This window comes from Finegoldia magna (assembly GCF_003182075.1).
Taxonomy (GTDB): domain Bacteria; phylum Bacillota; class Clostridia; order Tissierellales; family Peptoniphilaceae; genus Finegoldia; species Finegoldia magna.
In genome coordinates this window covers 1-49,119 of the sequence record NZ_QGTH01000016.1, presented here as the reverse complement: position 1 = coordinate 49,119, position 49,119 = coordinate 1, and the positions used below count along the sequence as shown (strand labels likewise).

General features: G+C 32.0%; 45 protein-coding genes, 1 tRNA gene and 1 other RNA gene. 10 read left to right on the top strand and 37 right to left on the bottom strand.

The window, feature by feature from the left end; all coding sequences use genetic code 11:
• Positions 1–233: 233 nt before the first annotated feature.
• The 4 genes from DES33_RS07185 to glmU are packed head-to-tail and all read right to left on the bottom strand — an operon-like array spanning position 234 to position 6,666.
• On the bottom strand, positions 234–1,199 hold the full coding sequence (locus tag DES33_RS07185; protein ID WP_110058529.1) for a peptidylprolyl isomerase: 966 nt from the start codon (positions 1,197–1,199) through the stop codon (positions 234–236).
• An 11-nt stretch (positions 1,200–1,210) separates the two neighbouring features.
• Positions 1,211–4,717, bottom strand: a complete 3,507-nt coding sequence (gene mfd, locus DES33_RS07180) for a transcription-repair coupling factor (RefSeq protein ID WP_110058528.1) — start codon at positions 4,715–4,717, stop codon at positions 1,211–1,213.
• Positions 4,714–5,286, bottom strand: coding sequence for an aminoacyl-tRNA hydrolase (gene pth, locus DES33_RS07175; protein ID WP_094205428.1), 573 nt, complete (start codon positions 5,284–5,286; stop codon positions 4,714–4,716). Before pth ends, mfd begins: the two co-directional genes overlap by 4 nt.
• Before the next feature lie 15 nt (positions 5,287–5,301).
• Entirely contained in the window at positions 5,302–6,666 is a 1,365-nt protein-coding gene (gene glmU, locus DES33_RS07170) for a bifunctional UDP-N-acetylglucosamine diphosphorylase/glucosamine-1-phosphate N-acetyltransferase GlmU (protein WP_110058527.1), read from the bottom strand.
• 130 nt (positions 6,667–6,796) lie between these two features.
• Here glmU and DES33_RS07165 point away from each other — a divergent pair, with 130 nt between their 5' ends.
• Both DES33_RS07165 and DES33_RS07160 read left to right on the top strand, forming a co-directional pair.
• A complete protein-coding gene (locus DES33_RS07165; RefSeq protein WP_110058526.1) occupies positions 6,797–7,918 on the top strand; it encodes an FAD:protein FMN transferase in 1,122 nt (373 codons plus the stop codon).
• An 80-nt stretch (positions 7,919–7,998) separates the two neighbouring features.
• Positions 7,999–8,508 (top strand): hypothetical protein, encoded by a 510-nt coding sequence (locus DES33_RS07160; protein ID WP_094205425.1) that lies wholly within the window; start codon positions 7,999–8,001, stop codon positions 8,506–8,508.
• 49 nt (positions 8,509–8,557) lie between these two features.
• Here the strand turns inward: DES33_RS07160 and DES33_RS07155 are convergent, their stop codons facing one another.
• Positions 8,558–9,457, bottom strand: coding sequence for a LysR family transcriptional regulator (locus DES33_RS07155; RefSeq protein ID WP_110058525.1), 900 nt, complete (start codon positions 9,455–9,457; stop codon positions 8,558–8,560).
• A gap of 130 nt (positions 9,458–9,587) precedes the next feature.
• On the opposite strand from DES33_RS07155, the gene DES33_RS07150 reads away from it, so the two are divergent.
• Positions 9,588–11,036: an SLC13 family permease gene (locus DES33_RS07150; protein WP_110058524.1), complete on the top strand. Its 1,449-nt coding sequence runs from the start codon at positions 9,588–9,590 to the stop codon at positions 11,034–11,036.
• 18 nt (positions 11,037–11,054) lie between these two features.
• Positions 11,055–12,290, top strand: a complete 1,236-nt coding sequence (locus tag DES33_RS07145; RefSeq protein WP_110058523.1) for a 2,3-bisphosphoglycerate-independent phosphoglycerate mutase — start codon at positions 11,055–11,057, stop codon at positions 12,288–12,290.
• 119 nt (positions 12,291–12,409) lie between these two features.
• Here DES33_RS07145 and sufU read toward each other — a convergent pair whose 3' ends face one another.
• The 19 genes from sufU to DES33_RS07050 form a co-directional block, all read right to left on the bottom strand.
• A complete protein-coding gene (sufU, locus tag DES33_RS07140) occupies positions 12,410–12,865 on the bottom strand; it encodes a Fe-S cluster assembly sulfur transfer protein SufU (RefSeq protein WP_012290426.1) in 456 nt (151 codons plus the stop codon).
• Positions 12,852–14,102, bottom strand: coding sequence for a SufS family cysteine desulfurase (locus DES33_RS07135; RefSeq protein ID WP_110058522.1), 1,251 nt, complete (start codon positions 14,100–14,102; stop codon positions 12,852–12,854). Before DES33_RS07135 ends, sufU begins: the two co-directional genes overlap by 14 nt.
• Positions 14,092–15,141 (bottom strand): SufB/SufD family protein, encoded by a 1,050-nt coding sequence (locus DES33_RS07130; RefSeq protein WP_110058521.1) that lies wholly within the window; start codon positions 15,139–15,141, stop codon positions 14,092–14,094. Before DES33_RS07130 ends, DES33_RS07135 begins: the two co-directional genes overlap by 11 nt.
• A gap of 9 nt (positions 15,142–15,150) precedes the next feature.
• A complete protein-coding gene (sufB, locus tag DES33_RS07125) occupies positions 15,151–16,563 on the bottom strand; it encodes a Fe-S cluster assembly protein SufB (RefSeq protein WP_002835398.1) in 1,413 nt (470 codons plus the stop codon).
• Positions 16,563–17,312 carry a Fe-S cluster assembly ATPase SufC gene (gene sufC / locus DES33_RS07120; protein WP_110058520.1) on the bottom strand — a complete coding sequence of 250 codons (750 nt, stop codon included), beginning with the start codon at positions 17,310–17,312 and terminating at the stop codon, positions 16,563–16,565. The genes sufB and sufC overlap by 1 nt, the downstream gene beginning before the upstream one ends.
• A 116-nt stretch (positions 17,313–17,428) precedes the next feature.
• Positions 17,429–17,704 carry a hypothetical protein gene (locus DES33_RS07115; RefSeq protein WP_102164369.1) on the bottom strand — a complete coding sequence of 92 codons (276 nt, stop codon included), beginning with the start codon at positions 17,702–17,704 and terminating at the stop codon, positions 17,429–17,431.
• A 202-nt stretch (positions 17,705–17,906) separates the two neighbouring features.
• Positions 17,907–19,109, bottom strand: coding sequence for a S1C family serine protease (locus DES33_RS07110; protein WP_110058519.1), 1,203 nt, complete (start codon positions 19,107–19,109; stop codon positions 17,907–17,909).
• Positions 19,110–19,277: 168 nt separating this feature from the next.
• Positions 19,278–20,687: a dihydrolipoyl dehydrogenase gene (gene lpdA / locus DES33_RS07105; protein ID WP_094205417.1), complete on the bottom strand. Its 1,410-nt coding sequence runs from the start codon at positions 20,685–20,687 to the stop codon at positions 19,278–19,280.
• Entirely contained in the window at positions 20,687–22,141 is a 1,455-nt protein-coding gene (gene gcvPB / locus DES33_RS07100; protein WP_110058518.1) for an aminomethyl-transferring glycine dehydrogenase subunit GcvPB, read from the bottom strand. The genes lpdA and gcvPB overlap by 1 nt, the downstream gene beginning before the upstream one ends.
• Position 22,142: 1 nt before the next feature.
• Positions 22,143–23,489 carry an aminomethyl-transferring glycine dehydrogenase subunit GcvPA gene (gene gcvPA / locus DES33_RS07095; protein WP_110058517.1) on the bottom strand — a complete coding sequence of 449 codons (1,347 nt, stop codon included), beginning with the start codon at positions 23,487–23,489 and terminating at the stop codon, positions 22,143–22,145.
• Entirely contained in the window at positions 23,489–23,869 is a 381-nt protein-coding gene (gcvH, locus tag DES33_RS07090) for a glycine cleavage system protein GcvH (RefSeq protein WP_002835405.1), read from the bottom strand. Before gcvH ends, gcvPA begins: the two co-directional genes overlap by 1 nt.
• A 12-nt stretch (positions 23,870–23,881) precedes the next feature.
• Complete coding sequence (gene gcvT / locus DES33_RS07085) at positions 23,882–24,982, bottom strand: glycine cleavage system aminomethyltransferase GcvT (RefSeq protein ID WP_094205414.1); 1,101 nt, start codon at positions 24,980–24,982, stop codon at positions 23,882–23,884.
• A gap of 157 nt (positions 24,983–25,139) precedes the next feature.
• A complete protein-coding gene (locus tag DES33_RS07080) occupies positions 25,140–26,804 on the bottom strand; it encodes a formate--tetrahydrofolate ligase (protein ID WP_265334468.1) in 1,665 nt (554 codons plus the stop codon).
• 182 nt (positions 26,805–26,986) lie between these two features.
• Positions 26,987–28,180, bottom strand: a complete 1,194-nt coding sequence (locus tag DES33_RS07075; RefSeq protein WP_094224480.1) for an FprA family A-type flavoprotein — start codon at positions 28,178–28,180, stop codon at positions 26,987–26,989.
• A 31-nt stretch (positions 28,181–28,211) separates the two neighbouring features.
• Positions 28,212–29,039, bottom strand: a complete 828-nt coding sequence (locus DES33_RS07070) for a tRNA 2-thiocytidine biosynthesis TtcA family protein (RefSeq protein WP_094224479.1) — start codon at positions 29,037–29,039, stop codon at positions 28,212–28,214.
• Positions 29,014–29,847, bottom strand: coding sequence for an MBL fold metallo-hydrolase (locus DES33_RS07065; protein WP_094208390.1), 834 nt, complete (start codon positions 29,845–29,847; stop codon positions 29,014–29,016). Before DES33_RS07065 ends, DES33_RS07070 begins: the two co-directional genes overlap by 26 nt.
• Positions 29,848–29,945: 98 nt before the next feature.
• On the bottom strand, positions 29,946–31,172 hold the full coding sequence (locus tag DES33_RS07060; protein WP_110058515.1) for an O-antigen ligase family protein: 1,227 nt from the start codon (positions 31,170–31,172) through the stop codon (positions 29,946–29,948).
• 180 nt (positions 31,173–31,352) lie between these two features.
• Complete coding sequence (gene argF, locus DES33_RS07055; RefSeq protein WP_094223285.1) at positions 31,353–32,342, bottom strand: ornithine carbamoyltransferase; 990 nt, start codon at positions 32,340–32,342, stop codon at positions 31,353–31,355.
• A 2-nt stretch (positions 32,343–32,344) separates the two neighbouring features.
• Entirely contained in the window at positions 32,345–33,526 is a 1,182-nt protein-coding gene (locus tag DES33_RS07050) for an arginine deiminase (protein ID WP_110058514.1), read from the bottom strand.
• Between the two features lie 138 nt (positions 33,527–33,664).
• On the opposite strand from DES33_RS07050, the gene DES33_RS07045 reads away from it, so the two are divergent.
• Positions 33,665–34,168: a GNAT family N-acetyltransferase gene (locus tag DES33_RS07045; RefSeq protein ID WP_110058513.1), complete on the top strand. Its 504-nt coding sequence runs from the start codon at positions 33,665–33,667 to the stop codon at positions 34,166–34,168.
• Positions 34,169–34,256: 88 nt separating this feature from the next.
• On the opposite strand, the gene DES33_RS07040 is transcribed toward DES33_RS07045, so the two are convergent.
• The 10 genes from DES33_RS07040 to DES33_RS06995 form a co-directional block, all read right to left on the bottom strand.
• A complete protein-coding gene (locus DES33_RS07040) occupies positions 34,257–34,709 on the bottom strand; it encodes a GNAT family N-acetyltransferase (protein ID WP_110058512.1) in 453 nt (150 codons plus the stop codon).
• A gap of 52 nt (positions 34,710–34,761) precedes the next feature.
• Positions 34,762–35,235: a hypothetical protein gene (locus tag DES33_RS07035; protein WP_110058511.1), complete on the bottom strand. Its 474-nt coding sequence runs from the start codon at positions 35,233–35,235 to the stop codon at positions 34,762–34,764.
• Positions 35,236–35,333: 98 nt separating this feature from the next.
• Positions 35,334–36,323 (bottom strand): bifunctional glycosyltransferase family 2/GtrA family protein, encoded by a 990-nt coding sequence (locus DES33_RS07030; RefSeq protein WP_110058510.1) that lies wholly within the window; start codon positions 36,321–36,323, stop codon positions 35,334–35,336.
• A gap of 17 nt (positions 36,324–36,340) precedes the next feature.
• On the bottom strand, positions 36,341–36,568 hold the full coding sequence (locus DES33_RS07025) for a DUF951 domain-containing protein (RefSeq protein WP_392433915.1): 228 nt from the start codon (positions 36,566–36,568) through the stop codon (positions 36,341–36,343).
• Positions 36,558–37,397, bottom strand: a complete 840-nt coding sequence (locus DES33_RS07020) for a mechanosensitive ion channel family protein (protein ID WP_110058509.1) — start codon at positions 37,395–37,397, stop codon at positions 36,558–36,560. The genes DES33_RS07025 and DES33_RS07020 overlap by 11 nt, the downstream gene beginning before the upstream one ends.
• A gap of 3 nt (positions 37,398–37,400) precedes the next feature.
• A complete protein-coding gene (locus tag DES33_RS07015) occupies positions 37,401–37,655 on the bottom strand; it encodes a putative Se/S carrier protein (protein ID WP_002835422.1) in 255 nt (84 codons plus the stop codon).
• Entirely contained in the window at positions 37,655–38,236 is a 582-nt protein-coding gene (gene yedF, locus DES33_RS07010) for a sulfurtransferase-like selenium metabolism protein YedF (RefSeq protein WP_094208381.1), read from the bottom strand. The genes DES33_RS07015 and yedF overlap by 1 nt, the downstream gene beginning before the upstream one ends.
• 2 nt (positions 38,237–38,238) lie before the next feature.
• The gene (locus DES33_RS07005) at positions 38,239–39,201 is read right to left on the bottom strand and encodes a hypothetical protein (protein WP_110058508.1); all 963 of its coding nucleotides are present in this window, start codon (positions 39,199–39,201) and stop codon (positions 38,239–38,241) included.
• Positions 39,194–40,732 carry a chloride channel protein gene (locus DES33_RS07000; protein WP_227930576.1) on the bottom strand — a complete coding sequence of 513 codons (1,539 nt, stop codon included), beginning with the start codon at positions 40,730–40,732 and terminating at the stop codon, positions 39,194–39,196. Before DES33_RS07000 ends, DES33_RS07005 begins: the two co-directional genes overlap by 8 nt.
• Positions 40,732–41,406, bottom strand: coding sequence for a hypothetical protein (locus DES33_RS06995; RefSeq protein ID WP_110058507.1), 675 nt, complete (start codon positions 41,404–41,406; stop codon positions 40,732–40,734). The genes DES33_RS07000 and DES33_RS06995 overlap by 1 nt, the downstream gene beginning before the upstream one ends.
• Before the next feature lie 124 nt (positions 41,407–41,530).
• Between DES33_RS06995 and DES33_RS06990 the strand changes: the two genes are divergently transcribed.
• Together DES33_RS06990 and ftsH are read left to right on the top strand one after the other, a co-directional pair.
• Positions 41,531–41,968 (top strand): MarR family winged helix-turn-helix transcriptional regulator, encoded by a 438-nt coding sequence (locus DES33_RS06990; RefSeq protein ID WP_035109253.1) that lies wholly within the window; start codon positions 41,531–41,533, stop codon positions 41,966–41,968.
• A 9-nt stretch (positions 41,969–41,977) separates the two neighbouring features.
• Positions 41,978–43,864 (top strand): ATP-dependent zinc metalloprotease FtsH, encoded by a 1,887-nt coding sequence (gene ftsH, locus DES33_RS06985; protein WP_094224468.1) that lies wholly within the window; start codon positions 41,978–41,980, stop codon positions 43,862–43,864.
• A 62-nt stretch (positions 43,865–43,926) separates the two neighbouring features.
• On the opposite strand, the gene DES33_RS06980 is transcribed toward ftsH, so the two are convergent.
• Genes DES33_RS06980 through DES33_RS06970 form a run of 3 tightly spaced genes read right to left on the bottom strand, consistent with a single transcriptional unit; the run spans position 43,927 to position 47,847 of the window.
• A complete protein-coding gene (locus DES33_RS06980; protein ID WP_110058506.1) occupies positions 43,927–44,709 on the bottom strand; it encodes an Mrp/NBP35 family ATP-binding protein in 783 nt (260 codons plus the stop codon).
• A gap of 47 nt (positions 44,710–44,756) precedes the next feature.
• Positions 44,757–46,946 (bottom strand): RNA degradosome polyphosphate kinase, encoded by a 2,190-nt coding sequence (locus tag DES33_RS06975; protein ID WP_110058505.1) that lies wholly within the window; start codon positions 46,944–46,946, stop codon positions 44,757–44,759.
• 1 nt (position 46,947) lies between these two features.
• Positions 46,948–47,847 (bottom strand): Ppx/GppA phosphatase family protein, encoded by a 900-nt coding sequence (locus DES33_RS06970; RefSeq protein ID WP_110058504.1) that lies wholly within the window; start codon positions 47,845–47,847, stop codon positions 46,948–46,950.
• 189 nt (positions 47,848–48,036) lie between these two features.
• On the opposite strand from DES33_RS06970, the gene DES33_RS06965 reads away from it, so the two are divergent.
• The 3 genes from DES33_RS06965 to ffs all read left to right on the top strand — a co-directional run bounded on the left by DES33_RS06965 (position 48,037) and on the right by ffs (position 48,815).
• Complete coding sequence (locus DES33_RS06965; RefSeq protein WP_110058503.1) at positions 48,037–48,291, top strand: GlsB/YeaQ/YmgE family stress response membrane protein; 255 nt, start codon at positions 48,037–48,039, stop codon at positions 48,289–48,291.
• 170 nt (positions 48,292–48,461) lie between these two features.
• A tRNA-Ser gene (locus DES33_RS06960) sits at positions 48,462–48,552 on the top strand.
• Positions 48,552–48,815, top strand: an RNA gene (gene ffs, locus DES33_RS06955) — signal recognition particle sRNA large type. The genes DES33_RS06960 and ffs overlap by 1 nt, the downstream gene beginning before the upstream one ends.
• Positions 48,816–49,119 lie beyond the last annotated feature (304 nt).

The window sequence follows — 49,119 nt, the reverse complement described above, 5'->3', positions numbered from 1 at the left end:
CAAATCTTACATACCTAATATTTAGTTGTTATTCAATTTTTCTAAGCCTAAATTTTTAGGCTTGTTTGACATGCCTTAAATTTCAAGATAAATTATTTTTTATTCTCTCTTGACATTTGATAGCTGGTCTTAAATTTTCAAAATAGTTAAAACCTATTTTAAATACAGTATACAGTAATATTTTTTTTATTTCAAGTGTTTTGACTGAAAAAACAGCGTTTTTTTATCAAATTTTAGTAAATTTTTACCCCCATATCCTTTTTTTGTTTTTCAAATTCTTTTTGAACTTTTTCTTGGATAATTTTGTTGGAAATTGCTGTCTTAACATTTTGTTTATTTGCATCAGTCATCTTATCTAATTCAGTAATTTTACTGTTAAGTTTGATGATGTGATATCCAAATTCTGTCTTAACAGGTTTTGAAACTTCACCTGGTTTCATTTTCTTCAATGCATCAGAAAATTCTTTTACCATTGTAGATGATAAGAAATCACCTAATTTACCAGAATTTTGCTTAGCTGATGGGTCTTCTGATTTTACTTTGGCAACTTCATTGAAGTTCTTACCATCTTTTACTTCTTCGTAAGTTTTGTTTGCTAATTCTGATTTTGCTTTAAGCTTAGCGTCGTCCAAGTTTTTACCCTTGTCATCCTTACCAGAGAAAAGAATATGATCTGCATTATATTGAGTATAAGTGTCTAAGTTTTTATCGAATTCGTCTTTGATTTCTTTGTCAGATGGTTTGAAGTCTTTTTCAAATTGCCCTGAAAGTTTTTTGTTCTTCAATTGTTTTTCGATTTGTTCTTTCAAAGCTTGTTCTGTCATATTTTCTTTTTTAAGTTGTTCTTTGAATTTGTCTGCTCCACCCAATTGTTTTTGAAGCTTGTCAACTTCTGCTTGAACTTCCTTATCAGACACTTCAATTTTTTTATCTTTCATTAATTTGTTTGCGATTTTTTCGTTAATTAGCATATCAATGATTTTAGGTTGGATTTGCTTCAAAGCTTCCTTACCTTGTTCAGTGTTAGGGTTGAAAATATCTTGTCCATAATATTGTTTGTAATCTTCCATTACCTTGTCCACATCTTTTTGGTAGATGTATTCTTTGCCAATCTTTGCCACTGCTCCGTCTGGTTTTTTAGAACATCCTGTTACCATTACCATCATCACAGCTAATACAATTGCTAAAAATTTCTTCATTTTTCCTCCAATTATTTCTCATTATCCTTCAAAAGTATCGATAATACTTCGATAGGATCTCTCAAATTTTTGTCTTGAAATCCCAAAATGATTTTTGGTTTTTCTGACAAATCAAATCTCATTTCTTTCTTGTAATTTTCTGTCAAGTATTTTAATTTTTCTAATGAAATTTTGTCAGGAGAAGAAAATTGCAAGAAAAGTTCTCCCTTTATTTCTTTTATACTTTCAATGGATAATTTAGCACAGAAAGCTTTTATTATAGATACATCCATTATATTAACGATAGGCTTAGGAACATCTCCAAACCTGTCGATTAATTCATCAATTATTTCAGAATAATCATCTTCATCTTGAATAGATGCGATTTTTTTGTAGATATCAATCTTTGTTTCATTCTCAGAAATGTAGTCTTCAGGAATGTATCCGTTGACTTTGATTTCGATTTGAACGATATTTTTGTTTTCTGAAACAGTCTCACCCTTCGCTTCTCTGACTGCTTGTTCCAAAAGCTTCACATACAAATCATAACCGATTTTTGCGATGTGACCGTGTTGGCTTTCTCCCAAAAGATTTCCAGCTCCTCTGAGTTCCAAATCCCTCATTGCGATTTTAAAACCAGATCCAAATTCTGTAAAGTCTTTTATTGCCATAAGTCGTTTTTCGGAAATTTCGGTCAATGATTTTTGCCCTTCATATGTGAAATAAGCAAACGAAGTTCTATCAGATCGTCCAATACGTCCCTTTAATTGATACAATTGCGACAAGCCCATCTTATCTGCATTATAAATTATCATTGTGTTGACATTTTGTATATCAAGACCTGTTTCTATAATAGTTGTGCACAATAATAAATCATACAGCCCATCTTGGAAGTCGAGCATAACATTTTCAAGCTCTTTTTCATTCATTCTTCCGTGTGCAATGGCGATATTTAATTCTGGAACCAACTCTTTCAATTTAAATTCCATCTGATCAATATCTTCTATTCTATTATACACAAAATATATCTGTCCACCTCGGTCTAGCTCTCTGATTATTGCATCTCTTATCAAACTAGGATTGTACTCTGTAACATAAGTTGATATCGGAGTTCTGTCTTCTGGTGGTTCTTCCAATAGACTCATATCCCTAATTCCCGTCAAACCCATTTGTAAAGTTCTAGGAATTGGAGTTGCTGACAGTGTAAGCACATCTACGTTTTCTCTCATGGATTTTAATTTTTCTTTGTGTCTCACACCAAATCTTTGCTCTTCATCAATTACTAATAATCCCAAATCTTTGAATTTCAAATTCTTCGACAGAATTCTATGAGTTCCTACCAATAAATCTACAAGACCTCTTTGCACATCCTTCATTATTTGTTTTTGACGTGCTGGAGAGACGAATCTACTCAACATTTCAACTCTTATAGGATAATCTCTGAATCGTTCTTTAATTGTATTGAAATGTTGTTGTGCGAGAATTGTCGTTGGAACTAAGAATGCAACTTGTTTACCGTCCATTATAGCTTTAAAACAAGCTCTGATTGCAACTTCTGTTTTTCCGTAACCAACATCACCACACAATAACCTATCCATTGGTCTGTCAGATTCCATATCGGTTTTGATTTCTTCAATGGATCTTACTTGAGAATCTGTTTCTTCATAAGGGAATGAATCTTCAAACTCTCTTTGCCATTCAGTATCTTGAGAGAACTGATATCCTTTTAACTTAGCTCTTTTTGAATATAATTCAACCAAATCATCTGCCATTTCATCGACAGATTTCTTAGCTTTTTGCTTTGCTTTTGCCCAATCATTTCCACTTAATTTATTTAATGAAGGCTTTTTGATGTTGCCACCGCCGATGTATTTTTGGACCAAATTCATCTGATCCGTTGGAATCATCAGCCTGTCATTTGCTTTATATTGAATTACAATATAATCTTTTTGTATTCCATTTACATCGATTTTTTCAATTCCCTTGTACTGACCAATCCCGTGATTCTCGTGTACCACATAATCATCGATATTCAAATCAGAATAATTTACAATATCCTGACCGGTACTTTTTTTCTTCTTACGTTTTCGAATTTGTTTTTCGCGTCCGAAAATTTCCTTATAAGTAATTATCAGATACTTAGGACCTTTTATTTCAAAACCATTTGGCAAATTCTTCTGAGTAATCAAAACCTGCGACGATTTGATATTTGCATTATAATCTTCAGCTTCAAGAGTTGGAATTCCATTAGTTAAGAACAAATCCTTGAGCATGTTTTTTCGTTCGACATTTGCCGCAAACACGATTTGCTTGAATCCCCTTAAACTGTTGGATTTGATATTTTCAACCAAACTGTCGATATTCTTGTTAAAGTTTGGCGCTTCCAATGTTTTAAGTTGATACATCGCATTTGATTCGATAAGTCTAGTTCTTTTGACCAAACTTGTAATGTTGACAGATTTTTTTGATTTTATCAATTTCAAAATATCGGAAATAGGAATAAGAGATTGTTCGTGTTTAGCTAAAACTTCTCCTTTTTCAACCAAATACACGAAATCTTCCAAAAATCTCTTTTCTTTTTCCTTGTAAATATCATAACATCTGGACAAATCTTCAATCAGCATTATGCTGTCATCTAAAAAATAATCAAACACAGTATCATAATCTTTTTTTGTAAGAAAACATGATACCAAGTCTATTTCGTATTCCAAATCACTCCTGATGCATTCCATCAATTTTTCGAATTTGTCCTTGACATTGTCTACATTTTCTCCAAAAATCGGATGATTAACCCTTTTATCCAGATTTTTCTGAATAGAATTAATAATGGATTCTTTCTTTGATTCTTCAATAATTAATTCGCTGCAACTAATGATGTCGACGAACTTGCAATCTTCAATTGATCTTTGAGTTGAAACTTCAAAAAACCTCATAGAATCTATCTCGTCATCGAACAATTCAATTCTCACAGGAAATCTGCTGTGTACTGGAAAAATATCTACAATTCCACCTCTTATGGCAAATTGTCCCTTGGATTCTATGGTGTCTACTCTTTCGTACTTCAACACCTTCAACTTTTCTTGAAGTTCTTCCAAATTTATCAAATCAGTGTCTTTGATTGTAAATGTGTATTTTTTTGCAACAGATTTTTTCGTGATTTTCTTAGTTAAAGCATCAAATGTGGTAACTATGATGAATTTTTCGTTGTTTAATAATTTGAACAACACATTTACTCTTTGATCTTCTGCATTATCATCCAGTGATCTTGCATTGTACAAGTTAAGTTCTCTGCTTGGAAAAAATTCGCAAATATTATCTTCAATATCATTCAGATATTCTGTCAAATTTCTTGCTCTCATATTGTCTTCTACAACTACCACAAGAGGTTTATCTATGTTTTTGGATGTTGCATACACGAAACTTGCAAAAGCTTCCTTAATGACACCGTGAATGTAAATAGATGAATTATCCGATGATAAAGAATTTAAATATCCCTGAAATTCTGTGTTATCCTCGTAAATTTTAGTTAGAAAATTCATATCAAGCTTTTCCCATTGAAGTTGTTCATAGCATAATCGACATTTTCTTCTACTATTTTGATACAAGCTTCACTTGACATGTCGATTTCTTTTTTTAAAACTTCAAATTCCTTCTTGCTAAATTGTGACAACACAAAATCCTTCAAATCGTAATTATTGTCATTTTGACCGACAGATACCTTGATTCTTGCAAAATCTTGAGATTGAATAAGATATATAATGGATTTTAACCCATTGTGAGTTCCTGCAGAGCCTTTCTTTTTTATTCTAATAGTTCCGAAGGGAATATCAATATCATCGCAAATAACAATGAGATTTTCTGCCGATAAATTATAATAATTAAAACAATCCAATATAGCTTTTCCAGAATCATTCATATAAGTTGAAGGTTTCATCAAAATCACTTTTTCGTTTCCAATAAATCCCTCACCAATCAACGATTTGAATTTTAATTTGTTCACCTTAATATTCAATTTTTTTGCCAAATCATCTATAACCATAAATCCGGCGTTGTGTCTTGTGTATTCGTACTTACTTCCTGGATTACCCAGTCCTGCGATTAAATACATATAATCATTCCATTTCTATCTTTTTTTATTATAAACCCAATCTTTTTTGTTTTGTTGGCGACTTCTTCCAATTGAAAGTGCACCTTCTTCAACATCCTCAGTAATTGTAGTACCACAAGCAATGAAGCTGTCTTTTTTCAAAGTCACAGGAGCAATCACATTTGAATTAGAACCGACAAACACATTGTCTTCAACCACAGATCTGTGCTTGTTCTTGCCATCGTAATTCACGAAAATTACTCCGCAACCGATGTTGATATTTTCCTTCAAATCACTATCTCCAACATAAGCCAAGTGACCTGCTTTTGTTTTATTGCCAACAGTTGAGTTTTTGATTTCAACAAAGTTTCCAATATGAACATTTTCTTTCAAAACGCTGTTTGGTCTCAAATGAGCAAAAGGTCCGATGTCCGTATTTTTTCCTACGACAGAATTTTCGATGTATGATGATTTAATAACCACGTTGTCATCGATTTTAGAATCCACGATTTCGCAATCGCCCTTAATCAAACAATCACTGCCTATTTCTGTGTTTCCGTAAATCCTGCAAGGTCCAATAATCACAGTGTCCCTTCCAATTTTTACAGATGGTTCTATGATTACAGAATCTGAATTTGAAATTACGACGCCTTCTTCCATGTATTTTTCATTAACTCTTTGTTTTAAAATTTCTTCACAGAAATACAATTGAGCTTTTGTGTTTATTCCATAAGTTTCGTTTACATCAGAATGTTTAAAAGTTTTGATAATTTTGCCGTCATTTCTGATGATTTCGAAAATATCTGTCAAATACATCTCGCCTTTTGAATTATCTGTACCGATTTTTTCAATCGACATCTTCAACACATCGCCGTTTACAATCATCATGCCGCTGTTGAATTCTTTTATTAATAATTGCTCATCATTGCAGTCTTTTTGCTCAACGATTTTGAGCAAATTACCCTTTTCGTCCTTTACAATTCTTCCATATCCAAATGGATCGTCGATTTCACTTGTAAGAACTGTTGCAACGGAATTTTGTTGTTCATGGAAATCAAAAAACTTCTTCAACGTTTCTTGCTTTATTAATGGAGTATCTCCCGTTAAAATAATAACTTTATCGCCGTCATTTATTTCATCTAAACATAATTTAACGGCATATCCTGTTCCATAAGGATATTTTTCTCCTATATTTTGTTTTACTAGATGAATACTTTCATCTAAGTTTTCTCTTAAAATATCGTAATTATTTCCGCCGACTACTATTTTCTGATCCACAAAATCACAAGCATCCATGACGTAATCAATCATAGTCTTGTTCAAAAGTTTGTGTAAAACTTTTGAGTTGTGAGATTTCATTCTAGTGCCTTCTCCGGCAGAAAGTATAATAGCTTTCTTCATTATTCATCTCCTAAAAAATTATCACTACCATTATACTATAAAACAGGAATTTTTGAAGCATATAATATTAAAATAAGTCAAAGATGTCAAATTATTTTCCAAAATTTGATATAATGTATGTGGTGATTATATGAAAAAATTTATATTAGTATTTTTAACATTAACAATGTTAGTTGGCTGTTCTCAAGAAAAAGGTGAAAATAAACCAGTTCCAAAAGATCCAGCACCACAAGTAAATGAAAAGGCTGAATCTTCGTCTAAAGATTTTGAGAAACACGAAGCCACACTTTATGACAAATTTGACACAGTAATAAGATATAGTTTGTATACAAAATCTGAAAAAGAATTCAATGAGTATTCCAAGTTTATCAACGATGAATTTGATAGACTTCACAAACTATACAGCACTTACGAAAATTTTGATGGCGTGGATAATGCGAAGACAATCAACGATAACGCAGGAGTTAAACCTGTAAAAGTCGACAAGGATTTGTTTGATTTAATCAAATGGTCAGTAGAAGATTATTCCAAATACAATAAGAAAACAAACATCGCATTTGGTTCTGTAACTGATTTGTGGAAACAGTACCGAGACAACGCTCTTGAAAAGAAAAAAATTGAAATACCATCAGCAGATGTTTTGAAAGAAAAGAATCTTCACACAAGTATCGACAACATCGTTTTGGATGAACAAAACAGCACAGTTTTCTTGAAAGATAAAGATTCAAGACTAGACTTGGGAGCCACTGCAAAAGGATATGCCACAGAAAAAATAGCCCAAGAAGTAGAAAAACGTGGACTAAAATCAGGAATTATTTCAGCAGGTGGAAACGTCAGAACAATTGGGAAACCAATTATAAAAGGAAAAGACAGCTGGGTAGTTGCAATCCAAAATCCTAATTTGAATGAAGAGCCAGACAAACAATACGTCGCAATCTTGAAAATACCAGAAACAACATCTATGGTTACAAGTGGTGATTATCAAAGATTTTACGTTTACAACAACAAAAAATACCATCACATAATTGATCCAGATACACTAAATCCAGCAGATCATTTTAAATCAGTAACAATCGTCACAAAAGATTCTGGACTTGCAGATTTTCTATCTACAACAGTTTTCGTTATGAATTACGAAGAAGGTAGAAAATTGGTAGACTCTATCGATGGAGTTGAAGCATTTTGGGTATTAGAAAACAACGACATCAAATACACTGACGGCTTAAAAGACATTATGGAACTAGAACAGTAGAATTATTAAAATAGTATGATATTTTGTTGAATATGTGATAGAATATTATTGTTATTAAATCAAACATAAGGAGGATTTTTATGCACCCAATGATAAAAAGATTTGTGGATTCAGAGTTTTTAGATGAACAACAAGCAGAATTCATCGAAAAAGCAATTGAAAACCACGAAAATATTATTATTTCAGGACATAGATCAACAGGAATCAGACAATTATTAGCTATTATGATGGGAATTGCTAAGAAACAATTCAAATCAATTCAAGTTAAAGGACTAGAAAGCATGGACGAAGATGCTGAATACTATTTAATTCCTGGTATCGACACAGAAGAATTCGAAGATATCGTTCAAAAAGCATTCGATAAACCAAATTCTTCACTAATCACAATCAAAGAACCAGAACACCCATATTCAATTATGAAAATAATGAAAAAAGGTGGAAAAAATTCAGGAGATTACACAAAAGTTGTAAACTTCTTAGAAGCTCGTAAAATCGATGGCGTTCCATTCATGATTAGTACAACAAAAATGACTTATAATGAAAAACATGGAATCGACAAGGATAAAGTAGAAAGATTCAAAGCTTTCTAATAATTGATTATTTAAATTAAGAGATAACTCATTATGAGTTATCTCTTTTTTATTTTCCTAATTCAAGATTATTAAAGGTATCCAAGACATCAAAAAAGGCTTGGCCTGCTGGGGTTATGTGTAAATTTTTATCATAAACTAGATTTATTTGTCTTTTGAAATCACAATCTTCAATTTTTATGCACTTTATTAGTCCAGCTTCCTCTTCTAGTTGAGCCGATTTTTTCGACATAATAGAAACTCCTGCATTTTCTACAACTGCTTTTTTTATTGCCTCTTGATTATCTATTATAAGTTCTTTTTTAAATTTTACATCAATAACGCAAGATTCTAAAAATTTATATAGAGAAGATGTTTGTGATTTTGTAATAAATACTTGATCTTTTATGTCTGAGAGACTACATGTACATTTTTCTGCCAGTTTGTTTTTGGTACTTACCACCAACACCATTTCATCTGTAAAAAATGGCTTGGAAATATATTTGTTTGTGTCAATTTTTACATAATGAGACAAAAATACAAATTCAATTTCATTTTTTTCTAGCTTTTTAAACAAATCTTTTGACGAACCTACTGTCATATTAATATTAACATTTGGATATTTGTCTTGAAAAATTTTAATAAACTTAGGCATCAAATAAATTCCAATAAAATTTGTTGAACCAAAATATAGAGTTCCCTGGTTTAGGTCTTCAATTTGCTTAATAAGTTCTTGAGATTTTTGATATGTCCTTACTATAGCTTCTGCATATTTTATAAAATATTCTCCTTGAATTGTCAGGCTTACAGTTTTTCCATTTCTATCAAACAAATATACACCTAACTCTTGTTCTAGACTATCTATATGTTTGCTTATTGCTGGTTGAGACAAATATCTAAGATCAGCCGTTTTAGTAAAGCTTTTACATTCTGCCAAAACTAAAAAAGATTCTAATTTGCTAATATCCATTTTTTCACCTCTGATTTTTTCTAAGTCTATTATAACATATAGTTATTGATATCAAAGTAAAATAGAATTGTGTTATATATGTTTGTGTAATATAATTAACGTAACAAATTTAGAAAGGTTGGTAATTCTTATGAAAACGAAATCACCAAGTAAGAAAAAAGCTTCAACTGGTGCAAAAATCGGCGGTATCGTTGCTGTAATATTATTTTTTGTACTACTGTTGATGCCTACTCCTAATGGCATGAGTCCAGAGGCACAAAAATCTCTAGCAGTTTTTGTGTTTGCTCTAATAATGTGGGTAGCTCAGCCTATTCCAATTTATCAAACTTCAATAATTGGAATTTTGATTTTGCCTATGATAGGAGCAGTCGAAAAACAAAAAGTTACATTTGGAGCTTTGGGATATGATATTATCTGGTTGATGGTAGCTGCATTCGTATTAACTTCTGCCATTAACGAAACAAATCTTGGCAAGCGTCTTGCGTTATCTATGCTTACAAAATTTGGCAAGACTCCTAAAGGAACACTTATTGTACTTATGTTAGTTAATTTTATCCTAGCATTTTTCATTCCATCAACAAGTGCCAGAGCTGCGTTGCTCACTCCAATAATTATGATTTTATTAGAAATCTATAAACAAGTACCTGGAGAAAGCAATTTTGGTAGATTGATAACTTTGCAAGGAGTTATGAACAACCACTTAGCAACTTCTATGGTTATTACAGCGACTTCTAGTCAGCTTTTAGCTGTTGGTTTTATCAACAAGATGACTGGATCAAACTTAGGATATATGGATTGGCTTTTAGGATCTATGCCACAAGCTTTAATTACAGCTTTTATAGCTTTTCTAATTGGCTACAAAATGTATCACATTAAAGACTTAAATATAGGTGGAGAATCAACTAAAAAAATTTTGAAACAGCAATTAAAAGAACTAGGACCAATGACTATTGCTGAAAAGAAAACAGCTATCATCTTTGCTCTTACCCTACTTTCTTGGGCAACTGGTGACTATCAAGAAAAATTATTTGGTTTTAGTATCTCAACTGAACAAACTGCAGTGTTAAGTATGCTTTTATGCCTTCTTCCTAAAGTCGGCGTTATTGATTGGAAACAAGCAAACATAAAATGGAATTTAATGATTTTCTCAGCTGGAGCTTATGCAATCGGAAATGCATTTAATGATTCTGGCGGAGCAAGTTTTGTTATTCAAAACTTTGTTGAAAAAATCGGTCTTAACACTTTAAATCCTAATCTTGTTGCTGTGATACTTATATTTATAACTATTTTCAGCCACTTAATCTTTACAACGAAGACAGTTAGGGCAACAATCTTGATTCCAACAATTATAACTTTAGCAAAATCTTTGAACATTGATCCAGTTCCTTTGGCAATGGCTTGTTCGTTTGGTATAGCTTATACGTTGACTCTACCACCTCACTCAAAGGTGAATGCATTATACTTGAGTCTTGGTTACTTTGATGTGAAAGATGAACTTAAACTTGGTCTAATAACTTGCTTTATTGGATCAGTTGTTATTTCACTGTTGTACTTCACTTATTATCAAATAATATTTTAATTGTGTTAAGCAGATTATATGAATAAAAAAGTTATATTAGCTGTTGCCGATGGAGTTGGTGACAGACCATGTGAAATTTTAGGAGGCAAGACTCCTTTAGAATATGCATCTACACCAAACTTAGACAAATTAGCATCTATGGGAACAACAGGAATAATGGATGTTCTTGGTGCGGGAATTCCTGTTGGAACAGATCTTGGCCACATGATTTTATTTGGATATGGATTGGAAGACTATCCAGGTCGTGGACCAATTGAAGCTTTTGGTAGAGAAATTGAATTACAAGCTGGTGATGTTGCTTTTAGATCTAATTTCGCTACTGTAAATGATGATCTTTGCGTTGTTGATAGAAGAGCTGGAAGAATTAGAGAGAACACTAATCTATTAGCTCAATCATTAAATAACATAGAAATTGATGGGATAAAAATTATTTTTAAAGAAGCAACTGAACACAGAGCAGTTTTGATTTTAAGAGGACCAGGATTATCTGCAAATATTACTGACACTGACCCAAAAATTGCAGGAGATAATGTTAGTTACAAAAAATGTCAATCAAAGGACGGAAAACCTGATTCAATATTTACAGCCGAAATTTTGAACAAATTTTTACTAAAAGCAAATGAAATTTTATCAAAACATCCTGTGAATGAAGAAAGAATTTCCAAAGGACTTTTACCTGCTAACTTTATTCTTACAAGAGGGGCTGGAATAATGCCTGACTTGGAAAAAATTTCTGAAAAGCTAAATATTAAAGGAGCTTGTGTAGCTGCCGAAGGAACAGTCTTGGGAGTCGCTCGATTGGCTGGTTTCACAGCATTAACAGCTTCAACAATGACAGGAAACATTGACACAGATGTTAATGCAAAGGCACAAATGGCGATTGATGCACTGAAAGATCATGACTTTGTCTTAGTAAACTTAAAAGCAACAGACCTTTTTGGTCACGATGGAAATCCTGAGAAAAAAGCACAGGCAGTTGAGGTTTTTGATAAGTTTATTGGTCTTTTATTAGAAGCTAATTTAGAAAACACAATAATAGCCGTTACAGCAGACCACTCTACTCCATGCGAAAGAATGGAACACAGTGGTGATCCTGTTCCAGTTTTAATAGCAGGTCCTGGAATTAGACAAGACAGAGTTACAAAATTTGATGAAATTTCGTGTAGTTACGGTGGACTTTGTAGATTCAAAGGTAAGGATTTATCCAATACACTATACGACTTTTTAGAAAAAACCAAAAAACAAGGTAACTAATTTAAATATTAGCCCCAAAATCCAATTTAAGGATGGAAGGGCTTTTTAATTGCTTAATAAAAAAACTGATGAAACACATGTTTCACCAGTTAAAAATTTATTATCTATTTTATTGTCTATTAATCAGGAATAAATGAACCTTCTGATTTGTCGTTTTCAAGCATATCTTTTAATGTGTACCATGAAAGAACGGCACATTTTACTCTTGCTGGTAATGTGGATATGCTTTGGAAGCACACTGCATCTTTCAGAACTTTTAGTTCTTTTCTGTCAGTGATTTCTCCTTTTATCATTGAGATGAATTTGTTGCACAAATCTATTGCTTCATTTACAGATTTACCTTTGATTACATCGCACATTATGGATGTGGATGCTTGTGATATAGCACATCCCATTCCAGTGTATGCAATGTCTTCGATTGTATCATCTTGAACTTTTAGTTGCAATGTGATTTCATCTCCACAGCTTGGATTGTGTCCCAACTCACAATGAGTTGGATGTTCCAATTCACGTCTGTTTGATTTATCCCTGCTTTTTTCCAATATTAATTCTGTATATAAACTACCTAGTTCCAATTCTCATCAATCTCCTTACGTCTTCAAGATGTTCAATGAAAAAGTCAACTTCTTCAAATGTATTATAGAATGCAAAGCTTGCTCTGCATGAGAAATTTGTCTTCAAATATCTATGAAGTGGTTGTGCACAATGGTGTCCACTTCTAATTGCAATTCCGTAACTATCCATAATACTTGCAACATCATGTGGGTGAGCTTCTTTGAAGTTAAAATCTAAAACTGGAGATCTGTGAGTGTCACTTGTTGTGTATACATCGATGATGTCGGATTTTTGTTTGATTTTGTCATAAGCATAATCCATTAATGCTTTTTCATAATCTCTAATATTTTCTATTCCAATTTTTTCGATGTAATCTATCGCTGTTATTAATGATTTTACCGCTCCTACATCTTGTGTTCCTGCTTCAAATCTTCCTGGCGCATCCAAGTAAGATGATTTATCTTCAAACACATATTCAATCATATCTCCACCGTACAAGAACGGCTTTAAGTTGTTCAATAATTCTTTCTTTCCATAAAGTATTCCAACTCCCATTATGCTAAGCATTTTGTGACCTGAAAATACTAAGAAATCACAACCTAATTGTTGTACGTCAACTTTATTGTGTGGAATATATTGTGCAGAATCCACGATACATATACAATCTTTGTTAACTGATTTGACGTATTTTATCATTTTTTCAACTTCAGGCATAGTTCCCACTACGTTTGATGCTTGTGTTATTGAGAAAATTTTCGTTTTTTCAGTGATTGTTTTCTTGAATTCTTCAAAATCCAATTGCATATTTTCTTTGTCAACATACAAGTATTTTAGTTTAGCCTTAGTTTTCTTGCACACTTCCTGCCAAGTTACTAAATTACTGTGGTGTTCCATTATTGATATGACTATTTCATCGTCTTCTTTTAAATTATTATAGCCGTACGAATAAGCTAATAAATTTAAAGATTCTGTGGTGTTTCTTGTGAACACTACTTCTGAAGTATCTGCTGCATTGATGAATTTGGCGATTTTTTCTCTTCCAGATTCGTAAACATCTGTAGATAAAACGCTCAATGTGTGAGCTCCTCTGTGAGGATTTGCATTTTCGTATTTGTAAAATTCACTTACGCTATCTATAACTTGAATTGGTTTTTGACTGGTAGCTGCATTGTCCAAATAAACTATCGGATTTTTGTATTCTTTATTCAAATACAAAAAGTCCTTTCTTATATCTTCTACTTGCTTTTTATCTAACATCCAATTCCCTCTTTGCCATTTTTTCTCTGATTAATGAAAGTAGTTTATTTTCCAAGTTTTCGTCATCTAATCTGCTTAATGATTCACTAAATTTGGATTCAACTATCATACTTTCAGCTACATCTCTGGATATAGCACGGTTCATTATATAAAATAGCATATCAGCATCTATCTTACCTGCACTTGCTGCGTGATTACCTATAACGTCGTCTTCTCCTGCTAAAAGTATTGGGACTGACAAGCTTTTTGCATCATCTGATAACAATACTGCGTATTCTTCTTCTGTTCCTGTAGATCCCATGGATCCTTTTTTGAAATCAAGAGTTGACTTGAAGTTTTTATAAGATGTTTCTTTTAATGCACCATTTACGATACATGAAGATTTGGATTCTTTGCCGAAATGATTGATTTCATAAAGCATATTCAATGAATTATCTCCATGTGTGAAGTAAATACTGTTGATATCCAAGTTAGAATGTTTGCCATTCAAATTAGCTTTAGTATTGACATAATTGTCCTTGCTTCCTAATTCGTATTGGCTTAGGATGACGTTACTTTCTTCATCTAAGTTTAATATAACTGACTCCAATGCTGTAGTGTTCTTTTCTGTTTGAATAACAAAAACTTCCACATTGCTGTTTTCTTTAGCATTGATTTCTATTACTGAACTTCTGAATTTCTTATTGTCGTCATTGTCTCTATAATCAAGTACAACTCTTAAGCTTGAGTTCTTTTCGGCTACAATTTTGTGAGTATCCAACAAAATATCATATTCTCTGTCAGTTACCAAATCGATAACTCCGAAATCTTTTACTTGATTTTCTTCTGTTCTATATTTTTTGAATAGATTTCCCGATTTTTCGTTCATATCCAAAGCTTCTTGGCATACGCCAAAATCTTTGTTGTCTAATGATTCTATTGGATCTGAGTCTATTCTGTATTCTTTTATATCTATATCTGGAAGATTGATTTCTGTATCGTTAACTTTCAAATATTTGAAAGTTTTAAATCCCAGTTTATTGCCTTTAATTTGTTCCATATACAACTCCTATCCTATGCTTCCTTCTAATTCAAGATTAATTAAATTATTCATCTCAACCGCATATTCCATAGGTAATTCCTTAGCTATTGGTTCAGCAAATCCACGAACTACCATTGATTTTGCTTCTTCTTCTGGAATACCTCTTGTCATCAAATAGAAAATAACTTGATCATCTATCCTACCGATAGATGCTTCATGTCCCAAATCGACATGTTTGTTTCCTATTTTAACAACTGGAATTGTATCTGATCTACTTTCATTATCTAACATTAACGATTCACAACTTACTGATGATTTTGAATCGTAAGCATTTTCTTTTATATCTACTAAACCTCTGTAAACACTGATTCCACCTGATTTAGAGATAGACTTGCTGTTTACATAGCTTGTAGTGTGAGGGGCTGCGTGAATCATAACAGCACCTGTGTCTAAGTTTTGGTCACGTCCTGCAAATGAAATACCAGTGTACTCACTGCTTGCGCCTTCTCCCTTTAAGACACTTGATGGATAAAGCATGGATACCGCTGATCCAAATGAACCAGAAACCCATTCAACTTTACCATTTTTTTCAATGATTGCTCTTTTTGAGTTTAAGTTGTACATATTTCGTGACCAGTTTTCGATTGTTGAAAATCTAAGAGTAGCATTTTCTCCAACAAAGATTTCAACTGCACCAGCGTGTACATTTAGTGCGTTATATTTTGGAGCTGAGCAACCTTCAATGAAGTGACAATAACTGTCATCTTCTACGATAATCATTGTATGTTCGAATTGACCTGCTCCTGGAGCATTCAATCTAAAATAACTTTGAAGTGGGATTTTAACATCTACTCCCTTTGGAACATATACAAATGATCCACCTGACCACACTGCATAGTGAAGTGCTGCGTATTTGTGCAATCTTGGTGTGATTGATTTTGCAAAATATTGTTTAACAATATCTTCATGTTCTCTAAGAGCCGTATCAAAATCTGTATAAATAACCCCTTGGTCTACCAAAGATTGTTGAATGTTGTGATACACAACCTCACTATCGTATTGTGCACCAACACCGCTAAGCATCATTTCTTTTTCAGCTTCTTGGATACCTAACTTATCAAAAGTATCTCTGATTTCATCAGGAACTTCATTCCAGTCGCTTGATCTATCTGCATCAGGTCTAATGTATGTTGTGACCTTATTCATATCAACTACACTTAAATCCGGTCCCCATTCAGGATCTTCTGAATTGTAAAATATTTCAAGAGCTTCCAATCTTTTTTCGAGCATCCATTGAGGTTCATTTTTTTCTTCTGAAATTTGTCTTACAATTTCAGGAGTCAAGCCCTCTTCAGTTTTTCTTCTAAAAGTAAATTTATTCTTGATGTCATAGATACCTCTATCCATTTCATCGACTTGAGTCTTCTTTTTAGGTGCCATTATTTCACCTCTTCTCTAATCCAATTGAATCCTTTTTCTTCAATTTGATCCAAAAGTTCGCTAGAACCTTCTTTTACAATAGCGCCATCCATGATTACATGAACGAAATCTGGCTTAATTTCTTTTAAGATTTCCTTGTGATGTGTGATTACAATAACTGAATTATTGTCATGTAAGAATTCCTTTACACCTTTTGATACAGTTCTAACAGCATCAACATCAAGACCAGAATCTGTTTCATCAAGGATTGCTAGTTTTGGTTGTAACATTAACATTTGTAGAATTTCGTTCTTCTTTTTTTCACCACCGGAAAAACCGACATTCAAATATCTGGAAGAATATCCATGATCAAACTCAAGTATATCCATATTATCTTCCAGTTCTTCTCTGAATTCTAAGAATCCTATATTTTCATCAGTTGTTGCTATTTTCGCAGATCTGATGAAGTTTTCTACACTAATGCCTGAAACTTCCATTGGATTTTGGAAAGACATAAAAATACCTTTTTTGGCTCTTTTATCTGTTGATAAATCCATAATACTTTCTCCATCAAGTAAAATATCACCTGAAGTAGTTTCATATTGTGGATTGTTCAAAATAACATTGGCTAAAGTTGATTTACCAGAACCATTTGGTCCCATAATAACGTGAACTTCACCATAGTTTATATTTAAATTTATGTTTTTTAATATTTCTTTATCTCCTACCCTTGCGGATAAGTCTTTAATAGTTAATAAATTTTTTGACATAATAACCTCCTTACAGTTATGTAATAAATATATATATAAGAGATCCTTATGTCCTACTATATTATACACGAAAAAAGCAAAATAGTTAAGCCTTTAAACAAAAACCTACTATTTTACTACGCAATTTCGTCTTCGTCTATAAATTCCGAATAAACTTCCTTGAAATTCATCGAACTGTCGAATTTTTCGTTGGTCAAATTCCAATTCACAATCTCATGTAATTCTACGAATTCATGATCGTTCAAATCATCTTGAATTAAATCTACATATTCCAAACATTTGTCTTTTAATTCATCAATGCTTTCCATTTCTATAAGAACAATATCTTCTTCATATATAGACACATCCGTCTTGTATTTCAAAATCATTTTTACAGAATAAATTTGCTTCAAATCTTTCTCCTCCTCAACACTCCCATATTTTATACTAATTAATTCATTGTGTAAATAGCAAAACCGAAAAATTTAGATTTTTTAGGCGTTTTTTTAGAATTTATTTGTTTTTTCTAATTTAAAAGCGATAGTTCTCACTACCGCTTTCAAATTTATATATTTCAAATCTCACGCAAATTAAGGAAGGAAAAAACGTGATACCTTATTTTTGTTGTAAAGTACTAAACTCAATATCCAAATCTTTCGTATTGCCATCTCTATAGACAGTTATCTTGCCTTTTTGTTGTGGTCTAACTTCAAGCAATGCTTTCTTCAAAGAACTCATCGTATTGATTTCTTTACCGTTAACTTTTGTAATTATATCTCCTCTAGTTACTCCAGCTTTTTGTGCAGAAGATCCTCTGACAACTTCTACTACATAAATTCCCTTGTCTATAGATAATTTTTGACCAGTAGCTTGTTGAAATGTTTTTACATCAACTCCACTAATTCCCAACTTAACTCCTTCAAAAGAGCCCCCAGAAACTATATTGTCTACTATAGTTTTGGCTACGTTAATAGGAATAGTAAATCCAATTCCTTCTGCTGAAGCTTTTGCAGTGTTTATACCAATTAGTTTTCCTTCTTGGTCGAAAAGTCCACCACCACTATTTCCTGAGTTTATAGCAGCGTCTGTTTGCATCAAACCATCCATTTGTAGACCATTTTGTAAAGTGATTGTTCTGTCTTTTCCTGAAATATATCCACTAGTCAATGTTGATTGCAAATCCAATCCCAATGGATTACCAATAGCAATCGCCTTGTCTCCAATTTGAACCTTGTCGCTATCTCCCATTTCAACTGGTTTTAATCCAGTCATATCAGTTTTAATTACCGCAAGATCCAGCGTTGTGTCATACCACAATAATTTTGCAGATGATTTCTTGCCATTTGTAAGTAAGACTTCGATTTTTTCTGCTTTACCATCTTGTACAACGTGTGCGTTAGTTAAAATATATCCATCTTTGCTAACAACAACACCGCTTCCAACACCTTCTACAACTCTGCCTTGAAAAAACATATTTTCTTGAACACCTACAGTTGTTATACCAACTACAGAATCCAAAGATTTCTTGGCTACGGCATTTTCGGTAGACACACTATTGTTTTTTATAGAAATAGTACTACTTTCTACTTGACCACTTTTGTTAATAGTCTCAGTAATACCGGTCATATTTTTTGCTACGAAATAGCTCATAACCAAAGAATATATTAGTAAAAATATTGTGAGAGCTTTTAACCAACCGATTTTAGGTTTATTCTTAGCTATTTCTTCTTTTATCATATTTTCGACTTTTCTTTCGCTCAAGCCGTCCCTTCTTTTTTTAATGTAATCGTTGTATTCAGAGTATGGGTCTCTATCCATATCTACACCTCCATATTTGATACTTATACTTTATCAAGCAAATGTGTTTTAACTGTGAGTAAAACAGCGTAAAAGTTTACGAAAAATCAAACTTTATATTTGACTTTCTGTAACCATTAAAAAATCCCCGTATTAATTTCTCTCGGAAATTAAATACGAGGATTCAATTTATTTGTTAGGGTTTGGCGTATTGATAGATAAACCTTCTAATTGTTCGACAGAATCCATAAACACTTCACTAATAGTTGGGTGAGCGTAAATCATTGCTGATAAACCTTCAACTCCAACGTTATTGTTCATCGCAATTGCTGCGAAGTGAATTAATGTGGATGCATCGTGGCCAATTATGTGGCAACCTAAAATCTTAGATAAGTCTTTTGTAGCAACTATCTTTACAAAACCTTCTGTAGCATTCAAACTCAATGCCTTACCGTTAGCTTGATACATAAATTTGCTTGTTACATAATCGATGTTTTGTTCTTTTGCTTTTTCTTCAGTTAACCCTACAGATGCAATTTCAGGAACAGTAAATACAACTGCTGGAACTATATCCATATTGATATTTTTTTCTTTTCCTGAAAATTCTCTTACAAGATTTTTACCTTGATTACTTGCAACGTGAGCTAATTGAGTGTTCTTGTACACACAATCGCCAATGGAATAAATACCTTCGACATTTGTTTGAAGATTTTCATCGACAACAATAGCATTTTTTTCAGTTTTAATATCTGTGTTTTCAATTCCTAGATTATCTATATTGCTGCTTCTTCCACTTGCTACAAGAACGTAATCTGCATAAGTTTCTTGGAATTTATCTTTGCCAACTTTTTGACTAATGATTTTAAGTCTTCCGTCTTCTTCAACTATTTTCTTAGCATATACTCCTGTTACAAACTTCAAAGTATCGCTTTTTAGAATAGATTTTAGACGTTTTTGGATTTCGCCATCTTCTGTTTTCAACAGTTTGTTACCAACTACAGTAACTTCTGTTCCAAATTGTGAATAAATTGATGCAAATTCCATTCCTATTACGCCAGTTCCAATAACAACCATTGATTTTGGAATTTCTTCTAATTCCAAAAGTCCAGTTGATGTCAAAACTTTAGGATGGTCAATACCTTCAATATTTGTTGGCTTATAGTCTTTAGATCCAGTAGCTATGATAATTTTATCAGCTGTAAGTTCTTTGGTTTCTCCTTCCAAAGTCTTCACAACAACTGTTTTATTATCCTTAAAGCTAGCTTCTCCTCTAATAAAAGTTAAATTATCGTAAGTTTTGAAAAGGTATTCAACGCCACTTCTAAGTCTTTCGATAATTTCCGTTTTCCTTTGTTTAATTTTATCGGCTAATAATTTATGGTCATTAACTTCAATTCCAAAAGTTTCTGATTCTTTAATTTCTTTGTACAAATCAGCAATTTTCCATAAAGTTTTAGTAGGTATACATCCTCTGTTCAAGCATGTACCACCTACTTCAGCTTTTTCGATTAAAGTTACATTTAAACCGAGCTGGCATGCCCTGATGGCTGTTTCATAGCCACCAGGTCCAGCGCCGATAATAATGATATCTTTAGTCATTATTCTCCTTTTTTGTAAGTCAATATTAACTTCTTAGCAGCTTCTGTTTCATCAGGTCTTCTAACAACAGTTGTAATAGGAGCTTCTAATAATATATCTTTGTTTTCTCTTGCTTCTTGTGCAATTTGTTTCATTGCAGCTACGAATTCGTCAAGAGTTTGTTTTGGTTCAGTTTCAGTAGGTTCTACCATTAATGCTTCATGAACGATTAATGGGAAGTATACTGTTGGTGGATGGAATCCCATATCTAACAGTCTCTTAGCTACATCCAATGTCTTAACTTGACCATCACAATCATCCTTTAATCCGCCTAATACGAATTCGTGTTTACAGATGAAGTCATGTGGTAAGTTGTAATCGTCTTTTAATTGAGCTTGTAGATAGTTTGCATTTAATACTGCTGTAGTAGATGCACATTTCAATCCGTCACTACCCATAGTTAGGATATAAGTCAATGCTCTCATTAAAATTCCGAAGTGACCTTGGAAGTCTTTCATTCTACCAATAGAATGTTCCATGTTGTAATCTAAGAAATATTTATCTCCGTCTTTTTCAACGATTGGTTTTGGTAAATAATCTCTTAAGAATTTCTTAACACCTACAGGACCTGCACCTGGACCTCCACCACCGTGTGGTGTAGAGAATGTTTTGTGAACATTGAAGTGGATTGCATCGAATCCCATGTCCCCTGGTCTAGCATGTCCTAAAATAGCGTTAGCATTTGCTCCATCATAGTATAGTAATCCGCCAGCTTCGTGAACTATTTCAGCGATTTCTTTGATTTTAGTTTCAAATAAACCTAAAGTATTAGGGTTAGTTAACATCAAACCAGCTGTTTTTTCGTTTACAACTTTTCTTAAGTCTTCAACGTCTACTACACCATTTTCGTTTGATTTAACTTCTACTACTTTGTATCCTGCCATTGCAGCTGTTGCTGGGTTAGTACCGTGAGCTGAGTCTGGAACTATGATTTCATTCTTTTCAGAATTACCATTAACTTCGTGGTATTTCTTGAAGATTGTAATAGCAGTGATTTCACCATGAGCACCTGCTGCTGGTTGTAATGTCATATAATCCATTGCAGAGATTTCGCATAGTGATTTTTGTAAAGTATACATTGCTTCCAATGCACCTTGAACTTGGTAGTCATCTTGTTTTGGGTGAAGACGTGCAAGTTTTGGGTTTGCTATGATTTCTTCATTTATTTTAGGGTTGTACTTCATTGTACAAGATCCTAATGGATACATACCTGTATCTACGCCGAAGTTTAGAGTTGAAAGATTAGTATAGTGACGAACTACGTCAACTTCACTAACTTCTGGTAAATCTAATTCTTCATTTGATAAAAATTCTTCAGGAATTAAGTTATCTTTTTCTTCTACGTCTAATTCAGGAAGTTTATATCCAGTTCTACCTGGTTGTGATAATTCAAATATTAACTTGTTATAAGCCATATTATAATACCTCCTTAACTGCTGCTACAAAATTGTCCATTTCTTCTTTTGTTCTCTTTTCTGTTACAGCAATAATTAAACCATTGCCACATCCATCTGTAGCTTCTTTAATGCTAATTCCAGCTAAGAATCCTTTATCAAATAATGCTTTCTTAACTTCTTCAGTGTCTTTGTCAAAACCGATAGTGAATTCATCAAAGAATGGTTTTTCACTAAGAACTTTAACTTTGTCTATTTTCTTCAATTCTTCAAATAGATAGTGAGCTTTTTGTAATGATTGAGTTGCTACTTCTTTAATACCAGCTTTACCTAAAAGTGATAAATAAATACTTGCTGCAAGTAAGTTAACCCCTTGGTTTGAACAAATATTTGAAGTTGCTCTATCACGTTTAATGTGTTGTTCTCTTGCTGAAAGTGTTAAAACAAATGATCTCTTACCGTCTTCGTCAGTAGTTTGTCCTACTACACGGCCAGGGAATTTTCTAACAAATTCATCAGTAAAACACATATATCCTAAATAAGGTCCACCATATTGTAAGTTTACTCCGAATTGTTGAGCTTCACCTACAACAACGTCAACATTATATTCAGCTGGTTTTTTTAACAAACCTAAACTCATAGGATCTGCTGACATTATCAAGTAGTTTTTCTTGATAGAGTGAGTTAACTCTTCATATTTTTTAACATCTTCGATATATCCGTAATAGTTTGGAGATTGAACGATAACTGTACCTACTTCGTCAGTCATCATTTTTTCCAATTCGTCCATATCTGTTAGTAAATCTTTCATTGGGATAAATTCTACTTCAACTTTTCTATCGTGACAATAAGTCAACAATATTTCTTTTGCTGAAGGACTAACTGTATTAGCGCATAGAATTTTTGATTTTTTGGACTTTTGGATAGTCATCAAAGCTGCTTCTGTGATAGCTGTTCCTCCATCGTATAAAGAAGCGTTTGATATTGGCATACCAGTAAGGTTTGCCATCATTGTTTGATATTCAAAAATATAGGAAAGAGTACCTTGGCTTATTTCTGGTTGGTATGGTGTATATGAAGTGTAGAATTCACTTCTGCTTGCCATTGCTGGAATAACAGAAGGAACGTATCTATCATAAGCTCCACCACCTAAGAAACAAACCTTATCATCAGTAGATGTGTTCTTAGCAAAAATTTCGTCGAAATATCTTCTAACTTCAACTTCACTTTTTGCTTTTGGTATGTTAAGTTCTCCTTTGAATTGAACATTTTCAGGAATATCTGAATATAGTTCATCAGTAGAGGAAATGCCAATTGTTTTTAGCATTTCCTCAATTTCTTGATCAGTAATTGAGATGTATGGATACATTATAATTCTCCTAAGAATTTTTCGTATTCATCAGCAGTCATTAATTTAGATTCATCGAAGTCTTCGAATTTAACCTTAGCAATCCAGCTTTCGTATGGAGCTTTATTGATGTTACCTGGTTCATCATCTAATTCTTCATTAGCTTCTACGATTGTACAAGCAAATGGAGTGTAAACTTCTGATGCTGCTTTTACAGATTCAACACTTGCTACAGATTCTTCTGCATCAATTTCATCATCAACATCTGGTAATTCAACGTATACGATATCTCCTAAACTGTCTTGTGCATAATCTGCAAGACCAATTTCATAAACGTCTCCGTCTACTTTAATCCATTCATGATCTTTTGTGTACAATAAATCTTTTGCTACTTCTGCCATTTTCTTTTCCCCCTATTTTCTATCCAAAAATTTTCTTTTAACAACTGTTGCTTTAGTTGGTTTGTTTCTGATAATAACATCAACTTCATCACCTAATGCTACAGCTGATTTATCTACAAATGCGTTTGCTAAACATACGCCAAATGTTGGTGAAAGGTATCCTGTAGTTACTTTACCGATAGTTTTACCATCTTTTTGAACTTCAGCACCTTGTCTTGCAATACGTTTGCTTTGCATTTCGATACCAATAAGTTTCTTGTCGATTCCAGCATCAACTTTTTCTTGAGTTTTAGCTTTACCAACGAAGTCGTCTTTATCCATTTTAACTGCAAATTTCAAGCCAACTTCTAATGGAGATACTTCATCTGCAAGTTCATTTCCATATAAAGGCATTGCTGCTTCGAATCTCAATGTATCTCTACATCCAAGACCACATGGTTTAACACCTAAGTCTTTTCCTTTTTCTAATAATTCATTCCATAAGTCTACAATTGCTTCTGCAGTTGCATAAACTTCGAATCCATCTTCACCAGTATAACCAGTTCTAGAAATTAATACATCATATTCTTTGTATTTAATATCTTTTACAAAATGATAGTATTCAATTTTTGAAAGATCAAATTCAACTAATCTTTGTAATAATTCTTCAGCCTTAGGACCTTGAATAGCGATTTCTGCAACAGAGTCGCTGATGTTTTTAAGTTCAACATCGAACTTATCTACATATTTAGAGATATGTTTGAAGTCCTTTTCAGTGTTGGCTGCGTTAGGAACCATTAAAAAGTCTTCATCGTTATTTTTGTAAACTAATAAGTCATCAACCATTCCACCATCTTCATGTAATAATAAAGAATATTGGATTTGACCATCTGCACATTTAGTGTAATCATTAGTGCAAACATAGTTTATAAATTTTAAAGCGTCTTTGCCTTTTACAGTAAATTCACCCATATGGCTTACATCAAATAAACCAACGTTGTTTCTTACTGCTTCGTGTTCTTGTTGTAATCCTTCATAATCAACTGGTAAATAAAAACCAGCGAAGTCAACAACTTTTCCACCTAATTTTTTGTGTTCCTCATATAGAGGAGTTTTTTTTGTACTCATAAGCATCTCCTTTTACTTATAATCCTTTTCATAACTATTGTACCATAAAAGTTATTAGTATTTGTAACAAAATTTATTAATTCTGATAATAAATAAGCCTGAATTTATAGAAAATTTTTATAAATCATAATAAATTTACACAAATTCAGGCTTTAAATTTTTTCTAGAATAATCCTACAACTGTACCATCATCTAAAACATCACAGTTTTCTGCTGAAGGTACTTTTGGTAAACCTGGCATTGTCATTACAGAACCTAATAGTGCAACAACAAATCCAGCACCTCTTGAGATTTTGAAATCACTTACTGTAATTGTAAATCCAGTTGGAGCTCCGATTAATTTTTTATTATCAGAGAATGAGTATTGAGTCTTAGCCATACATACTGGATAATTGTCTAATCCTAATTCTTTGATTTGTTTTAATTTCTTCTTAGCTTTTGCACTAAATTCTACACCGTCAGCTCTGTAGATTTCTTTTGCAATTTTTTCGATTTTTTCTTTGATTGGTAATTCAAGGTCATATAAGAATTCAAATTCGTTTTCTTCTTTTGTATTTTCAACAACGTATTCTGCTAATTCTTTTGCACCTTCGCCACCTTCTGCCCATACATCACAGAAAATAGCTCTTGTTCCGTCTGCTTCAACCAATTCAGTTAATTTCTTAATTTCAGCATCAGTATCATTTGCAAATCTGTTGATTGCTACTACTACTGGAACTTTGTATTTCTTCATGTTTTCGATATGACGTTTAAGGTTAGCATATCCTTTTTCTAAAGCTTCTACATTTTCAACTTTGTAGTCTTCTGCTTCCCCGTGATGTTTTAAAGCTTTGATTGTAGCTACGATACATACCATGTTTGGATGTAAGTCGTTTCTACATTTGATATCGAAGAATTTTTCTGCTCCTAAGTCAGCACCGAAACCTGCTTCTGTAACAACATAATCCCCAAGCTTTAATCCTAATTTTGTAGCTATTACAGAGTTACATCCGTGTGCAATGTTGGCGAATGGTCCACCATGAATAATTGCTGGAGTGTGTTCTAATGTTTGAACTAAGTTTGGCTTGATAGCTTCTTTCATGATTAATGCTACAGCACCATCAGCTTTAACGTCTTTTGCGTAAACTGGTTTACCTTCTTTATCAAAAGCTATAAGAATGTTTCCAACTCTCTCTTTTAAGTCTTTCAAATCTTTTGCAAGACATAAAATAGCCATGATTTCACTTGCAACAGTTATTTCGAAACCATCTTGACGCATAACTCCGTTACCCTTAGTTCCAACACCTATGATTATATCTCTTAATTCACGTTCGTTCATATCCATACATCTCTTAATTAAGATTTGTTTTGGATCGATGTTTAACGCATTACCTTGGTGAATGTGGTTATCCATCATTGCGCAAATTAAGTTGTTTGCAGTAGTGATTGCGTGGAAGTCACCTGTGAAGTGCATGTTGATTTCATCCATTGGAACTACTTGTGCATATCCACCACCAGCTGCTCCACCTTTCATACCAAAGTTTGGTCCTAAAGATGGTTCTCTTAAAACTGAGATAGCATTTTTGCCAATTTTATTAAGTCCCATTGCCAAACCAACATTCATAGTTGTTTTACCTTCTCCTGTTGGAGTTGGGTTAATACTTGTCATCAAAATTAATTTACCATCTTTTTTGTCTTTGTTTTTTTCAAAAAGATTTAAATCTAATTTTGCCTTATATCTACCATATTGTTCGTAATCTTCTTCTGTTAATCCCATTTTTTCAGCGATAACACTGATTTTTTCTAATTTCGCTTTTTGAGCAATTTCTACATCTGTAGCCATAATCATTACCTCCAAATTTATTTATTAGCTATTATCCTAATAACCACTAAGCTATTTATACCCAACTTTATTCAATAATAACACTAAAAAACGCTTTTTTTAATTTTTTTGATAATTATTATTAATTTAACACATTTTTCAAATAAAAAAATAGAACCAATCAAATTAATGATTGGCTCTGAAGTTTATTATTTAATTTTCGCTGCAATTTCTTTTGCCATTTGTCTTAGACCTTGATCGTCTTCATCTTTCATACGACCTTTAGCTTCTACAACAGTTTCTGTTGTTTCGAATTTTCCTTCTTCAACAAATTGTTTTAGATTTTTGACAGCGCCACCGCTCCATCCGAATGATCCAAAAACAGAAACCACATGATTTTTTAATTTTTGCATTTTCAAAATGTTCAATAAATTATTCATTACTGGATATACAGTGTTGTTATATGTGCAAGATCCTAATACTAATGATTTCTTTTCCCAGCAATTTGAAAGTATATACGATTCATGAGTTTTACTTACATCAAATACTTCGATGTTTCTAACACCTTCGTCTGCCAAATATCTAGCTAATTGATCTGCCATCAATTCTGTATTTCCATACATTGATGCATAAGCTATTACAACTCCTTCATTTACTTCATAAGTTGCCCATTTAGTGTAATCTTCTACAATTCTTGAAGGTTGTTTTCTCCAAATACAACCATGAACAGGACATATTGTTTCAATTTCCAAAGAAGATAATTTGTTAATAGCACGTACAGCCATTTGTGAGTATTTTCCAACGATATTTGTATAATATCTTCTGAATTCTGTTCTTCTTAAATCGTAATCTAATTCGTCATCAAATATTGCTCCGTCATTAGTTCCAAATCCACCGAAAATATCTTGGGAGAATAAAATTTTATTTTCAGCATCGTAACTAACCATTGATTCTGGCCAGTGAACCATTGCTGTTAAATAGAATGTTAGTTTTCTATCTCCTAAATCTAATTCGTCACCTTCTCCAACTTCGATAAAATGGTCAGAATCAATTTCATAATAATCATTTAACATTGATCTTGTTTTCTTGTTTCCTACGATTTTTAAATCTGGATAAAGGTCTAAAATTTGTGGAATTGAACCTGAATGATCTGGTTCTATGTGATGAATTACCAAATAATCTAATTTTCTATCTTTTAAAATAGCTTTAACGCTATCTACAAATTCATCACTTTTGCTGACTTTTACAGTGTCCATCAAGCAAGTTTTTTCGCCTGTAAGTAAGTAAGAATTGTAAGCTACTCCATAAGGCAATGGCCACATGTTTTCAAAATATTCTGTTTGTCTGTCATTTACACCCAAGTAATATAAATTTTCTTGGATTTTAATTGGTTCTGTTCCCATATTTCCTCCTATAAATTAACTAAATTAACGATTATAAATCATTTTCACCATAAGTATCCAAAAAGTTATACTTTTCTCCATTATATTCATACCCAAGAATTCTGGATACATCAACATTTTCACTGGATTTAAATATAGAATTTTCTACATTAGTAAATCCTCTATTCGACAATTCTGCAATCAATAGTTTGATTTGTTTTCTCATAGATCCTTCTGTTTTCTTAGTTACAGAACAAGCACAATCTAATGCTTTTAATCCTGAGTAATTCAACCAACTTTTTACAGATTCTTCTCTAATCAAATACATCGGTCTGATAAGTTCAATTCCTTCAAAGTTATTAGAGTGAAGCTTTGGCATCATAGTTTTATAATTTCCAGAACACAAAACATTCAATAAAATAGTCTCTATAACATCATCAAAATGATGTCCCAACGCCATTTTATTGCAACCAAGCTCTTTTGCTTTGGAATAAAGCGCACCTCTTCTCATTCTCGCACACATATAACATGGATTGTTAGATGAAATCTTCTCGCTAACACTAAATACATCAGTATCATACATGTGATAAGGAATGTTAAGTTTCTCGAAATTTTCCTTCTCAAGTCTTGTGTTTTCTTCGCTATATCCTGGATTCATCGCTATAAATTCAAGGTCAAAATTATTCATTCCGTGTTTTTGAAGTTCTTGGAATAATTTTGCAAGAAGCAGACTATCCTTGCCACCACTCATACATACTGCTATTTTGTCTCCATCTTGAATCAAATCATATTCTTTTATGGCCTTTATAAACTTCGACCAAATGTGTTTTCTATATTTTTTTATAATTGCTCTTTCAACTTCTTGTACAGTTCTTTGCATATATCTCCATTTTTTCTAAATCTACTATGTTACTAGGGCTATATCTTTCAGCTACTTCTAAACTCACAGCTTCTCCAACATCAAGTCCCAAACTCCTCAAATAATCTTCAACAGTACTTAGCGCTTTTCTTGGAGTATTATTCTCCTTACTCAAATGCGCTAATTGAATAACTTCATGATTTCCTCTTAGAATATCTCCTAATAAGTACGCACACGAATCATTGGACAAATGTCCGTGATCCGACAATATTCTTTGTTTTAATGCTGGAGGATAACTCCCGTACTTTAGCATATCAACATCATGATTTGCTTCAATAAAAAAAAGATTCGAATCTTTAATTTCTTCATACACGCTATCTTCGATAATTCCAGTATCAGTAACTAAAGAAATTTTCTTGTCGTCCTTGCTAATCACATAACCACAACTATTTGCGCTATCGTGACTAGTTTTAATCGGTAAAATATCCAAATCTTTGAAATTAATATGTCTATTATTTTCGAAGATATAAATATTTTTATCATTTATCTTTCCAATCTTGCTATCCATTGCATACCAAGTTTCAGTATTTGCGATAATTGGCAAATCGTATCTTCTACTCAACACGCCAATTCCTTTAATGTGGTCTGCGTGTTCATGAGTCACAAAGATTGCATCTAATTTACTTGGGTCTACGTTTATATATTTAAGTAGGTTTTCAATAGTTTTACCACTAAAACCTGCATCGATTAATATTTTGGAGTGTTCTGTCTCTATATATTCGCTATTTCCGCTTGATCCACTTGATAGCGAACAAAATTTAAAACTCATTCAAAATCCTCCTTGTTTACTATTATAATTGATATTGAGTTTTTTTTAAAGTAAAAAAGATAGTTGGCAAATTTTACCAACTATCTTGAAATTTTGTTTTATTTTTCGTAAATATTTTTTGTATTAAAAGATTTCTTATTCTTAAACAAGCTTAATTCTGTAACTGGAACGGTTGATAATTCACCAACTCCTACCACAAATGTTAAAAATATGAACGAAGTTTGTGTCCAAAATATTGTAACATCCACCATACTGTGAATCATAACCATAATTATCATTGCTATAATCATTTTGGTGTATTTTTTTGAATACAGGCTTTTGATTTCTTTGAACAATTGACAGATAATTGGAACCAACAATCCTGCTCCTATCAATCCAAAATTAACCAAAATATCCAAATACAAATTGTGTGAGTGGACAATTGCACGATTTCTTATTGTAGCGTAAATATTGTGTATTCCTAGTGGCCCAACTCCTATTACAAAATTCTTCTTGAAAGCTTCAATAGCACTAATCCAAATAGATTTTCTAAGTCCCATATCAAAACCAATTTTGTCAATTCTTGGAATCAAATCCATTCTTCCAGCGGCAACAATTCCAACAAAACCCAATGCAAATAAAGAAATAATCGCAATAGTATATTTTCTTTTTTTCATCATAATTGTAAGAGCAAACACCGCTATGAAACTAGCAAACATCGCTCCTCTTGAATCTGTGATTAATAAAGTCAAAACGCTTAAAATCCCAACCACAAAAGAAAATAATCTTTCAAATGATTCTGTCGAAAAATATTTGTACGCACTAATTATCCCAACCAAAGAACAAACCATAGCATAATAATTTGCATTGAAAAAGAATGTTCCAACAGTAGTTCTATTCTCGCTGATGTATTTCATAAATTGAGCGTAGTTGAATGAATTGTTCTTCAAAATTATCGAATACTGAGTCAATGTTATCAAAAAACAAAACGATGCAAACAACATTATAATTATCATACAGTCTTCCATAAATTGTTCTGTCATATTTTTCCTGATAAAGAGCACAAATACGAAAAGCACAAACATTCCGACTGTCGCAAGTATTCCATAAGTATTGTTGAACACAATGCTCACTACTAACGAATAAACAGCGAAGATCAATCCAAACACAGACAGATTAGTCTTGTCAAAAATTTCCTTGAATTTATTTTGATATACAAAATAAAACATATCCACTATCAAAACGCCAATTCCGATATAAAACGGCATAAACATTGCAATAGCAGTCAAAAGAATAAATTTTTGATCTGTAGTGTAATCTAATATTCTATTGTAAAAACTTTTCATATTTCACCTCTCATTCGTATCATTACTTATATAATATCAAAAATCCGTTATAATATACGTTTTTTGACAAATCGTAACTATTGACGATGACAAGATATTTTATCAAAAATTTGAGAATTTTGCAATATTTACAATAAAAAATAAGAGATAACCAAAAGCTATCTCTCAAAAATCTAAAATTTATTTATTGCCGATTGTTTCTACCATAACTGCTTTGATAGTGTGCATTCTGTTTTCAGCTTCATCAAATACTTTTGAATATTTGCTGTAGAATACTTCATCAGTTACTTCCATTTCTGACAGTCCAAATTTTTCGTGGATTTCACGACCAACTTTAGTTTCTAAGTTGTGGAAAGATGGTAAGCAGTGTAAGAAGATTACGTTAGGATTTTCAGTCATTTCGATTTTCTTCATATCTACTTGGTAATCTTTAAGTAAGTTGATTCTTTCTTCGAATTGATCTTCTTCACCCATTGATACCCAAACGTCAGTGTAGATTACATCTGCACCTTTTAGGCTATTGAAATCATCTGTAACTGTGATTTTAGCACCAGATTCTTTGGCAATTTCTTGGATAGAGTTCATCATTTCGTTTGATGGATGTAATTCTTTTGGTGCAAGATTTACAAATTCCATACCTAATTTAGCAGCTCCAATCATTAAAGAGTTTGCCATGTTGTTTCTACCATCACCAACATAAACGAATTTAACTTGGTCTAAATTTTTGTGGATGTTTTCTTTTACAGTTAAAAAGTCTGCTAAGATTTGTGTTGGATGATAAATATCAGTTAAACCATTCCAAACTGGAACTGAAGAATATTTTGCTAATTCTTCTACAGTTGCATGGTCAAATCCTCTAAATTCGATACCATCGTAGAATCTTGATAATACTAAAGCAGAGTCTCTTACAGATTCTTTCTTACCAAATTGGCTATCATTCATACCTAAGAATGTTACATTACCGCCTTCATCATAACAAGCAGTTTCAAATGAACATCTTGTTCTAGTAGAAGTTTTTTCAAATAACAAAACAATGTTTTTGCCTTTTAAAGTTTCTCCTACAATACCCATTCTTTTCTTTTCTTTTAATGCAGCACTTACATTTAGTAAATGTTCGATTTCTTCTTTAGTGAAATCTTTTAAAGTTAAAAAATCTCTTCCTTTTAACATAATTACATCTCCCTTTCAAATGGCATACTCATACATCTTGGACCCCCACGTCCTCTAGATAATTCGCCTGATTTAATAGTTCTTATATTTACATCAGCTTCTTGTAGCAAGCTGTTTGTAACATTGTTTCTGTCGTAAACAATAACAGTATTTGGTGCAATCGCCAAAGTATTTGAACCGTCATTCCATTGTTCACGCATTTGATCGATTGGGTTTGTTCCACCACATCTTATAATTTTGACATTATCAACGTGTAAATTTGTTGATAAAATATCTTCTAATGAACCTTTTTGAACTTCTCTTTGTAAAGTATTATCTTCAAGATACAATTTTTCAACATACAAAGGTCCTTCGATTAGTGGGTGAACCGTAAAAATTCCCTTATCAATCATTGTAAACACAGTGTCCAAGTGCATAAATTCTCTTTTGTTAGGAATTTTGAAAGACAAAACAAATTTGAAATCTGATTTTTCTAATAAATTCTTAGCGAATTTGTCCACACTTTCTTTTTGTGTTCTTTGAGAAATACCAACAGCTACACATTCGCTGTTCAAAATTAAAATATCTCCGCCTTCGATAGAAGTGTCTTCTGTTCTATCGTAAATCTTTTCAATATCGTTGAATCTAGAATTATAAGTGAAAATATATTTTGCATAAAGCGTTTCCCTATTTCTAGTTTCTGACCACATTCTGTTGATACTTACACAATTTCCCACAAAAGAAAATGGGTCTCTTGTGAAATACAAGTTAGGCATTGGATTAACAGCTAAAAGTCTTCCGCTTTCGTCGTTAATACCGATTTCATCCAATCTAACTCCTGCCATAGTTTTAAGTATCAATTCTTTCTCATCTGAAATATTTGTAAGTAAATCTCTTAGTAAATTGATTTCATCTGCGGATTTATTTCCCGATTCTTCTAGGAAATCTTCGATAAATTGTTTTCTAACGTCATCTTGTTTAATAGATTCTGCAGCCAAATCTTCTAGGTATAATACTTCAATACCTTCATTACGCATAGTTTCACAGAAAAAATCATGTTCTCTGATAGCATTTTCCAAGTAAGGAAGTTCGTCAAACAATAACTCTTCCATAAAATCAGGAGTCAAATTGTTTAATTCTTCTCCCGGTCTGTGAACTATTACAGATTTTAACTTATCAATCTCAGAGTAAATATTTGGTTTCAATATGTTGCCTCCTTAACTGATTTCCACATAAAATTATAACACATTTGTGAGAAAATTTAACACAAAAATATCGAAATTTTTTTAATATTAAAATATTTTTTGAAATATGTTAAAATTTTATATAAAATGAGGTGAAAAATGATAAAAAGAATTGCAAAAGAAAATGATATAGCAGAAATAATGGAAATTGTTGAAAATGCCAAAATATATATGAAAGAAAACAAAATAAATCAATGGAGCGAAAATTATCCCAATGAAGATGTGTTCTTGGCTGATTTGAAAGAAAATAGATTATACGTAGCAGAGATTAAAGGAAAAGTTGTAGGAATGGCTGTGTTGGTTTTGGATGGAGATGCGGATTATAAAAACATTGATGGAAAATGGCTATCTGATGGAAAATACGGAGTAATTCATAGAATCGCAGTAAACCCAGATTACAAATCGCAAAATGTAGCCAAAAATCTGTTGGATTTTTTTGAAAATAAATTAAAAGAACTAAACTACGATTCAATTAGAGTGGACACTCACAAAGACAACAAATCCATGCTAAGATTTATTGAGAAAAACGGATTTCAAAAATGTGGGATAATTTATATAAGAAAAACAGACGAGAGAATAGCATTCGAAAAACTACTGAAATAAAAAAAATAGCAAACCATTTGTATGAGGATTGTCCTTAAGTTGGTTTGCTATTTTTTAGTTACACGTAAAGATGTAAATCTTTTATTCTTTATAAATGACATTCATAAATTAAAGCATCTTCGTCAGGTTCTTCGTAATAATTTTCAACCATATCCATTTTTTTAAAGTTCATATCTTCAAAAACTTTTTGCATTTTAAAATTAGATTTTCTAGTCTCAGCTTTTATTCTTTTGAGCTTATTTATTGAAGCTATTTTAATTGATTCTTTTAACAATTCATGTGCTATTCCTTGATTTCTGTGTTCAGGATGAGTTGCAATGCTAAATATTTTAAGAAAATCTTTCTCAGAACACCAATTGTAAAGGCATATTAATCCAATTATTTTTCCATTTTCTTCATAACAAAGGTAAATCGTTCTTTTGTCATTTAAAACATCAATTATTTGTTCTCTTGACCAAGCTTCAAATGAAAAACACAAATTTTCAAATTCCACTATCTCATCAATCCTGTCAATTCCTATTTGTACAATCAATTTTATCACTCTCTTATAGTAGCCCTAAGTAGGTTTGCTATTTTTTATTATATGTTCAATTTTAAGTATCAATTTCTGCAAAAAACAAAGTATTAGTTTTTGTATCGTAGACTGCTAATATAAAATTTACGGATGAACGTTTTAAAATATTTTGACTCTTGTCTTCTTGTCTGTCAATCAACATATAATAACCTTCCGAAATTTCTGGAAAAAGCGATCTGGAATAATGATCTGTCACATAAGATGATGTTTTTTCATCTCCATACATCAAAGTTTTCGTTGTTTTATCCAACGGAAATTTCTTCCAGTTACTATCCGATTTTATCTGATTCAATGTATCGTTGCTATCAAATTCAAATGTTATAAATCTTGTTCCATCCCCCATTGCTCCATGATCATCGTATTTCATGATTTGATTTGCTTTAACTAATTTTAAGTTAAGTTCATTAGACTCTCTTGATTTGTCACTTTGCGCACAACTTACCATTAATAGTGAAATGATAATCGCAAATAACAAATATCCAATTTTTTTCATAATAAACTCCTTTCAAGATTATTATACAACAAACCTAATGCACAAAAATCTACAAAATTTTAAAGATTTGCACTAAAAAAGCACTTCTATTAAAAGTGCTATTTGAATATTATTCTTTTTTGAATGTTGTAGCTTACTATAAACATCAAAGCTTCAGTTATGATTTTTGCCACAAAAACTTTAATTCCTAAACCTGACAAAATTTTCAACACAATAGTATTCAAAGCTAGTATGAACACTACTAACGTCACGTATTTGATGTATTTTTTTAGGATTTTATCTTTATTTTTGAACACATATTTGTTATTCACATAAAAGTTAAACGTGCTTGACAATGCCCTTGCTATTATATTGGACAGCACCAAACTTTGTACGTCTAATTTGTAAACTAACAATAAAAAAGTAAAATAATCCACCAAAAAACTCAAATAACTTGACGCAGAAAATTTCAGTATGCTTTTGTAGATTTTGACTGAATCTTTTAGTGCATTAAAATGACTTGTTTCATTATTTTCTATATAAATAGTTTCGATAGGAACTTGCATTATGCTTTCAGAATCGAATTCGTAAAGCATATTCATTTCGTATTCGTATCTTTCGCCTTCGATTCTTATCATTTTATCAAGATTAGACGTATTAAAAGCTCTGAGTCCCGTTTGCGTGTCCTTGATGTATTTTGATGAACTAGAATAAAATACAAATCTTGTGATTGTATTGCCAAGCAGAGATTTAAGAGGGATTCCTCTTTTCAAATCTCTAACTCCCAGTATCAACTTATCCTTGTTTTTCTCAGAGTAATCTATTAATTTCAGAATATCTTCAACCAAGTGTTGTCCATCTGCATCACTTGTAACCACAGTCCCTGACGCTTGTTGTGCTTTCAAATATTTGAATGCAGTTTTAAGTGCAGCCCCTTTTCCCATATTTGTTTGATGCTCAAGAAGAACTATATTATTAAGTTTTGAAAAATCATATTCGCACGGACCGTCTTTAACCACAATTATATTGAGGTGGTTTTTGTTTAAATTTTCCACCAATTTTGTTAGTTTTTCATCTGGTTTGTACGCTGGTATTACAACGTAATTCATAATTCTCCTATCGTTTTTTATTCGCCATCTTCTGGTTCGTAATGAACTATGGATACAAATTTGCCGTTTTTATCTTGAATTTTTCTGATTCTTTTGTTAAATTCTAACCTCGTAAGCCACACTATTTTATCGCAACCCAAGCATTTTAATTTAATATCTGCTCCGGTTCTTAAAATCTCCCATTTGTTTTCACCACATGGGTGACCTTTTTTTAGTGTTACAATATCATTTACTTTATATTTCATCTTCATCACCTGCTACAAAATAACAATTCAAATCCATTGATTTTGATTTGGCTTTTTCTATGAATTTTTTGATAATTTCTCTTTGATACAAGTATTGAGATTCTGGTTTACAACTACCCCAAATCGTAATAGTCATGGAGTTTTTGTCCATTTTTGTAACGCCTATTAGTTCTGGTTTTTTTACAATATCTGAATACTCATCTACCAATTCATTAGAAATTTCATCTATGATCTCAGTATATTGATCCAAACTGTACTTGATTGGAACTTCCATTTTAACTTCAATTCTTTGGTTTTCTTTGGATAAATTTGTCACCGTGTTGATTTGACCGTTACTAATCATATGAATAGCCCCGTCAAATCCTCTTATTTTTGTAACTCTAAGTCCCAATTCTTCAACATTACCTTCAATCCCATTTATAATCACATGATCTGTGACTTTGAATTGATTTTCAAGAATTAATGCGAGACCACTGATTACATCTCTTATTATAAATTGTGCACCAAAACCAATAGCAACCCCACCAATTCCAGCAGTAGCCAGTATTTTGTCTGTTCGTATGCCGAATAAATCGAGAACAGTAATTGCACAGAAAAAATAAATTATATATTTGATGGTATTGTTCAACAGTTTGGTAACTGTGATTTGTCTGCCTTCAACAGATTTTCCCTTTTTCATTAATAATTTATTAAAGCTTTTAGTTAAAATGCTTACGACGATTTGCGTAAGCACGATAATTAGTAGGGATAATAAAATCTTGGCCAACAAATTTAGTTGACCAGCAGAATTATAAAATATTTGGTTGAATTTTTCAATATTAAATAGCATGAATTATTCTTTTACCTCATTTACAAAAATTACTCCATCTACTTTAAGATACGACCATATCTTAGCGATTGGAAGTTCTTTTTTCAATGCAATCATCTCATCTTTTTTATCTGGATCCAACATAATAGCTAATCCACAGCTTTCAGAAATTTCCCTTGGAGTAGGGATAGTTTTAATATCATATCCCATACTCACAAGTTTACTTTCTGTCATCATTGTAAAATTAACTGATGTAAAAGTTAGTAATATCTTTTCCATTATCTAATAATTACATTTCTGTCAGCTTTTGATAAAGTATCGTAAATCACATACATGTTAGTAACTTCGCCTATCAAAAGTTTTTCTTTTCTATCGTAGAAGTCCAAGCAAGCGCCACAAGTCATAATCTTTGCACCCTTTTCTTCGATTTTCTTTAAATCGTCGATAACTTCTGAGCCTTCAGTTGTCAAATGTATTCCGTAGTTGAAGAATAATAATGTACTAGGTACTTCGTCAGCTTCTGCTACAGAATAAATGTATGATTTAATAAGTGATTTGCCTAATTTTTCATCTCCATCACCCATTTTATCGCTTGAGAATGCTAAAACTAAATTACCGTTAGTTTCTTCAACCTTCTTTTCTGCTCCCTTTTCTTTTACAATAGTAGTTTCAAAGCCATAATCTGTTTCTACATAACTAAATTCGAAACCTTGACCATTTGCGTATTTTTGTAAATTTTCAACACAGTACATGTCGTCAACTTGTGTCTTAACTGTACCTTCTTCTAATTCATCAAATACATTTTTTGTCATAATAATTGGTCTTGGACAAACTTGTCCTCTTGCATCTACAATTTCCATAATTACCTAATCCTTTCTATTCTGTTATTAAATACTAAATAAAAATCATCTTCTCCTGTTATTGATTTAAGATCCGATGCTTTATATTCCACTAGTTTGGAATCCTCAAACATAAAATACCCATTTTGGTTATATAATATGCAGTTTTTATCATTAGAATATATTTTAAGTGAATCATCTATTTTAGATTGGCTCACCAATTTCAAATCCTTATCGTATATTAAAAGTTCTCCTGTTTTTGTAATTACATATACGTTTTTATCTGAAATCCCAACATCTTTTGTCCCGTCGAATGATTTCGATTTTGTAATTTTAGCTTTGTCAAAAACTTTGATATATCCATCAAACACTACGATTAATTTGCCCTCAACATATTTCATTCTAAAAATCGGCTTATCGATGAAAATATTTTTGTAAACGAGTCCCTTGTCATCGTACATGTAAATCTTTGAAAAAATTCTTCCGTCACGCTTTCCTATCGTGCTAAAAGCATAATTTGATTTATCCGACGCTATCAAGCTAGATACTTCGTCTTTCATATCAAAGCTTTCCAAAATTTTCATATTATTAACAATTGAAAATTCATTTTGTGTATCGACAATAATATGGTCTTTGTTTGCAAAAATATAAGAAATATCAGACTTAAAAGATAGCTTCGAATTCACCTTTCCTTTTGTATTATATTGCAACAAATCCTTTTTATCAATCAAATAAAGAAATTTTCCATCAAAATAATAAGGCTTTTTGTCGTCGTAATCTTGTTTTAGAATTAAGTTTTCATTTTGGTACATCAAAATCTTGTTATCGTAGTGAGTTACTACGTAATTCTTCTTCAATACGGTGCTATTTCCAGTGTTAATATTGTATACATTTTTTTTAGAAAACATCATCACTGCTAAGACGCATACAAGAAGAGCAACTATTGCTAGAAGAATATAGTTTAAGTTTTCCTTTATTTTATTCATTTTTTTCTCCAAAAACTTCAAGAACTTTCATTCTGGTATCGTATAGTTGTTCATCTTTTACTAAAACAGTGACGATATCTCCTGTTTTCAGTACACTATCTCCATTTGGAACGTATTTTTCGCCATTTGAATCCACTTCTGCAATTAAAGCATCTTTTGGAAATTCAATATCTTTGATTTTTTTATTGGAAACACAATTTTCATATCCAAGTTTTATATCAAACATAGTGAATTTGTCATTAACGCCTTTCCCAACAACTCTTTTGTTCAACATTCTCTTCAATAAAATATCGTAAATTGGTTCGAAATTTAATGCCATGCATATAAAATATGCCATGATTGAACAAAATGCCAACCCCAATAAATGAGTCATATTTCCATTCAATTCTAATACCAATACAACACTTAAAAGAGGGCTTCTAACAACAGCTGTCAAAACACAAACCATCGCAAGGACTACAAAATTTGACAAATAAACATCTTGTACAACGCCGAAAGCACTCATCAAATTAAAATAAAATAATCCAGTAATTCCACCTAGAACCAAAACTGGCAAGAAAATTCCGCCTTGAGTTCCAGTTGCATAAGATGTCGATGTCATAAACATTTTGAATAACAAAAGTATTATTAAAAGCAAAAATGAATGGTAATTATGTGTTGCCATGTTTTCTATAAATGAATGTCCGCCACCTAAAATATCTTTGTAGAATAATCCAACTACAGATACAAACGCAAAAAATATTGCTATTTTCAAATCTTGTTCAAGCTTAATCTTCGCAAATACATCTTGGAAAAACGTGATTGAATAATTAAATAGTTTCCCAACGGCGCAGCAAAGTATAATCATCGGAATAATCAATAAATAGTATTTTGTTGGCAGTGCATAGGTCATTCCAAACGAAAACACTGGTTTGATTTTGAAAACCCAAACTGCAATAACATCTGCAATAACCGCTGCTGCAAAACTTATTGCAACTACTTTTTTTGAAAAAGATTTGTGAAGTTCTTCCAATATGAAAACAAGACCTGAAATTGGTGCTGAAAAAGCAGCTGAAAGACCTGCCGCAGCTCCTGCAGTTAAATACAATTTCTCATCCGTTTTGCTTTTTCCAAATTTTTCTGATAGCCACTTAGCACTACTAGCTCCCAATTGAATTGAAGGGCCTTCTCTTCCCAAAGAAAGTCCCACTAATGAGGCAATTGCTCCTCCTACAATTTTGGAAACAGTAACTCTGAAACTATTTTGGTTAAATGCTCCGATAAGTTCTCCTTGAACTTGAGGAATACCACTACCACCAGAAAGTGGAGCCCATTTAAGTAATTTGCTAACCACAATTCCTAGGACAAATGATACTGCGATTATTAAAATAGCTCTTGGAAAGCTGTTGTTGGAATAAACGGCATTTCTAACCACTTCTAATTTACTTAACAAATATCTGTAAAAGACAGCCAGTCCTCCTGAAAATACTCCGATGGATAAACTTCCTAAGAAAAGCGACATAGAAGAGCCTATTTTAAACTTTTTTTTCATTAAATAATCACGCTTTCTAAAAATTCTCTAAATCTGTCGATATTATATGTAACTGAAATGTACGTTTCAATTCCCTCTCCTTCAATCAAATTATTTTCTTCATCAATTTTTAAATTTGTTTGTGCATAAATAAAATGATCTTTTTTGGAATATGCGTACAACAAGAACAAATCTTCAATTAGTTTTTCTGATGATTCATCAAACATTTCATTCAAAATATCAGTGTAATCATTTTTGTTAAATGTGTCATTTGTAATCATAAACACACTTTTACCATTTAATACATTCAAATCGCTGTTGTCTGATTTTACGTATTTATCGTACATGAAAATATCATCTAATGATTCAAGAGTCTCAGTGTTTTCTGTAAAAAATTCTGACAAATATTTCATGTTAGAGAAATTAAGCAAATCAATATTTTTAAAATCACCTAAAAATCTTGATAATACGACATCATTTTCACACATAAAATCTTTCAAAAATACAACTTCTACATCCCAATCCAAATTATCCATCAAATCTAGAACGTTATTATTTACATCAGATTCTATTGTGATTAAAGATATTTCAAAAATTTCTATATTATTCAAAATTACGAGTAAATCCATAGCTTGTGTACTAGATTCAAAATTCACCCACAATTTTTTATAGTCTTTTTTATTAAAATTTTCCATATTTTACATTTATCTCCATAATTTCTATATAATTAACATATATACTGTAATTAGTGGATAACCACTTATGTGTATTTTATTATATCAAAACACATAATATTTTAAAAATTAAATGGAGGAAAATATGGATTACAATTTAATTAACACAGAGTTATCTCAATTGTTGAGAGAAACTTATCGTAAAACAGACGCTTTATTGGCACCAATTTCAGATAAATACGGATTAACTATTATGAAAGTTAAAACTTTATTTGAATTAGGCAAAAATGATGATTTGACTATCGGTGATATCGGAGTTTTAGTTGGTATGGCTGGTGGAAACATCTCTAACTTGTGTAAAGCACTAGAAAAAGAAGGATATGTTTCAAGAAAAAGATCTGAAAAAGACGAAAGAATTGTTACTGTTCGTTTGACAGAAAAAGGAAAGAAAATCATCAACAATATCGTTGAAGAAATTTCTGAAAAATACAAAAAACAAATTAAATTAACTAACGAAGAATACAATAGTATTATCAAAAGTTTGAATTTATTAAACGAAAAATTAAATGTTGAATTAATGTAGTGGCACAATATGAAAGAAAACAAGCAAAATAAGAAGAAGATAATAATTTATTATCTTATAGCTATAGTTCTTTATGCTGTGGTCGCCGGCTTGCTTTTCCCTACTTTTTCAAAAACAAAAGAAGAAGAAGTACCTTACAATAAATTTATCGAAATGCTCGATAAAGGAGAAGTTAAAGAGGTAAAAATATTAGACACTCATATCAATTTCAAAGCAAAAGATAAAAACAACGTCATTTACAAAGCGGGTTTGATTAGAGACGAAAAATTAGTCGATCGTTTATTGGAAAGCAAAGTCCAATTTTCAAGCGACATTCCTAGTAAATATGCACCACTTTTATCAATTTTCTTGCAATTTATCTTGCCATTTATAATAATATTTGGATTCTTGCAATTAGCAATGAGCCAAGCTACTAAGAAAATGGGAGGCAACGCATTACAATTTGGTAAGAGCAACGCAAAAATTTACGTTGAAAGTCAAACTGGCAAGAAATTTACAGATGTTGCTGGTCAAGAAGAAGCTAAGGATGCTTTGTTGGAAGTTGTCGACTTCTTACACGATCCAAAAAGATACAACGAAATCGGTGCTGTTTTGCCAAAGGGTGTTTTATTAGTAGGCCCTCCTGGAACTGGTAAGACTTTGCTTGCACAAGCTGTTGCTGGTGAGGCAAAAGTTCCATTCTTTTCAATGAGTGGTTCAGAATTCGTTGAAATGTTTGTCGGATTAGGTGCTAGTAAAGTTCGTGATTTGTTCAAACAAGCAGCAGAAAAAGCTCCTTGTATTGTATTCATCGACGAAATCGATGCTATCGGTAAGAGACGTGATACTGCTGGAATTTCTGGTAACGACGAAAGAGAACAAACTCTTAACCAATTATTAAATGAAATGGACGGTTTCAGTGGGAATTCAGGAGTTGTTATACTAGCTGCTACTAATAGACCTGAAATTTTAGACCCAGCACTTACTAGACCTGGTAGATTTGACAGACAAATTCCTGTTGAACTTCCAGATTTACAAGGACGTATCGATATTCTTAAAGTTCACGCGCGTAAAATCAAAATCGAAAAAGATTTGGATTACAAGGCAGTCGCTTTGATGACAGCAGGTACAAGTGGCGCTCAATTGGCAAATATAGTAAATGAAGCTGCACTAAGAGCTGTTAGAATGGGAAGAAATATCGTAACACAAGAAGATTTGATAGAATCTGTTGAAGTTGTAATAGCTGGTCAACAAAGAAAAGGCACAGTTATAACTCCAAAAGAAAAAGAACTTATAGCTTATCACGAAGTTGGACACGCATTAGTTGCTGCAATGCAATCACATTCCGCTCCAGTTACTAAGATTACAATTATTCCTAGAACAAGCGGTGCGTTGGGCTATACAATGCAAGTAGATCAAGAAGAAAAATTCCTCATGAACAAAGACGAACTATTTAACATGATAGTTACATTAACAGGAGGAAGAAGTGCAGAAGAAGTTGTGTTTAATACAAGAACTACTGGAGCTTCAAATGATATAGAAAAAGCTACAAAAATTGCTCGTGCGATGGTCACTCAGTACGGTATGACTGACGAATTCGACATGATGAGTTTGGAAACTACAAACTCAAAATATCTTGGCGGTGGCAATACTTTAGCTGCAAGCGATCATAAAGCAGGTCAAATAGATAATAAAGTAGAATCTATAATAAAAGCTGCTCACGAAAAAGCTAGAAATATTTTAACTGAAAACATCGATAAACTTCACGAAATTTCAAAATTCTTACTAGAAAAAGAAACTATCACAGGCGAAGAATTCATGGAAATTCTTAATCTTGAAGATGAAAAGAAGCCTGAAATAGATGAAAACACAGTGAAAAAAGAAGAAGTAGACGATACTACAGTTAGCGATTTATAAAAACAAAAACATTCTCTATTTTGAGTTTTGCTCAATATTAGAGAATGTTTTTTGATTGTCATTTATAAAGTTTCTATTTTTTCTGTAATATTTTCCAAATAATTTGTTTCAACTTCACTTATTTTTCCAGTTTCAGTTAATTTTGAAATCTCTGGATTAATTGGAAGTTTGCAAACTGTATCGATATTTTCTTCTTGTGCAATTTTATCAACAGTGCTTGTTCCGAAAACTTCGATGTGTTTTCCACAGTCAGGGCATTCCAAGTAGCTCATATTTTCAACTAATCCTATGACTTTTTTGCCCATCATTTTCGCCATGTGCAATGCTTTTTTTACAATTATTTCAACAAGCCCTGATGGAGACATTGCTACAACAATTCCTTTAATTGGAATTGATTGGAATACTGTCAATGGAACATCACCAGTTCCTGGTGGCATATCCACAAACAAATAATCTAAATCTCCCCAATTTACATCTTGATAAAATTGTTTAACAACGCCCGCGATTACAGGCCCTCTCCAAATTACTGCATCATCGTCTTTTGGAAGCATCAAATTCATTGAGATAACTTTGATTCCATTAGATGTCGTAACTGGGTTGATGTAACCCTCAGCGTCAGCTGTCGCCTTTTCAGTTAATCCAAAATATTTCGGAATAGATGGTCCAGTAATATCACCATCCATGATACCAACTTTATATCCTTTTTTTGCCATTTCGTTTGCCAATAGACAAGTGACAAGGCTTTTTCCTACTCCACCTTTACCACTTACTATTCCGACGATGTTTTTTATATTACTTCCTGTATTTGATTCGATCAAAAAATTAGGAACTTTTCTTTCTGTCATAATTTCACCCCATTAAAAATTATACCTAAATATTCTCACATAATTTATTAATGTGTCAAGTTTTTGAAGAAATTCTTAATTTTGTCGAATAAATTTATTCTTTTACTATCATTATTATCTTGGTTTATAGTATTATTGCATTTTGAGTTAATAACTCTGTTATCATCATTAACTTCTGATTTTTGTTTTTCAGAATTTTCTTTTGCAATATTTATCAATATTTCTTGCGCATTCTTATTCTCAGTATTTTCAACTCTTGAGTATGATTTGTCCGGATTTAATTTTCTGATTTTAGTATCATCATCAAACATTATATCCATGAAATTCAATATTCTGTGCTTAATAAAATCATCGTAAATTGGAACTGCAACTTCAACTCTTTTTCTAATATTTCTAGTCATGAAGTCTGCCGATGAAATGTATAGTTTGCAATTTTCAGCCTTACCAAATTGATAAATTCTATGATGTTCCAAAAACCTTCCTACTACTTGATAAACATTGATATTCTCAGTTTTATCTTTTATACCTGGAACCAAACAACAAATTCCTCTCACCATCAAATCAATCTTTACGCCCTTACAAGATGCTTTCGATAGTTTATCGATTAATTTTCTGTCTGAAATGGAATTCATTTTGATTCTAATATAACCATCATCAGAAACCTTAGCTTTCTCTATTTGCTCATCGATTAATTTTTCTAGTCCAACTTGCATAGAATGAGGACTAACCATCAAATGTTTGTACTCACCATTCAAATTTCCTAACAAAAAATTATCGAAAAGCGCCTTAGCATCTTCCCCAATTTCGTCTCTAGTCGTCATATACGAAAAATCCGTGTATAGCTTTGCTGTTTTTTCGTTATAATTTCCTGTTCCAATTTGTGTTATATAAGAAATTTTTTCATCTTTTATCTTAGTAATCAGACAAACCTTAGAATGGCACTTGTAATGGTCAAATCCATAAATAATTCTACAACCAGCATTTTCTAACCTAGATGACCACAAAATATTATTTTCTTCGTCAAATCTCGCTCTCAATTCCATAAGAACCACAACCTCTTTGCCGTTTTCAGCAGCTTTAATTAGAGCTTTTGTGATTTCAGAATTTTTTGCCAACCTGTAAATCGTAATCTTAATTGAAACTACTGACTCATCTTCAGAAGCTTCATTCAAAAGTCTTATAAATGGGTCAATTGATTCGTAAGGAAAAGAAAGAAACAAATCCTTATCGTATACTTGCTCTATGACCGATTTTTCTTTTGATATCATAGAAGAATCTTGTGGAGAAAATTCTTCATAAGTATATTTTTGAATTACATCCTTTGGCATATCGTATACCAAATCAAACAAAAATCCACATCTCATTGGACTTTTTGTGACAAACATACGATGTTGTGTCAAATTCAAGTTTTTCAACAAAAAATCCTTAGTATCATCATTAGGAAATTCATTAATTTCGAGTCTCACAGGCCTCAATCTTTTTCTGAGTTTTATCATCTTTTTCATATAAGATCTGTAATCATCGTCTAATTCTAAATCTTCATCATCATATTCGATGTCAGCATTTCTTGTTACAGACAAAATGTATTTTGATTGACATTCATAATTATCGAATATTTCTTGACCAAATTCCCTTATGATATCCTCAATTAGAACAACTTTAGTGTCAGATAGTTTAAAGTACCTTTTAATTTTATCTGGAATTTGGATCAATCCCATAAATTGTTTTTTGCTCTTAGATTGAGAAGTCAGTTGAAACAAAACTACAATAGCTAAATTAGGAATTTGAGGAAATGGATGAACCCTGTCTACTATCTGAAAGCTCAATATAGGAGCAATCGTAGAATTAAAGTAATAATAAACAAGCCTTTTTTCTTTATAATCCAGATCATCTACTTTACAAATATTTACATTTTCTTTTTGTAAATCTTTTTTTAAATCTTCATAAACAGAATCTTTTTTCTCATATAACTTTTTAGATTCATCCATGATACAATCTAATTGCTCTTGTGCATTCATCAAAGTCTTATTGTCAATAACTTTCTTTTTCATATCGTTGATATCAGTAAGACTACCCACTCTAACCATGAAAAACTCTTCAAAATTAGTATCAAATATTGAGAAAAACTTCAACCTTTCAAATAATTCCACATTCTTTTCCGATGCTTCCTCAAGAACTCTTTCGTTAAATTTCAACCACGATAGTTCCCTATTTTGCGTAAACGAAATATCGTACATTTTATCCCCTTCCTAAAATTTTATGATAAACAAAACCTTCCCTAACTCCAGTCATGCTAATTCTAATAATATCTGCATAAAAATATTTAGAAATTCTATACAAAATAATCATTCCTGGAATTAATGTGTGAACCCTATCCGCCTTAACCTTTAAAATAAGTTTCATTTTTTCTCTATCAGGCATACTCATGAGTGTATTAATCAATTTTTTTAGTCCATCCATAGTAATAATCACATTACCAGACTCTTTATCATAAATTTCATTGTATAATTTCAAACAAGCACGAGCTGTTCCTCCGACCGCACACACGATATCGTGTTGTACTCTGTTAAGATTATTAGATGCAAGCATTAATTTAATATCATCTTCTAACAATTTCTTCTCATCATTTGTCATAAACAAATTTTTTGAAAAATTATCGAATGCTACAAGCGATCCGATATTTAAACTTGAAGTTCTAACAACTTTTCCTTGTTCGAAAACTACGATTTCGCTACTTCCTCCTCCTATATCAGTAAGAATTCCACTTTTTGAATCAATTCCCGCACCTAAAAAAGATAACTTAGCCTCTTCTTCTCCACTTATTAGCTCAATATCCATTCCAACTTCTGTTCGTACCCTCTCAATTATCTCTCGTCTATTAGAAGAATTTCTAATTGATGCCGTAGCAATTGCAAAGGTTTTTGAAATATCTTCGAAATTTGATATTAAATTCTTGAATTCATTTAAAGTATTGATTAGTTTTTGAATGCCGTGCTCATTCATGACACCTTTTTCAATGAACGATGCTAAAGATGCTGTGGACTTTTCATTAAAAAGATTTTTGACAGAATCTTTAATCACCTTATATACTGATAATCTTATTGTATTTGAACCTATATCTATGACTGCATAAATCATTAATAACACCTCTTTACTTAATTTTACTATATATTATCTGTTTTTCTAAGTGTTTTACAATAAATTATCAAATTGCTTACATTAATTTTGCAAATTATATAATGATTTTTACAATCTATGTTTAAAATTGCAAAACCGAGGGTATAAATAACACTGTAAGAAATTATGATTAACAAGGAGGTATTATATATGGGAATTTTTTCATGGATTATAGTAGGAGCATTAGCAGGATGGATAGCTTCAAAAATAACTGGTAATGATGCAAGTATGGGAGCAGGTGCTAACATTCTTTGCGGTATTGTCGGAGCTACAATTGGTGGCTGGGTAATGAGCATTATCGGAAAAAGCGGAGTAAATGGATTCAACCTTTACAGCATTTTAGTTGCAATTTTAGGTTCAGTAATATTATTATCTATTATTAATGCTATAAAAAAGAAAAAATAAATTGAATTTTCTGTAGTATGTCAGTTTTGGCATACTACTTTTTTGTTTCCTTTAATACAGTAATTATAATAATTATCTGCTTGATATTTGAAAATTCTTGTATCATTGTTAACTATGTAAAAATTTGACAAATTTAAATTATCATATTATAATTTAACAATATGATATATGGAGAGTTGTCCGAGTTGGCCGAAGGAGCATGATTGGAAATCATGTAAACATTCACGTGTTTCAAGGGTTCGAATCCCTTACTCTCCGCCACGCACTAGATGGGGAATTAGCGATGCCCTGTAACCTGCAATCGCTACAGCAGGATTGAATTCCCGAGCGCGGGATTAAAAGTGTTGGTATGAACTTAAAAAGTGGTGTTGAGAAGTGGGTCTCACGCAACAGGAACCTGTGAACCTGGTCAGGATCGGAAGGTAGCAGCCATAAGCAGTTATTTCTGTGTGATGTGAGGGTGCCTATTTTGAGCTAACTATTAGGAATCGCCTCCGCTTTTTCTAACAGACTCGGGTGTGCTTACATATTTACCAGATTTATCTGGTAATTTTTTTGCATTTTTTTAATACAATTCACTTTTTAATTTTCTTGTTTAATTTTCAAGTTTTGAATACTTACTTTTTAAATTCCCATTTATTTTCTAATATTCCAGATCAAATTCTTATCATTTTACACAAAAAGACTACATTTATTCTTCAATAGAATTTTAGGAAAATAAAAAACACCACTTTGACCTGAACCCGTAAACACGGAATAATTTAATAATATTTTAAGCGGAATGTAATCTGTACATAACAGGGGACATTCCGTTTAATTTTGTTTTAA

Excerpts from the sequence above, each read along its gene's own strand:
- DES33_RS07150 (WP_110058524.1), top strand. The coding sequence starts at position 9,588 with ATGAAAACGAAATCACCAAGTAAGAAAAAAGCTTCAACTGGTGCAAAA.
- gcvPB (WP_110058518.1), bottom strand. The coding sequence starts at position 22,141 with ATGGCTTATAACAAGTTAATATTTGAATTATCACAACCAGGTAGAACT.
- DES33_RS06975 (WP_110058505.1), bottom strand. The coding sequence starts at position 46,946 with ATGTACGATATTTCGTTTACGCAAAATAGGGAACTATCGTGGTTGAAA.
- gcvH (WP_002835405.1), bottom strand. The coding sequence starts at position 23,869 with ATGGCAGAAGTAGCAAAAGATTTATTGTACACAAAAGATCATGAATGG.
- DES33_RS07030 (WP_110058510.1), bottom strand. The coding sequence starts at position 36,323 with ATGAATTACGTTGTAATACCAGCGTACAAACCAGATGAAAAACTAACA.
- DES33_RS07045 (WP_110058513.1), top strand. The coding sequence starts at position 33,665 with ATGATAAAAAGAATTGCAAAAGAAAATGATATAGCAGAAATAATGGAA.
- DES33_RS06995 (WP_110058507.1), bottom strand. The coding sequence starts at position 41,406 with ATGGAAAATTTTAATAAAAAAGACTATAAAAAATTGTGGGTGAATTTT.
- DES33_RS07130 (WP_110058521.1), bottom strand. The coding sequence starts at position 15,141 with ATGGAACAAATTAAAGGCAATAAACTGGGATTTAAAACTTTCAAATAT.
- DES33_RS06980 (WP_110058506.1), bottom strand. The coding sequence starts at position 44,709 with ATGACAGAAAGAAAAGTTCCTAATTTTTTGATCGAATCAAATACAGGA.
- lpdA (WP_094205417.1), bottom strand. The coding sequence starts at position 20,687 with ATGACTAAAGATATCATTATTATCGGCGCTGGACCTGGTGGCTATGAA.
- DES33_RS07065 (WP_094208390.1), bottom strand. The coding sequence starts at position 29,847 with ATGAGTTTTAAATTTTGTTCGCTATCAAGTGGATCAAGCGGAAATAGC.
- DES33_RS06970 (WP_110058504.1), bottom strand. The coding sequence starts at position 47,847 with ATGATTTATGCAGTCATAGATATAGGTTCAAATACAATAAGATTATCA.
- DES33_RS07025 (WP_392433915.1), bottom strand. The coding sequence starts at position 36,568 with ATGAAATATAAAGTAAATGATATTGTAACACTAAAAAAAGGTCACCCA.
- DES33_RS07160 (WP_094205425.1), top strand. The coding sequence starts at position 7,999 with ATGCACCCAATGATAAAAAGATTTGTGGATTCAGAGTTTTTAGATGAA.
- ftsH (WP_094224468.1), top strand. The coding sequence starts at position 41,978 with ATGAAAGAAAACAAGCAAAATAAGAAGAAGATAATAATTTATTATCTT.
- gcvPA (WP_110058517.1), bottom strand. The coding sequence starts at position 23,489 with ATGTATCCATACATCTCAATTACTGATCAAGAAATTGAGGAAATGCTA.
- DES33_RS06990 (WP_035109253.1), top strand. The coding sequence starts at position 41,531 with ATGGATTACAATTTAATTAACACAGAGTTATCTCAATTGTTGAGAGAA.
- DES33_RS07185 (WP_110058529.1), bottom strand. The coding sequence starts at position 1,199 with ATGAAGAAATTTTTAGCAATTGTATTAGCTGTGATGATGGTAATGGTA.
- yedF (WP_094208381.1), bottom strand. The coding sequence starts at position 38,236 with ATGGAAATTGTAGATGCAAGAGGACAAGTTTGTCCAAGACCAATTATT.
- DES33_RS06965 (WP_110058503.1), top strand. The coding sequence starts at position 48,037 with ATGGGAATTTTTTCATGGATTATAGTAGGAGCATTAGCAGGATGGATA.
- DES33_RS07075 (WP_094224480.1), bottom strand. The coding sequence starts at position 28,180 with ATGGGAACAGAACCAATTAAAATCCAAGAAAATTTATATTACTTGGGT.
- pth (WP_094205428.1), bottom strand. The coding sequence starts at position 5,286 with ATGTATTTAATCGCAGGACTGGGTAATCCAGGAAGTAAGTACGAATAC.
- DES33_RS07145 (WP_110058523.1), top strand. The coding sequence starts at position 11,055 with ATGAATAAAAAAGTTATATTAGCTGTTGCCGATGGAGTTGGTGACAGA.
- gcvT (WP_094205414.1), bottom strand. The coding sequence starts at position 24,982 with ATGCTTATGAGTACAAAAAAAACTCCTCTATATGAGGAACACAAAAAA.
- argF (WP_094223285.1), bottom strand. The coding sequence starts at position 32,342 with ATGTTAAAAGGAAGAGATTTTTTAACTTTAAAAGATTTCACTAAAGAA.
- mfd (WP_110058528.1), bottom strand. The coding sequence starts at position 4,717 with ATGAATTTTCTAACTAAAATTTACGAGGATAACACAGAATTTCAGGGA.
- DES33_RS07005 (WP_110058508.1), bottom strand. The coding sequence starts at position 39,201 with ATGAATAAAATAAAGGAAAACTTAAACTATATTCTTCTAGCAATAGTT.
- DES33_RS07070 (WP_094224479.1), bottom strand. The coding sequence starts at position 29,039 with ATGCAAAGAACTGTACAAGAAGTTGAAAGAGCAATTATAAAAAAATAT.
- DES33_RS07020 (WP_110058509.1), bottom strand. The coding sequence starts at position 37,397 with ATGCTATTTAATATTGAAAAATTCAACCAAATATTTTATAATTCTGCT.
- DES33_RS07000 (WP_227930576.1), bottom strand. The coding sequence starts at position 40,732 with ATGAAAAAAAAGTTTAAAATAGGCTCTTCTATGTCGCTTTTCTTAGGA.
- DES33_RS07165 (WP_110058526.1), top strand. The coding sequence starts at position 6,797 with ATGAAAAAATTTATATTAGTATTTTTAACATTAACAATGTTAGTTGGC.
- DES33_RS07155 (WP_110058525.1), bottom strand. The coding sequence starts at position 9,457 with ATGGATATTAGCAAATTAGAATCTTTTTTAGTTTTGGCAGAATGTAAA.
- DES33_RS07110 (WP_110058519.1), bottom strand. The coding sequence starts at position 19,109 with ATGGATAGAGACCCATACTCTGAATACAACGATTACATTAAAAAAAGA.
- DES33_RS07060 (WP_110058515.1), bottom strand. The coding sequence starts at position 31,172 with ATGAAAAGTTTTTACAATAGAATATTAGATTACACTACAGATCAAAAA.
- DES33_RS07080 (WP_265334468.1), bottom strand. The coding sequence starts at position 26,804 with ATGATTATGGCTACAGATGTAGAAATTGCTCAAAAAGCGAAATTAGAA.
- DES33_RS07135 (WP_110058522.1), bottom strand. The coding sequence starts at position 14,102 with ATGTTAGATAAAAAGCAAGTAGAAGATATAAGAAAGGACTTTTTGTAT.
- DES33_RS07035 (WP_110058511.1), bottom strand. The coding sequence starts at position 35,235 with ATGAAAAAAATTGGATATTTGTTATTTGCGATTATCATTTCACTATTA.
- glmU (WP_110058527.1), bottom strand. The coding sequence starts at position 6,666 with ATGAAGAAAGCTATTATACTTTCTGCCGGAGAAGGCACTAGAATGAAA.
- sufC (WP_110058520.1), bottom strand. The coding sequence starts at position 17,312 with ATGTCAAAAAATTTATTAACTATTAAAGACTTATCCGCAAGGGTAGGA.
- sufB (WP_002835398.1), bottom strand. The coding sequence starts at position 16,563 with ATGGCACCTAAAAAGAAGACTCAAGTCGATGAAATGGATAGAGGTATC.
- DES33_RS07015 (WP_002835422.1), bottom strand. The coding sequence starts at position 37,655 with ATGGAAAAGATATTACTAACTTTTACATCAGTTAATTTTACAATGATG.